The sequence below is a fragment of the Streptomyces longispororuber genome, assembly GCF_024448165.1.
Classification (GTDB): Bacteria; Actinomycetota; Actinomycetes; order Streptomycetales; family Streptomycetaceae; genus Streptomyces; species Streptomyces longispororuber_A.
The window spans coordinates 55,954-97,175 of the sequence record NZ_JAMOLN010000008.1 but is presented as its reverse complement, the minus strand read 5'-3'; the positions used below and the strand labels follow the sequence as shown (position 1 = coordinate 97,175).

Here is a 41,222-nt window from a genome sequence, read left to right as displayed (position 1 = left end):
GGACCGGGCCCCGCAGACGACTGAGGAGCGGGTCGGGGGCGCCGCCCCCGTCACCCGTCCCCCGGGTGGGGCCCGACGGTCGGCCGGGCCCCACGTGCGTGCGGACGTCAGACTCCGGCCGGACGGCCCGAGCCCCGCGTCAGGGCGTACCCCCCGATCCCGGCCAGCGCGGCGAGCACCGCACCGGCGCCCGTCCACAGCCACCGGCTCGTCCACCAGCCGGACGACCAGTCCTGGTCGTCGGACGCGGTGACGGTGCCCGGCACCAGCGGAGCGGACAGCGTGCCGTCGACCGCGGCCGCGCCGCCGATGTCCCGCGAGGTGGCCTCGGCCGACGCCGTCACCGGCAGACCCAGATCGGCGTCCGCGAGCCCGGTCACCGTCAGTCGCACGAAGTACGTGCCGGGCAGCGGGTCGTTCGCCCACGGCTCCGACCACGCGCGGACGGTCCGCAGCGTGCAGGCCAGGTCCACCCGGGCGGCGTCCGCGGCCACCGTGCGCGCCTGCGTCCCGTACCTGCACGACTGGCGGCGGCGCAGCCCGTCGTACACGTCGATCCGCCAGGTCTGCGCACCGTGCCGGGCCTGCGCGTCCGGCAGTTCGACCGATGCCTTCACCGTCGGGCGCTGCCCCGCGTCCGCCGGGAACGACCAGTACAGGTAGTCACCCGTGGACGCGCTCGCGGTCGCCTTCTGGCCCTGCTCGAACTGCGCGGCCGTACGGAACGACGTGCCCGCCTCGGCCGGCGCCTTCTTCGCGTCGTCGTCGGGGTCCGCCGCCGCGGCCGGACCCGCGAACGCCGCCAGGGCCGTCAGGGCCAGCAGCGCCCCCGCGACATACCGTCTGCTACGCATCAGTTGGTCCTCCAGACAGCGATACGCCAACGCGAGATCCAGCCCCACACGACACCCGCGACGAAGCCGACGACGACCAGCGCGGCCAGGAACCACCAGCCGCGGCCGAGCCCGAAGGCCGCCACGTCCGACGCCTCGTCGGGGCCGTCCACCACGTCGACCGTCAGCTCGACGGGCAGGCCCGGCGTGGTCTTCACCGACGCGGGCGCGGAGTAGGAGTGGGACACCTGGAGGCAGACCGTCTCGGCCTCGGCCTCGTCGCTGTCGTCCGCCTCCGCCTTCGGATAGCGCAGCCCGGTCGAGATGACGTCCGTGCGTCCGTCGCCCGCCTCCTGGCCGCGGACGATCTCCCGGCCGTGCGTGGTCACCGCGCGCAGCAGCACCCCGTAGTCCCGGTTCACGGCTCGGTCGGCCGCGACGCTCACCGACGCCCGCAGCTCCTTGCCGGGCTCGACGGCCACCCGGTAGAAGCGGTGCTCGCCGAACTTCTCCCGGTCGGTGTACAGACCGGGCTTCAGCTCCGGTGCGTCGGCGCACTGCGCCGTACCGTCGACGGCGACCGGAGTGACCACGGGATCAGCGGCGCGGTCCACCAACTGGCCGACACGGTCGGTCAGTTCGTCCTTGTGGCGGACCGAGGTGTAGGTGCCGCCGGTGGCGTCGGCGATGCAGGACAGCTGCTGCCGCGTCTTGGTGTCGGCCACCAGGCCGAGCGTGTCGATGGTGAGCCCGATGCCCTTCGCGGCGATCTCGCGGGCCACCTCGCACGGGTCGAGCGGCTGGCAGGTGTCCTCACCGTCGCTGATGAGGACGAGGCGCTTGGTCCCGTCACCGGAGCCGAGGTCGTCGGCCGCCTTCAGCAGCGCAGGGCCGATCGGTGTCCAGCCGGTGGGCTGCAGCGTCGCGACGGCGGTCTTCGCGTCGGTGCGGTCCAGCGGGCCGACGGGGTAGAGCTGCTCGGTGTCCTTGCAGCCCGTCTTGCGGTCGTCGCCGCGGTAGTTCGCGCCCAGCGTCCGTATCCCGAGCTCGACCTCCTCCGGCGTCGCGTCGAGCACCTCGTTGAACGCCTGCTTCGCCGCGGCCATCCGCGAGTCGCCGTCGATGTCGCGGGCCCGCATGGAACCGCTGACGTCCAGCACGAGTTCGACCTTGGGTGCGGGCCTGTCCGGCTCGTCCGCGTACGCCCCGGCGGGCGCGAGCCCGCCCAGGGCCAGGGCCGCGAACAGGGCGCACGCGCCCGCCGCCAGCCGTTGTCTAGTGATCATCGGCGGATCCTATGGATCATGCGGGGGCGATGCCAAAACGAGGCCGGGACCGGACCCGGTCTCAGCCCGTCGCCCGCGCGCCGCGCCCCAACTCCCGCCCGCCGAACGCCTTCGCCCCGTCCATCCCCTGCCACCACGCCGCCAGACCCGCGGCGTCCAGGGACCGCCAGTCCGGGGTGGACTCCACCATCGCGTGGCCGAGGCGGCGGCCCAGGTCGACCATGGTGCGGCCGGCGGGCGCGCGGTCCGCGTCGTAGGCGGCGAGGGCCGCGGGCAGGTCGGGGGCCGTGGTCAGGGCGGCCTCCAGGGCCGTCGCGTCCTGCAGCGCCTTCACCGAGCCCGCGCCGGTGTGCGGCCGCGCGACGGTCGCCGCGTCGCCGATCAGCAGCATCCCGGGGGCGGTGTACCGGTCGGCCGTGAAGTCGTACAGCGGCTGCAGGATCAGCTCGTCCGGCGTCGTGAGGCGGACCAGATCACCCCAGTACGGCGGCAGCAACTCCGCGGCCACGTACGCGAGATGGGCCCGCAGCGCGTCCGACGCCGTGCCGGGCGGCAGGCTCGTCGGCGAGGTGAGCGCCGCGTCGTGGCCCGGCGGCGGTGTCGTGTAGAGGACCCAGTTGGCGCGGTGGCCGCCGGTCCCGGGGTCCGGGATGCGGTACACGACCAGATGGCCGCCGGGGAAGACGACGTACGCGCACTCGTCCTCCGGCCACCGCCCCGGATCGCCGAGGCGCTCGACGGGGAACGCGCCGCGCCACGCCGCGTACCCGGCGTACACCGGACGCGTCGCCCCGCAGGCCGCGGCCCGCACCACGGACCGGTAGCCGTCCGCGCCGACCACCAGGTCGAACCGCTCGGGCGCCCGGTCACCGACCCGCACCAGCGCCCCGGCCCCGTCCGGCGCCGCCGTCACTTCCCGGACCGGCGCACCGGACCGGAAGTCCACGTCCGACGGCACCCGTCGCCTCAACTCCCGCCACAACGGGCCCCAGTTGTACGTCCGGAACGGGAACGGCGCGCTCCAGATCCGCCGGCCCAGCGGCCCGTCGCCGTGGTCGTCGCGCACGTACCAGCGGCGCGTCGCCATCTGCACCCAGGGCATCCCCGCGTCGACGTACCCGGAGGCCGCCAGCTCCGCGTACCGGTCGTTGTGCAGCGCCACTCCGACGCCGCGCTCGCCGAGCGCCCCCTCGGCGCGCTCGAAGAGCGTGACGGAGCCGATGCCGCCCCGCCGCACGGCGAGCGCCGCGGCGCACCCCGCGATGCTGCCGCCCACCACGGCGACCGACGCGCCCGTTTCCCTGCCCATGCCCGACTCCCCGCTCCGTCGCCCCTGACCCGCACCGCGCGCGATCCTCCCAGGCAGCGGCGGCGGACACGCCGGTGTCGAGCGGACACGGCCGATTAGAGTGGCAGGCGTGCTGCGCGAAGTGACTGCCGTCCGATACCTGAACCCGCTGCACACCGGAGGCTCGGTCCCCGGTGTGGTGGAGGCGGACGACCTCGGCACGTACGTCCTGAAGTTCACCGGCTCCGCGCAGGGCGTGAAGGCGCTCGTCGCCGAGATCGTCGTCGGGGAGCTGGCGCGCCGGCTCGGCCTGCGCTTCCCCGAGCTGGTGCTCGCCCACTTCGACCCCGCGGTCGCCACCGACGAACCGCACCAGGAGGTCCAGGACCTGCTGCGGGCCAGCGCCGGGCTCAACCTCGGCATGGACTTCCTGCCGGGCGCGGTCGACTTCACGCCCGAGATCGCCGAGACGTTCCCCGTCGACCCGCTCGAAGCGGGCCGGATCGTCTGGCTCGACGCGCTCACCGTCAACGTCGACCGCACGGTCCACAGTTCGAACCTCATGGTCTGGCCCACCTTCGGCACGGCCCCGCCCCGGCTCTGGCTCATCGACCACGGCGCGGCGCTCGTCTTCCACCACCGGTGGGAGGGGGCGGCGCCCGACAAGGCGTACGACTTCAAGCACCACGCGCTCGGCGGCTACGGCCCCGACACGCGCGCGGCCGACGCCGAGCTGGCGCCCCGGGTCACCGAGGAACTCCTGCGCGAGATCCTCGCCCTGGTGCCGGACACCTGGCTCGCGGACTTCGCCACGCCGGACGAGGCGCGGGACGCCTACGTGACGTACCTGCTGGCCCGCGCCCGCTCCTCCGCGGCCTGGCTGCCCACGGACTTCCCGTCCCGGGACGAGCTGGCCGCGGCGGATGCCCGCCGGGCGGCCGCGACGCAGAAGGGGCGGCCCGCCTGGTTGAAGCGGGTACCCGACCTCCACGGCAAGCCGGCAGCGGAGCAGGACTGGTCCGTACACCTGGGGTGACCGGGGGTTTTCGTTGCCGGGTGCGGGCCCGGCGGGGGAAGGCTGCGCGCAGCGCATGCCTTCCAGGGGCGCGGGGAACTGCGCGACCAGCCCCCACCGGAGCCGCAGCCGAACAAACGAAGGCCCCCGGCGCTGTGCGGTGCCGGGGGCCTGCGTACGGGTCGGTCAGCGGAGCTGCTCGTACGCCGGCAGCGTCAGGAAGTCCGCGTAGTCCGCGTCCAGGGAGACCTGGAGCAGCAGGTCGTGGGCCTGCTGCCACTTGCCCGCCGCGAAGGCGTCCTCGCCCAGCTCGGCCTTGATGCTCGCCAGCTCCTCGGCGGCGACCTTGCGGGCCAGGTCGGCCGTCGCGGTCTCACCGTTCTCGAAGACGACACCGGCGTTGATCCACTGCCAGATCTGCGAGCGCGAGATCTCCGCGGTGGCCGCGTCCTCCATCAGGTTGAAGATGGCGACGGCGCCGAGGCCGCGCAGCCACGCCTCGATGTAGCGGATGCCGACCTGGACGGCGTTGACCAGGCCGTCGTACGTGGGCTTCGCGTCGAGCGAGTCGATGGCGATCAGGTCACCGGCGGCGATGGAGACGTCCTCGCGCAGGCGGTCCTTCTGGTTCGGGTTGGTGCCCAGGACCTTGTCGAAGGACTCCATGGCGATCGGGACCAGGTCCGGGTGCGCGACCCAGGAGCCGTCGAAGCCGTCGCCGGCCTCGCGGTCCTTGTCGGCGCGGACCTTCTCGAACGCGACCTTGTTGACCTCGGCGTCGCGCCGGGACGGGATGAAGGCCGCCATGCCGCCGATGGCGTGCGCACCGCGCTTGTGGCAGGTGCGGACGAGGAGCTCGGTGTAGGCGCGCATGAAGGGGGCCGTCATCGTGACCAGGTTGCGGTCCGGCAGGACGAACTTCTGGCCGCCGTCACGGAAGTTCTTGACGATGGAGAAGAGGTAGTCCCAGCGGCCCGCGTTCAGGCCGGAGGCGTGGTCGCGCAGCTCGTAGAGGATCTCCTCCATCTCGTACGCGGCCGTGATCGTCTCGATGAGGACGGTGGCGCGGACGGTGCCCTGCGGGATGCCGACGTAGTCCTGCGCGAAGACGAAGACGTCGTTCCAGAGGCGGGCCTCCAGGTACGACTCCGTCTTCGGGAGGTAGAAGTACGGGCCCTTGCCGAGCTCGATGAGCCTCTTGGCGTTGTGGAAGAAGTAGAGGCCGAAGTCGACGAGGGCGCCGGGGACCGGCTTGCCGGCCTCGTCCACCAGGTGGCGCTCGTCGAGGTGCCAGCCGCGGGGCCGCATGACGACGGTCGCGAGGTCGGCCGCGTCCTTGAGCGCGTACGACTTGCCGGTGCGCTCGTCGGTGAAGTCGATGGAGCGGTCGTAGGCCGCGGTGAGATTGAGCTGGCCGCCGATGACGTTCTCCCACGTCGGCGCGGAGGCGTCCTCGAAGTCGGCGAGCCAGACCTTGGCGCCCGAGTTGAGCGCGTTGATCGTCATCTTGCGGTCGGTGGGGCCGGTGATCTCGACACGGCGGTCGTTCAGCGCGGCGGGAGCGGGCGCGACCTTCCACGTGTCGTCCGCGCGGACGGCGGCCGTCTCGGGGCGGAAGTCGAGCGTGGAGGTGCGGGCGATCTCGGCGCGGCGCTCGGCCCGGCGGGTGAGGAGCTCGTCACGCCGGGGCGTGAACAGCCGGTGCAGCTCGGCCACGAAGGCGAGGGCCGCATCGGTGAGCACCTCGTCCTGCCGGGGCAGGGGCGTGGCGTCGACGATGGCCAGCGGGGACGGCGCTGGTGCGGACATGAGCTGTCACTTCCTTCAGCGAGCGGACGCGGGCGGCACGCGGTGCCGGGCGCGTCTGGGTACGTCTGGATACGGCTGCTGGCCCCGCGATGGGGGACCGGCCCTTCTGATCAGTGGATACTAGTTTCCTTATCGTGGAAGTTCAATCGTTTGTTGATGTCGAGATTCTCTGAATCGACAGAACGTGGCGCTGAGTGCCACGCACCTCACTCAAGGTGCTGGAGATCGGCTGCCGTGTCGATGTCGTACGCATCGGCCACATCGCCGCACTCCACGAGCTCCACCTCCGCCGCGTGTTCCTTGAGATAGGCGCGCGCCCCGCGGTCCCCGCTCGCGCTCGCCGCGATCCCGGCCCAGTGGTCGCGGCCGAACAGCACGGGATGCCCGCGCTCCCCGTCGTACGCGGCCGCCGCCAGCGAGCCGGTCGACCGGTACGCCTCCCGTACGCGGCCGACCACCGCCGCGCCGATCCCCGGCTGGTCGACCAGCAGCACCAGCGCCGCACCGGCGCCGGAGTCCGCGAGCGAGCCGAGGCCCGCCCGCAGCGACGAGCCCATGCCGTCCGCCCACTCCGGGTTCTCCACGAGGACGCACCCGGCGAGCTCCGCCCGCGCCCGTACGTCGCCGGCCGCCGCACCGAGTACCACGTGCACCCGGTCGCATCCCCCCGCGCGCAGCATCCGTACCGCGTGTTCCACGAGCGGGCGCCCGCGGTGGGGCAGCAGGGCCTTGGGCCGCCCCCCGAGCCGCCGCCCGCCGCCCGCGGCCAGCAGCAGCCCCACGACCTCGTCCGTTTCCGTCGTCGTCATGCCCTCTGCATACCGCACGTCCGCGCCCGGCGCGCGCCCGGCCGCGCACGACTTCAGTTGCCCTGCGCAACGGACTGGCGCCGGACAGTCGGTGTGGCGTTAACTAGGCGCCCACAAACCCCGGTTGGACGCCTGACCACCGTCCGGGCGGGGACGTACGGCAGCGCACGACGATGTGCGAGGGGGAGAGCTGTGTTGCGGAGCGTGGAGCAGAGGCTTGTGACCGGCAGCGACGAGGACCCGCGGGTGGCCGAGCTGCGTACCGCCGTGTCCCGGCTGCGGCGGGAACTGGCGGCGCACCCGGCCGAGTTCCCCGACCGGGGCATCGCCGAGGACGAGCTGGCGGCACTCGACGCGATGGCGGGCGGCGGCGCGCCCGAGGTGCCGCGGCTGCGCCGCTCGCTGCTGCTGGTCGCGGGCGCCATCGGGTCGGTGAGCGCGCTGTCCGCGGCGCTCACCCAGGTGCGGGGCGCGGTCGAGCTGTTCGGCGGCCCGCCGGTCGAGCGCAACTGACGCGACGGGCGAGGCGGTTGACGGGTCAGGCGACCCAGTGCGGTCGTCCGGGCTCGTCGCCCGCCGCGCCGAGCCCGCCGTCCAGGGCGGCGGCGATCCGCCGCACCGCCTCGTCGGCGACCTCGACCGGCTGCGTGTAGGGGAACCGCAGCCGGTGCTCGAAGGTGCCCGGGTCCGCGCCGAACCGTGAACCGCCCTCGATCCGCACCCCGTGCCGCAGCGCCGCCCGGGCGAGCGCCGACGCGACCGGCCGCCCGAGATCGACCCAGAGCGACATGCCGCCGGGCGGCAACTGCCAGCGCCAGTCCGGGAATTCACGGCTCAGCGCGCCCGCCAGGTGGTCGCGTTGCGCGCGCAGCACCGGCAGCCGGCGGCGCAGGATCTCCGCCTCCCGGTCAAGGAGCCGGCCAGCCACCAGCTGGTCGAGGACGGACCCGGACATGTCCGCGGTGACCCGCAGCGTCGTCAGCTCGGTGATGAGCCGGGTGCCCGCCCGCACCCAGCCGACCCGCAGCCCGCTCCAGTGCCCCTTGCTCAACGAGCCGACGGTGACGATCTGTTCGCCGCCGCCCTGCGCCGCGAGCGAGGCGAACGGCGGCGGCGTCGGCGCGTCGAGCGCGATGTCCGCGATCGTCTCGTCGACGACCAGCCAGGTGCCGGTGGCCCGCGCCGCCGCGATCAGCCGCTGCCGCTGCTCGGTCGGCATCAGGCGGCCCGTCGGGTTCTGGAAGTCCGGGATGAGATAGGCCAGCCGGGGCGCCGCCTGCCGCAGCGTCGTCGCGAACAGCTCCGCGTCCCAGCCGTCCTCGGTGACCGGCACGGGCGCGGTGCGCAGCCCCAACTGCCGGATCACCGCGAGGGCGTTGGCGTACGACGGGTTCTCCACCACGATCCGGTCACCGGGCCGGCCGAGCAGCGTGAGGGTGAGCGACACGGCCTGCTGGGCGCCGGTCGTGACCAGGATCTGGTCCGGCAGCGTAGGCAGCCCCCGCCGCGTGTACCGCTCGGCGATCGCGGCCCGCAGCTCCGGCAGCCCGTACGGGTGGTAGCCGGGGGTCTCCGCGTGCCGCGCCACGTCCGCGGCGGCCGCCGCGTAGGCCGCCGTCAGCTCGTCCGCCACGGCACCCGGTGCCGCGATCGCCAGGTCGATCACGCCCTCCCCGGCCGCCGGGGTGGCCACGCTGGTCGGCCGCACCCCGTCCGGCAGCTCGGTCCACGTCCCGGCGCCCCGCCTGCTGCGCGCGTAGCCGCTCTCCCGCAGCAGGTCGTACGCGGCCGTGACCGTGGCCCGGCTGACCCCGAGCGCCGCGGCGAACTCGCGCTCCGCGGGCAGCCGGACGTGCAGCGCGATCCGGCCGTCGAGCAGCAGCGTCCGCACGCCCTGGGCGAGCGCCCGGTAGCCGGGCCGCTGCCCGGCCACCCCGGTCACCAGCTCGGCGAGCCGCCTGCTGCCCAGGCCCCGCGCCCTGCTGTCCATGCTGCGGACCACTCCGTCAACCGCCATGCCACATCTCCGCTATTGGCCCTGCTGCCCAGGCCAATCAGCGTACAGACTCGGGAGTGGCCGACGAGAAGTGGCCTGGGTGGGAACGAGGAGGCACGTCATGCACACCGACAGGAGTGGCTTCAGCGACCGGGTCGAGCGCGAGCTGCAGCGCCGGACCGAGGACACCGCCGCGCGGCCGTGGCGGCTGCGCCGCCGTCCGGGCCGCCCACCGGTGCCGGACCGGGGTGGCCGGGTCGTGGTCGGCGTCAGCGGCTCCCCGGCGAGCCGGGCCGCGCTGCGCTCCGCGGTGGACGAGGCATGCCGCTCCGGCCGGCCGCTCGTGGCGGTGGTGGCCTGGGAGCCGCCCGAGGGGGAGGGGCTGTACCGCCGCTGGCCCGACCGGGAGTGGGCCCGGCACTGGCACGACACGGGTCGCGCCGGGCTGACCGCGGCGTTCGACGAGGCGCTCGGCGGGATGCCGGCCGGGGTGGACGTGACGTTGCGCGTCGAGCGGTCGCGGGCGGGCGCCGCGCTGCTCGATCTGGCCGCGCACCCGGGTGACCTGCTGGTCATCGGTCTGCGTCCGGGGCGGCGGCGCGGCGCCGTGCACCGCTACGTCCGGCGGTACGCGGTGTGCCCGGTCCTCACGGTCCCGCTGCGTCCGGTGCCGCGCGCGGACCTTCGTGCCCTGAGGCACGTGAAGGCGGCGGACTTCGCCGCCTGAGGGGCGCGGGGCCGCCCTTCGGGCGACGACGCGAGTGTGACGACAGGCCCTAGCGGGACCGCAGCAGGCCCTGACCGACCGCGGCCGCGACCGCCGCCGTGCGCGAGTCGACGCCGAGCTTCGCGTAGATGTGGACCAGGTGGGACTTGACCGTGGCCTGGCTCAGGAAGAGCTCGCGGGCGACGTCCGCGTTGGACAGGCCGTCCCGGACGAGCTGAAGGACCTCCAGCTCACGACGGCTGAGCGCCTCGGACGGCGCCCGCATCCGGTCCATCAGCCGGTCCGCGACGGCGGGAGCGAGCGCCGACCGGCCGGAGGCAGCCGTGCGGACGGCCGCCGCGAGCTCCTCCGGCGGCGCGTCCTTCAGCAGATAGCCGGAGGCCCCCGCCTCCACCGCCGCGAGGATGTCCGCGTCGGTGTCGTACGTGGTCAGGACGAGCACCCGCGGGCCGTCCGGCAGCGCGGCGATCAGCGCCGTGGCCTGCGCCCCGTGCATCCCGGCGCCGAACTGCAGGTCCATCAGCACCACGTCGACCCGTTCCGACCCGGCGAGCGCCACCGCCCGCTCCGCCGTGGGCGCCTCCGCGGCGATCTCGAAGTCGGGCTCCGCGTCGAGGACGGCCCGCAGCCCGGCCCGTACGACGGGATGGTCGTCGGCGAGCAGCAGCCGGATCACACGGCACCCCCGGCGGGCAGCGGCAGGCTGACGGCGACGGCGGTGCCCCGGCCGGGCGCCGACTCGACGGTGAACGTGCCGCCCAGCGCCCGCACTCGCGCACGCATCGCGGGCAGCCCGAAACCGCCGTCGCCGTCGCCGCCGTCTCCGCCATCGCCGGAGGCCGCGCGGGCCGGGTCGAAGCCGATGCCGTCGTCCACGACGTCCAGGGTCACCGAGGTCTCCATGAAGCTGAGAGTGATCTCCGTGCGGCCCGCCCGCGCGTGCCGCACCGTGTTGCCGAGAGCGGACTGGGCGATCCGCAGCAGCGCCACCTCGTACGGGGTGGGCAGCGCGAGCGGGGTGCCGCTCGTCGTGAACCGCGCGGCCGGTCCCGGGGCCGTCGCGCAGAGCCGTTCCAGGGCGGCCGCGAGGGAGCCGTTCGCCAGGTCGGGCGGGGTGAGGGCGCGCACGAAGCGGCGGGCCTCGGCGAGGTTGTCCTGCGCCGTCGCACGGGCCCGTTCGATGTGGGCGGCGGCGGGGGAGTCCGACGGCAGGTCGCGGCCCGCGGCCCGCAGCAGGAGCTGGATCGAGGAGAGGCCCTGGGCGAGGGTGTCGTGGATCTCCCGGGCCAGCCGCTCGCGCTCCGCGAGGGTGCCCGCCGTGCGCTCCGCGTCGGCGAGTTCGGCCCGCGCGCCGATCAGCTCCTCGATCAGCCGCTGCCTGCGCTCGCTCTCCCGGTACAGCGCCTGATAGCCGAGCACGGTCGCCACGGCGACGGCCGCGCCCAGCAGCGGCCCTATGAACGCGCCCGGGTTCAGCCCGCCACCGTGCCCCACGTACGAGGCGATGGCCGCGCCCGCCGCGACCGCGACCGCGGGCAGCGCCCAGCGGGCGGGCAGCAGGTGCAGCAGCAGGAAGTAGAGCGGGAACGCCAGCCACAGGCCGTCGGGGGAGAGGGCGAGGAGCACCGCCCACACCGCGCCGAGCGCGCCGAGCCAGCAGGCGGCGCCCGTGCGCGTGGCCCGCACGGCGGGCAGCAGCGGACCCGCCGCGTACACGGCGCCCATCGCCACGGCCACGGCCACCACCGGGCCGCCCGTGGCCCGCAGGACGACGAGCGCCAGCAGCCCCGCCGTCAGCAGGTGCAGGCAGAGGCGCAGGGCGCGCAGGGCGGGGGTGAGTGAACGTGGATCCATACCGTCACCAGCGTACGAAGTCATCGCCCCGAACCGGTCAACCGAAAGTTCGATCCGGAGGTCCCTCCTTCGATTCGGGTGAAGCGTGCTGTGGCGCGATGCCCGGGAGGGCCACGGGGACGCAGGGTGGACGACATGTTCGTCGCATGGAGAGATCTGCGGTTCGCCAGGGGCCGCTTCGCCCTGATGGGATCCGTGATCGTACTGATCACGCTGCTGGTGGGGCTCCTTTCGGGGCTGACCGCCGGGCTGGCCCGGGACAACACGTCCGCGCTCACCGGGCTGCCCGCCGACCACCTCGCCTTCGGGCGGCCCGCCGCCGGCCAGTCGGTGTCCTTCACCGGCTCGACCGTCACCCCGGACCAGTGGCGGGGGCTCGCCGGGCGGCCGGGGGTGGCGAGCGCCGAACCGATCGGCATCAGGACGCTCAACGCGGACGCCGGCCGGCAGACCGCGGCCGTCTCGGTCTTCGGCGTGCGCCCGGACTCCGGGCTCGCGCCCGACGCGACGGCGCCCGGCACCGTCGTCCTCGCCACGAAGGCGGCCGACGAACTGGGGGCCGGGACCGGCGACGAGATCACGCTCGGCGGCACGACCCTCACGGTCGCGGCGGTCTCCGGCGACGCCTCGTACAGTCACACCCCCGTCGTCTGGACCGACCTCGGCGACTGGCAGTCCCTGGCCCGCTCCGCCGGGGCCACCGTGGTCGCGCTGCGCACCTCGGGCGCCGATCTGCCGGCCGCGGACCGGGCGGCCGGCACGGAGACGAAGGACATCGAGGGCGCCCTGTCCGCCATAGGGTCCTACCAGGCCGAGAACGGTTCCCTGCAGCTGATGCGCGGCTTCCTCTTCGTCATCTCGGCGCTCGTCGTGGGCGCGTTCTTCACGGTCTGGACGATCCAGCGCAGCGCGGACATCGCCGTCCTGAAGGCGCTGGGCTCCTCGACCGGCTACCTGCTGCGGGACGCGCTCGGCCAGGCCGTGCTCATGCTGGTCGGCGGTACGGCAGTGGGGACCGGCCTCGCCGCGCTCATCGGCGCGTTCGTGCCGGACGGCGTGCCGTTCGTCCTGGAGCCGCTGACCGCGATCGGACCCGCCGCCGTGATGACCGTCCTCGGGCTCGTCGGCGCCGCCCTGTCCATCCGTCGGATCACCGCCGTCGACCCCCTCACCGCGCTCGGGAGCGCCCGATGACCCTGCTGCTCGACGACATCACGCTCACCTACGCCGACGGGGACGGCCGCCTCACCGCCCTGGACCGGGTCGGTCTTGAGGTCCCCGCGGGCGGGCTCACCGCCGTCGTGGGGCCGTCAGGATCGGGGAAGTCCAGCCTGCTGGCCGTCGCCGCGACGCTCGTGTCGCCGGACAGCGGGCGGGTGCTCGTCGACGGGGTCGAGGCGACCGGGCTCGGCCGGGCCGAAGCGGCTCGGCTGCGGCGCCGCGCCATCGGCATCGTCTTCCAGCAGCCGAACCTGCTGCCGTCCCTGACCGCTCTTGAGCAGCTCCAGGTCATGGCGCATCTCGGCGGCCGTCGTCCGCGTGAAGTCCGGTCCCTGGCGCGGGAGTTGCTGGCTGCGGTGGGGCTCGCCGAGCAGGCGCACCGGCGGCCGCACCAGCTCTCCGGCGGGCAGCGGCAGCGGGTCAACATCGCGCGGGCCCTGATGAACGCTCCGCGGGTGCTGCTGGTGGACGAGCCGACCAGTGCGCTCGATCATGAGCGGGGGGTGGCCGTGCTGGAGTTGTTGGCGGGGCTCACGCGGGACCGTGGCACGGCCACGGTGCTGGTCACGCACGACCGGGCTTCTCTGGGCGTCGCGGACCAGGTGGTGGAACTGGTGGACGGCCGCCTGGCCGGCGTCCGGGCTGCCTCGTCCTGACCGCTGCCGTCCGCGGCCCCCAGGGGCGCGGGGAACTGTGCGAGAAGCCCCACCGGCCCGCGGACGGCAAGGAACGGTCGAAGTTACGACGCGGCACCCGAACTGGCCAGCGCAGCGGACAGCTCGCGGGCGACCTGCTGCAGCACCGGCACGATCTTGTCCGTCGCCGCCTCCGTGACCCGCCCCGCGGGCCCGGAGATGGAGATGGCCGCCGCCGTGGGCGAGTCCGGCACCGGCACGGCGAGGCAGCGCACCCCGATCTCCTGCTCGTTGTCGTCGACGGCGTACCCGAGGTCCCGTACCTCCTGCAGCGCGTCGAGGAAACCGTCGGGCGTGGTGATCGTCTTCTCGGTCGCCGCCGGCATCCCGGTCCGCCCGAGCAGTGCCCGCACCTCGTCGGCCGGCGTGTGGGCGAGCAGTGCCTTGCCCACACCGGTCGAGTGCGGCAGCACCCGCCGGCCGACCTCGGTGAACATGCGCATCGAGTGCTTGGACGGCACCTGGGCGACGTAGACGATCTCGTCCCCGTCGAGCAGCGCCATGTTGGCCGTCTCGCCGGTCTCCTCGACCAGGCGGGCCAGGTACGGCCGGGCCCAGGTGCCGAGCAGGCGCGACGCGGACTCGCCGAGGCGGATCAGGCGCGGGCCCAGCGCGTAGCGGCGGTTGGGCTGCTGGCGCACGTACCCGCAGGCGACCAGGGTGCGCATCAGGCGGTGGATCGTGGGGAGCGGCAGGCCGCTGCTCGCGGAGAGTTCGCTGAGGCCCACCTCGCCGCCGGCGTCGGCCATCCGCTCCAGCAGGTCGAAGGCGCGCTCGAGCGACTGGACACCGCCGCTTGGCGCGGACTTGGCGGTATCAGTGGTGCTGGCGTTGGACGTCGGCACGGCGCGTTCCTTTCGAGGCGGGCAGGCAGAGATGCAGCGTACCCGGCGGTTTCCGGGCCGGTGATCCCTTGACCTCTAAGTTCGTCGGTAGCTACGTTCTGCGTACCGGAATCATAATTTCACTTTGTGGAAACATCCAGAGCCTTGACGGCTCAGGAAGAAGGAGTGAAAACTCCTTCAACAGAACGTTGAAACTGAGGAGGTCCAGGGTGTCGGACGTCGAAGTCGAACTGGTGCTGCGCTCGACCCGCGTCATCACCCCCGAAGGTACGCGGCCCGCAGCGGTCGCCGTGGCCCAGGGGAAGATCGTCGCCGTGCGCGCGCACGACGCGGAGATACCGGCGGGGGCCCGGCTCGAGGACTTCGGCGACGACGTGCTGCTGCCCGGCATCGTCGACACCCACGTCCATGTCAACGACCCGGGGCGCACCGAGTGGGAGGGCTTCTGGACGGCCACCCGCGCCGCCGCGGCCGGCGGCATCACGACCCTGGTCGACATGCCGCTGAACTCCCTGCCGCCGACGACGACCGTCGACAACCTCCGTACGAAGCAGGAGGTCGCCGCCGCCAAGGCGCACATCGACGTCGGCTTCTGGGGCGGCGCCCTGCCCGACAACGTCAAGGACCTGCGCCCGCTGCACGACGCCGGTGTCTTCGGCTTCAAGTGCTTCCTGTCGCCGTCCGGCGTCGACGAGTTCCCGCATCTGAACGGGGACCAGCTCACCGCCTCGATGGCCGAGATCGCCGGCTTCGGCGGCCTCCTCATCGTGCACGCCGAGGACCCGCACGAGCTCGACGTCGCGCCCAGCAACAGCGGTCCGAAGTACGACGACTACCTGGCGACGCGGCCCCGGATCTCCGAGGACGTCGCGATCAAGGGCCTCATCGACACGGCCAGGCGGATCGGCGCCCGCGTGCACATCCTGCACCTGTCGTCCTCCGACGCGCTGCCGCTGATCGCCGCCGCCAAGGCCGAGGGCGTCAAGCTGACCGTCGAGACCTGTCCGCACTACCTCACCCTCACCGCCGAGGAAGTCCCGGACGGCGCCAGCGAGTTCAAGTGCTGCCCGCCCATCCGTGAGGCCGCCAACCAGGACCTGCTCTGGGCGGCGCTCGCCGACGGCACCATCGACTGCGTCGTCACCGACCACTCGCCGTCGACGGCCGACCTGAAGACGGACGACTTCGCGACGGCCTGGGGCGGCATCTCCGGCCTCCAGCTCAGCCTCTCGGCGATCTGGACCGAGGCCCGCAAGCGCGGCCACTCCCTGGAGGACGTGGTCCGCTGGATGTCCGAGCGGACCTCGAAGCTGGTCGGCCTCGACGACCGCAAGGGCGCCATCGCCGTCGGCCACGACGCCGACTTCGCCGTCCTCGCCGCCGAGGAGACCTTCACCGTCGACCCGGCCGCCCTCCAGCACCGCAACCGCGTCACCGCCTACGCGGGCAAGACGCTGCACGGCGTCGTGAAGTCGACCTGGCTGCGCGGCGAGCGCATCGTCGCCGACGGCGAGTTCACCGCCCCGCAGGGCACGCTGCTCGAAAGGAACAAGTGACCACCATGTCCGCGACCTCCGGGATACCCAGCTTCACCGGTGACGCCAGCCCGTACGGCGGTGGCGACCCGTACGCCGACTACCGCACCGCGGACTTCCCGTTCACGCAGTACGCCGACCTCGCCGCGCGGCAGCTCGGCGCCGGTGTGATCGCCGCGAACGACGAGTTCTTCGCGCAGCGCGAGAACCTTCTCGTGCCCGAGCGCGCCGAGTTCGACCCGGAGCACTTCGGCCACAAGGGCAAGATCATGGACGGCTGGGAGACCCGCCGGCGCCGCGGCGCCGGGGCGGACCACCCGTGGCCCACCGCCGATGACCACGACTGGGCCCTGGTCCGCCTCGGCGCCCCCGGCGTGATCCGCGGCATCGTCGTCGACACCGCCCACTTCCGCGGCAACTACCCGCAGGCGATCTCGGTGGAGGCGACCAGCTATGAAGGAGCCGAGGGCGCGCCCACCCCGGAGGAGCTGCTCGCCGACGACGTGAAGTGGACGACCCTGGTCCCGCGCACGGCGGTCGGCGGCCACGCGGCCAACGGGTTCGCGGTCGACGTCGAGCAGCGCTTCACGCACCTGCGCCTCAACCAGCACCCCGACGGCGGCGTCGCGCGCCTGCGCGTCCACGGCGAGGTCGTCCCCGACCCGAAGTGGCTCGCCACGCTCGGTACCTTCGACGTCGTCGCCCTGGAGAACGGCGGCCGCGCCGAGGACGCCTCGAACCTCTTCTACTCGCCCGCCTCGAACACCATCCAGCCGGGCCGCTCCCGCAAGATGGACGACGGCTGGGAGACCCGGCGCCGCCGCGACCACGGAAACGACTGGATCCGCTACCGGCTCGTCGCGCGCTCCGAGATCCGCGCCCTGGAGATCGACACCGCGTACCTCAAGGGGAACAGCGCGGGCTGGGCGTCGGTCTCCGTCAAGGACGGCGAGGACGGCGAGTGGGTCGAGGTGCTGCCCCGTACGCGGATGCAGCCCGACACGAACCACCGCTTCGTCCTCGACACGCCGGCCGTCGGCACGCACGCCCGCGTCGACATCTTCCCCGACGGCGGCATCTCGCGGCTGCGTCTGTTCGGCTCCCTGACGGACGAGGGTGTCGCCCAACTGGCCGCGCGTCACGCGGAGTCGGGCGCGTAGCGGCGCAGGAACCCGTGGGGCGCACCGGCCCGACAGCACCGGTGCGCCTCGCATCCTCACGCCGTCACGCGGCGAACCCGCCGTCCACGGCGAACTCGGCGCCCGTCACGTACGCCGCGTCCGCGCCCGCCAGGTGCGCCACGGTCCCGGCGACCTCGGCCGCTGTCCCGTACCGCCCGAGCGCGGTCATCGACGCCTGCCAGTCCGCGCTCGGCCCGTCCGCCGGGTTCATGTCGGTGTCGATCGGGCCCGGGTGCACGATGTTCGCCGTGATCCCGCGCTCGCCCAACTCCCGTGCCAGCGCCTTCGTCAGCCCGATCAGGGCCGCCTTGCTCATCGCGTACAGCGTGCCGCCGGGCCCCGGGACGCGCTGCGCCATGCAGCTGCCGACGGTGACGATCCGGCCGCCGTCGGGCAGCACGGCCGCCGCGGCCTGGGCGATCAGGTAGACGCCGCGCACGTTCGCCGCTAGCACCCGGTCGACGTCCGCGACCGCGTGGTCCGCCAGCGGGCCGAGCGCGCCCACCCCGGCGTTGTTGACCAGGACGTCGAGCCGGCCGAACCGCTCCACCGCGGCGCCCACCGCCCCGGCCGCCTCCGCGGCGTCACCGGCGTCCGCGCGCACCGCCAGGCCCCGGCGCCCCAGCGCCTCGATCCGCCGCACCACCTCCTCGGCGGCCTCCTTGCCCTGTACGTAGGTGACCGCGACGTCGAACCCGTCCTCGGCCAGCCGCACCGCCGTCGCCGCGCCGATCCCGCGCGAGCCGCCGGTCACCAGAGCCACCTTGCCGTTCATCTTCGCCTCCGTAGCGAGCTGTTGTTGTGGCTTCGAGTACAGCGGCGTACGCGGGCGGAAGCTGGCGGCAAACGGACATCTGGATCGCGCCGGCGGCGACCGCGGGTACGGTGTCCTCGCCCCGCGCGAGCCGCCGACGTCTCCGCCCGCACCCGCCCGCACCGGAGACCCCATGAGCACGCTCGCCCTGCCCGCGCCGCGCCCCCGTGCCTGGCTCACCGACCTGCCCGTCCTCGGCGTCGCCGCCGTCTGGGGCGCCAGCTATCTCGCCGCCAAGGGCGTCACCACGCAGAGCACCGTGCTCGCGGTGCTCGTGCTGCGCTTCGGGATCGTGCTGCCCGTGCTCGTCGGCGCCGGCCGGCGCGGACTGCGGGCGCTGACGGCGGCGCAGTGGCGCGGGGCGGGACTGCTCGGGCTGATCCTCAGCGGGATCTTCCTGCTGGAGACGTACGGCGTCGTGCACACCTCCGCGACCAACGCGGGCCTCATCATCAGCCTCACCATGATCTTCACGCCGCTCGCCGAGGCCGCCGTCACCCGCGTCCGGCCGCCCCGCGCGTTCCTCGCCGCGGCCGCCCTCTCCGTGCTCGGCGTCGTGCTGCTCACTCAGGGCGGCGGTTTCACGTCACCTTCGGGCGGTGACCTCCTGATGCTCCTCGCGGCCCTCGCCCGCACCGTGCACGTGCTGGTCATGGCCCGCGTCGAGGCGGTCCAGAGCGCCGCCGCGCTGCCGCTGACGACGGTTCAGCTCGGCACGGCCGTGACCGTGTTCGTGCTGCTGTGCGCCGCGCCCGGCACCGGCTCCACGCCCTGGGACGCGGCGGCTTCCTTCGAACCCGCCGACTGGGCGGGCCTGTTGTTCCTCTCCGTGCTGTGCACCCTGTTCGCGTTCTTCGTGCAGATGTGGGCCGTGCGCCGCACCTCGCCGTCCCGGGTCAGCCTGCTCCTGGGCACCGAACCGCTGTGGGCGGCGGCCGTCGGCATCGTCCTCGGCGGTGAACAGCTGGGTGCGGTGGGTCTGCTGGGCGCTGGTCTGGTCCTGGCCGGAACCATGTGGGGACGCCGGGCCACGAGTTAACTCCTGGAAAACAAGCGGCAGTTGTCGTTGACATGCACCCTTCTACGCGCGTCACACTGAGGGCATGAAGATTCCCCCACGCTTCATCAGCGTCGCAGCCCTGGCCGCCGCCCTGTTCGTCGGCGGCCCCGCCACCGTCGCCGCCCAGGCCGCCCCGGCCCCTGTCGCGGCCTCCTCCACGCTCTCCGCCGCCGCGGTCGGCGACATCTGCTACTCCGCCCTGCCCTCCCAGGCGCACGACACCCTGGACCTCATCGCGGCGGGCGGCCCGTTCCCGTACGAGCAGGACGGCACCGTCTTCCAGAACCGCGAGGGCGTCCTGCCGTCGCAGTCCACCGGCTACTACCACGAGTACACGGTCATCACCCCGGGCTCGTCGGACCGCGGTGCCCGCCGCATCGTGACCGGCAAGGCGACCCAGGAGGACTACTACACGTCGGACCACTACGCGTCGTTCGACCTGGTCGACCACTCCTGCTGAACCGTTCCCCCACCGGTCCTAGTTCTGCTTGGCGGTCTCGGCGGCCGCGATCACGGCGATCGCGAGCACGATCAGCGCGATGCTGCCGTACACCTCGCGGCCGTCGAGGAAACCGATCCGCTCGATCAGCCCCCAGCCGAGCCAGCCGGTGAACTCGTGCAGCAGGCCCACCGCCCCCTGGATCAGGGCGAAGCCGGCCACGATCTCGACGAACTCCCACAGCTGCTTCCTGTTCATGTACGGAACCCTCGCCCCGCGGACCCCCCACCCACATCGGCCGCGGGGCGAGTCCCGTCCGGCACAAGTCGCCCGCGGGCCCGGTCGGGCGCGACGAAAGTCGCCGGCGCCACGACTTTGGTCGCGGCTCGGCCGCGGGGGGCGGTGCGCGCCCCTCATCGTGCGTAGATTTGTCGACCATGGAGCCATCGCAGCAGACCGTGCCCCCGCAGCCGGCGGACGAGCCGCCGTTGCCGTGGCGCCGCTGGCTGCTGCCCTCGGCACTCGTCGACGACCTCGACCTGGACTCCGAGGGCCGCCCCGGCCGCGGCCGGCGCACGGCCCGGGACTGGGCCGTCGACTTCAGCTGCTTCCTCATCGCCGTCTTCCTCGGCCTGATCCTCGCCGAGCAGACCTGGGACAACCCGAACACGCCCCGGTTCCTGGCCGGCGTCGACCAGGTCATCGGCGCGCTGGCCTGCGCCGCCGTCTGGCTGCGCAGACGCTGGCCGCTCGGCTTCGCGGTGGCGATGATCCCCGCCGGGTTCCTCTCGAACACGGCGGCCGGCGCGGTCATGGTCTCCGTCTTCACGCTGGCCGTGCACCGGCCGTTCCGCTACGTCGCCTGGGTCGCGGGCGTGTCCGTCGCCCTGCTGCCGTTCTTCTACTGGTGGCGGCCCGAACCCGACTCGTCGTTCGCGCTGTCCCTGTCGTTCACCGTGGTCCTCATCGTCACGGTCGTCGGCTGGGGCATGTTCGTCCGCTCCCGGCGCCAGCTCCTGATGTCCCTGCGGGACCGGGCGCACCGTGCCGAGACCGAGGCCGCCCTGCGCGCCGAGCAGGCCCAGCGGCTGGCCCGGGAGGCCATCGCCCGCGAGATGCACGACGTCCTCGCCCACCGGCTGACCCTGCTCAGCGTGCACGCGGGCGCCCTGGAGTTCCGGCCCGACGCGCCCCGGGAGGAGATCGCCCGCGCCGCCGGCGTCATCCGGGAGAGCGCCCACGAGGCGCTGCAGGACCTGCGCGAGATCATCGGCGTGCTGCGCGCGAGCGACCACGGCGAGGAGTCGGGCCGGCCGCAGCCCACGCTCGCCGCCCTGGACGCCCTGGTCGCCGAGTCCCGCGAGGCGGGCATGAAGGTCGGCCTCGACAACCGGGTGCCCGATCCCGGGGCGGTCCCCGCCTCCGCGGGCCGCACCGCCTACCGCATCGCCCAGGAGGGCCTGACCAACGCCCGCAAGCACGCTCCCGGCGCGGAGGTCGCGGTCGTCGTCGAGGGCGGCGCGGGCGACGGCCTGACCATCACGGTCAGCAACCCGCCGCCCCCCGGCGAGGTCCCGCACGTCCCCGGCTCGGGCCAGGGCCTGATCGGCCTCACGGAACGGGCCACGCTGGCAGGCGGCCGCCTCAGCCACGGCCCCGACGGGGACGGCGGGTTCACGGTACGGGCCTGGCTGCCGTGGCCGGGCTGACCACCCGCACCCCACGCGACCGTCGACCGGCACCGACTGACTCCGACGATCTACCGATGGTTACGGTGGGGCCCATGAACGCGATCCGTTTGCTGCTCGTCGACGACGACCCGCTGGTCCGGTCGGGCCTCAGGTTCATGCTGGGCGGGGCGGACGACGTCGAGATCGTCGGGGAGGCGGCCGACGGCGAGGAGGCCCTCGTGGCCGCCGGGACGGTCCGGCCCGACGTCGTCCTCATGGACATCCGCATGCCGGTCATGGACGGGCTCACGGCGACCGAGCGGCTGCGCTCGGCGGCCGACGCGCCCGAGGTCGTCGTCCTCACCACGTTCCACGCCGACGAGCAGGTGCTGCGGGCGCTGCGCGCGGGCGCCGCCGGATTCGTACTCAAGGACGCGACCCCGGCCGAGATCCTCGGTGCCGTACGGAGCGTCGCGGCCGGCGACCCCGTCCTGTCGCCCGCCGTCACCCGCCAGTTGATGACGCACGCCGCCGCGTCCGAGCGCGAGGTGCGCGCCGCCGGGTCCCGTCGGCGCCTCCACGAACTGGCCGACCGCGAGCGGGACGTGGCTGTCGAAGTGGGCCGCGGCAAGTCCAACGCGGAGATCGCCGCGACCCTCTACATGAGCGTCGCGACCGTCAAGACGCACGTCTCCCGCATCATGACCAAGCTCGACCTCAACAACCGCGTGCAGATCGCGCTGCTGGTCCACGACGCGGGCCTGCTGGACGAAGCCTGACGGATGCGGGGCCGGGCCGGTCGGCCAGGGTAAATTCACACCGTGATCTAAGCGTTCGGCGAAGTCGGGTGAAGGGGCGGGAGCGAGGCATGGCAGGACCACGCCGGCGGACGGTGCGCGATCTGCGGCGCAACAACCGGGCCACCGTATTGAGCAAGCTCTACTTCGACGGGCCGCTCAGCAGGCAGGAACTGGGGCCGCTGACGGCGCTCAGCTCGGGCTCCATCAGCAACGTCGTCGCCGAACTCGTCGCCGACGGCCTCCTGGAGGAGGCCGGGTCCGTGGACTCCGACGGCGGCCGGCCGCGCACGCTGCTGCGGGTCGCGCCCGGCAGCGGGCACCTCGTGGGCGTCGACGTCGGCGAGACCCGGGTGCGCGTCGAGCTGTTCGACCTGGCGCTGAGCGAACTCGCCCGGGTGGACGCGCCGTTGCCCGACGGACGGCCCGGCGGGAAGTACGACGCCCAGGACGTCGTCCGCCTCATCGCCGCCGGCCTGACCCGGGTCCTCCGCGAGGCGGACGTCGAGCCCGGCTCGATCGTCGGCGTCGGCATCGGCGTGCCCGGCATCGTCGACGCCTCGGGGCCCAGCGGCGCCGTCGTGCACGGCCAGACCATCGGCTGGGACGCCGTACCCCTGGAGGCGATGCTCCGGGCCCCCGGTGAACTCCCGCCGGAACTGCCCCTGTTCATCGACAACGGCGCCAAGACCCTGGGCCGCGCCGAGATGTGGTTCGGCGCGGGCCGCGGCGCCCGGAACGCCGTGATCACCCTCATCGGCTCCGGCGTCGGCGCCTGCGTCATCGCCGACGGCGTGCCCTACCAGGGCTCGTCCAGCAGCGCGGGGGAGTGGGGCCACACCGTCCTGCGGGTCGGCGGCCGGGAGTGCCGGTGCGGCGCCCGCGGCTGCCTGGAGGCGTACGTCGGCGCGGAGGCGCTCCTGGAGCGCTGGCGGGAGGCCGGCGGCAGCTGGACGTCACCCGACGAGGAGGGCGCGCTCGCCGAACTCCTCGACGACCCGTCGACCGGCCAACTCCTCGACGAGACGGCCGAGTTCCTCGGTGCGGGCATCGCCGACCTGGTCAACCTGTTCAACCCCGAGCGGATCGTCGTCGGCGGCTGGGCGGGCCTGCTGCTCGGCCCGCGGCTCATCGACCCGGTGCGCCGGGCCGCCGCCGCGTACGCGCTGCGCCACCCGTTCGCCCAGACCACCGTCGAACTCGGCCGGCTCGGCACCGACGCCGTCACCGTCGGCGCGGCGACCCTGCCGCTGGCCCGGTTCCTGGAGACCGGCGGCGCGCGCCGGGAACGGATCGTCAGCGGGGCGAGTTAGACACCGTGGGGACGGGGTCGCCGCAGCGAGAGGGAGAGCGCACATGGTGGACGGGGCCGGAGCCGGGATCGTCGACCTGGGGGAGTACGCGGAGGGCGGCAGGGACGGGTACTACGCCGACCCGTACGCGGTGTACGAGAAGCTGCGCGCCCTCGGCCAGGTCCACCAGGTGCGCACCCCGGGCCCCGGCCCGGCCGAGGAGCTCTGGCTGATCGTGGGGCACGAGGCGGCGCGCGCCGCGTTCACCGACCCGCGCCTGGTCAAGAGCCCGCCGTGGGGCATGGACGGCGACCTCATCGGACCGCACCTGCTCTTCGCCGACCCGCCCGAGCACGGCAGGCTGCGCTCGCTCGTCACCCGCGAGTTCACCCCGCGCCGGGTCGCGGCCCTCGCCCCGCGCGTCCAGAAGATCACCGACGAGCTGCTCGACGAGATGGTCCCGCGCGGCAGCGCCGACCTGATCGCCTCCCTCGCCTTCCCGCTGCCCTTCGTCGTCATCTGTGAACTGCTCGGCGTGCCCGACATCGACCGCGACCGGTTCCGCCGGATGTCGACGCAGATGGTGGCGCCGACGTCCGACGAGGAGGCGTACGAGGCCCATGTCGAACTCGCCGGATTCCTGGACGAGTTGATCGAGGACAAGCGCTGCTCGGCGCCCGCCGACGATCTCCTGAGCGCGCTGATCAGGACCACGGCGGAGGACGGCGACCGGCTGTCCGGCGACGAACTGCGGGGCATGGCCTTCCTGCTGCTCATCGCCGGCCACGAGACCACGGTGAACCTGATCGGGAACGGCGTGCGGGCGCTGCTCGACCACCCCGGCCAACTCGCCGCGCTGCGCGCCGACATGAGCCTCCTGGACGGCGCCGTGGAGGAGATGCTCCGCTACGACGGCCCGGTCGAGACGGCCACGCACCGCTTCGCCGCCGAGCCGGTCGACATCGGCGGCACGGTGATCCCGGCGGGCGCGCCGGTCGTCATCTGCATCGCGAACGCCGACCGCGACCCGGAGCGCTTCCCCGCGCCCGACCGCTTCGACATCCGCCGCGACCCGCGCGGCCATCTGGCGTTCGGCCACGGCATCCACTACTGCCTGGGCGCGCCGCTGGCCCGCCTGGAGGGCCGCATCGCGCTGCGCTCCCTGCTGGAGCGCTGCCCGGACCTGGCGCTCGACGGGACGTCGGACGCCTGGCTGCCCGGGGTGCTGATCCGCGGGGTTCGTAGACTGCGGGTCCGCTGGTAGCCACGCCCTGGAGGACCTCCGTATGTCCGCGCCCGTCTTCGACCTGGAACTCGCCCGGAAGACCCTGGACGCCCAGCCGTTCAGCCGCCTCGTCCAGGCCCGCATCACCGCTTTCGGCGACGACGCGGCCACCCTCGAACTGGACATCAGGCCCGAACTCCAGCAGCAGAACGGTTTCCTGCACGGCGGAGTCCTGTCCTACGCCGCGGACAACGCCCTGACGTTCGCGGCGGGCGCCGCCCTCGGCCCGTCCGTCCTCACCTCCGGCTTCTCGATCCAGTACGTCCGCCCGGCCCGGGGCGTGACCCTCTCCGCCCGCGCCGAGGTGGTCAGCGCGGGGCGCAGGCAGGCGGTGGTCCGGGCGGATCTCGTGACGGTGGACGAGGACGGCACGGAGAAGCTGTGCGCGGTGGCGCAGGGCACGGTGCTCACGGTCTGAGCGGGGCCTTCCGCACCCGCCCCACCAGTCACCCCCGGCCGCACCGGTCGACTACGCCACCTCGTCGACCCGTACGACCCTCCGCTCGCGCCGTGAGACCTCGCACGCCTCCGCGACCCGCAGCGCCCGCAGCGCCTCCCAGCCGTCGCAGGGATTGGCGCGCTCGCCCCTGACCACGTCCACGAACGCCTTCAGTTCGGCCTCGTACGCCGGGGCGAAGCGCTCCAGGAAGCCCGGCCACGGCTTGTCCGCGGCCGGCGGCCCCTCGGGTTCGGTCGAGGCGATCGGCGTCCGGTCGTCGAGGCCGACGACCACGGTGTCCCGCTCGCCCGAGAGCTCCATCCGCACGTCGTACCCGGCCCCGTTGCACCGCGTCGCCGTCGCCGTGGCCAGCGTCCCGTCGTCCAGGGTCAGTACGACGGCGGCCGTGTCCACGTCCCCCGCCTCCCGGAACATGGCGGGCCCGGCGTCGGACCCGGCCGCGTACACCTCGACGACCTCCCGCCCCGTCACCCACCGCAGCGCGTCGAAGTCGTGCACCAGGCAGTCCCGGTAGAGCCCGCCGGACAGCGGCAGGTACGCGGCGGGCGGCGGCGCCGGGTCGGAGGTGAGGGCCCGCACCGTGTGCAGCCGGCCCAGGCGTCCCGAGCGCACGGCCTCCCGCGCGGCCGTGTACCCGGCGTCGAAGCGCCGCTGGAAGCCGAGCTGGAGCACCGTGCCCGCCGCCTCCACCTCGTGCAGCGCGGCCAGCGTCCCGGGCAGGTCGAGCGCGATCGGCTTCTCGCAGAACACCGGGAGTCCGGCCCGCGCCGCCCGGCCGATCAGCTCGGCGTGCGCGGCGGTCGCGGCGGTGATGACGAGGGCGTCGACGCCCCAGACGAAGAGGTCGTCGACGCTCGGCGCCGCCGTCGCCCCGATCCGGTCGGCCAGGGCGACGGCCCGTGCGGGCTCCGCGTCGGTGACGACGAGCGATCCCACCTCCCGGTACCGCTCCAGAACGCCAGCGTGAAATGTGCCGATACGGCCCGTTCCGATGAGTCCGATGCGCATGGCACCCAACGTGCCGTCCCGCCCAGGTGCTGTCAATCCTTTGTCCTGACAAACACCTGCCCGAGCGGGGCGGGGCCCGGCCTCAGACCGCGTCGAGGCGCAGCACGAGCACCCCGTACGGCGGCAGCGTCACCGCCTCCGCGGACTCGCCCGTGCGGGTCGTCAGCCGCCACCCCCGCGCGACCACCGGCTTCACCGGGAGCTCGGTGGCGCACTGGCTGACCAGCCACACCCACCGGTGCCCGGCCGCGTGCTCGACGAGGTCCACCGCCACCCGCTGGTCGGCCACGGTCACCGGCCTGCGCACCCCGGCCCGCACGGCGAGCGCGTCGTAGAGCACGCCGGTCGCCTCCGGGTTCACCCGCGGCGTCACGGCGGCCATGTGCTCCACGGGGTAGGTGCACAGGACGAGCCGCCCCGCCCCGACCGCCCGCTCCACCAGCGCGGGCCGCCCGCGCCCGTCGACGGCCACCACCTCGGCGCCCTCCCCGGCCGCCACCGGCAGGAAGCACCGGCTGTGCTCCGTCCCGGCCGCCCGCAGCGTGAGCCGCGTCCCCGCCCCCAGGCTCCCGAAGTCCCGCTCGAAGGCGAACGTGACCTCGTCGTCCTCGATGGGGTTCACCAGCCCGTACGTCAACTGGTGCCGCACGCCGAAGAGTTCGTCGAGGCGCGCGTACCACGGGCCGCGCTGCTCCTCGTGTGCGCCCGGCGAGTACGACACGTACACGGTCGCCCCGCCGCGCGCCAGCTCCTCCAGGCGGTACCAGGTCGGCGCGAGCAACTGCTTGACGGACGGCGCCAGATAGAGCCGGTACCCGTCCGGCAGCTCCCCGTCGCTCTCCCGCACCACCGTGGCCGGCGCGTCGGCGAGCCGCGCCGCGATCCACGCCTGCCGCCCGGTCTCCTGCACGTACGACCGGTCCTCGGCCCGGGTGAACGGGTACGGCGTGTCGAGGTACGAGGACACGACGAGCGCCGTGTCCGTGTCCGCCCGCGCGCACCGCTCCCACTCCACGTCGGCCAGGACCTCGGAGAAGGCGCGCAGTTCGGACAGCTGCGGCTTGGGGCGGCCCGCGCTGTCCGTCAGGCCGAAGTACAGCTCGAAGGCGTGGTGGCGGTAGGGCGGCTGCGCGCGCAGGGCGGGGGTGTCGTAGTCCGTGTTGTTCCAGGCGATCCAGCCGGTGGCGCCGGACAGCAGGCTGTTGTGGAGCGCCTGGCGGTAGTACGTGGCCGCGTTCTCGTCCGAGGCGAACGCCGACGTGATCCCGAACTCCTCCAGGATCACCGGCCGGTCGAACGTCGACGTCAGCTCGCAGACCCAGGCCGCCGCGTAGTGCTGGCGCACCGGGTCGTTCTCCATCCGGTACACGTGCGGCCCCAGCCAGTCGCACAGGCGGGCCGCGTCCCGTACCGAGAAGCCGTTGTCGTGCCCGGAGTTCTCGATGCCCCAGGCCCCGTCGCCGAGCGACACGGGCTGCGTGCCGCCGCCCGCCCGGACGGCGTCGACGACCAACTGGGCCCAGGACTCCACCACGTCACGGGCCGTGTCGCGCGCCCCGTAGATCGGCATCTCGTTCGAGATCAGCCAGCCCGCCACCGCCGGATGGTCCTTGAAGCGGCGGGTGATCTCGCGCACGAACCACGCCTGCCGCGCCACCAGCCACACGTCGCCGTACAGATCGCGCCCGCCGCGCCAGGCCGGGTCCCAGTTCTCCCCGGACATGTGGCCCACCAGGAACGTCGGGACGGTCGTCAGGCCGAGCGCGTGGTGCCGGTCGAGGAAGTCGGCGTAGTGCCCGCACAGCTCCTCGTCGATCCGGTCGGGCTCCGGCATGAAGTCCGGCCAGTAGAAGAACGAGCGCGTCATGTTCAGGCCGTGGTCGCGCAGGACGCGCAGCTCCTCGGCGACGAGCCCGGGATCGTACGAGCGCCACATCAGCGGACCGCCCGAACGGGACCAGAAGTTGGCCCCGATCCAGGTCACCGGGCGGCCGTCGGGGGAAATCCGGGCAGCGGAACGCGGCATCGGCGAACTCTCCCTGAAAATGGGTGACATGAGCGATGACGAGAAGCGCGGCCCGTGCGGACGGGCGTGCCGCGTACTGGATGACGAGTGAACCGCTGTACCGGTTTAGCGTCAATACCGCACGCAGCCCCGAGAATGATCGATTAACCGGTTTACGGGAGCGGTGCCGGGCCCACGCTGCCGCGCACCGTCAGCCGCGGCGGCGAATCCTCCAGGTCACCCACCTCGCGCCCGCCCGCCGCCTCCCGCAGCCGGCGCGCCGCGTGCGCGCCGTAGGCCGCGATGTCCCGGCTGAGCGCGGTCAGCGGCGGATGCACCAGCTCGCACAGCGCCGAGTCGTCCCACGCCACCACGGACAGGTCGTCCGGCACCCGCACCCCGGCGGCCTGCGCGGCGGTCAGTCCGGCCACCGCCATCACGTCGTTGTCGTACAGGATCGCCGTCGGCCGGTCCGGACCCGCGGCGAGCAGCTCACGCGTCGCCGCCGCGCCCCGCTCGCCGCTGTAGTCGGCCTCGACGATCCGGCCCGCGATCCCCAACTCCCGTACGGACGTGGCGAACGCGTCCGTCCTGATGATGGTGTGGCGCAGTACCGACGGGCCGCTGACCCGGGCGATCCGGCGGTGCCCGAGCTCCGCGAGCCGGCCGACGACCGTGCGCACCGCGACCCCGTCGTCGCTCCACACCGCGGGCAGCCGGCCCGTCCCGACCGGCGCCCCGATCACCACCCCCGGCATGCCGAGCTCCTCCAGGACCTCGACGCGCGCGTCGTCCGCCTTGAGGTCCACCAGGAACACCCCGTCCACCCGGCGCTGCGCCCACCAGGCCCGGTACAGGGCGATCTCCGCCGCCTGGTCCTCGGCCATCGTGAAGACCAACGGAGTGGCGTCCGTGATGAGTTCGGCCTGGATGCCGGAGACCAGCTGCATGAAGAACGGTTCGAGGCCGAGGGTGCGCGCCGGCCGGTCGATGACCAGACCGAACGCCCCCGCCCTGCCGTCGGACAGCGCCCGCGCCGCACTGTTGGGCTGCCAGCCCAGCTCCTCGGCTATCGCGAGGATGCGCCGCCGGGTGGGTGCGGAGACCCCCGGCCGGTCGTTGAGCGCGAAGGACACGGCGGCCTTCGTGACGCCGGCGCGGCGCGCGATGTCCGCCATGGTGGGTCGCTTCACTGACGATTCCCTTCCCCGGGGAGTGGCCTGCTCGTTCGACGGTATTCGATGAACTGCCCCGCTAATCCGGTTCAGTTGAATTCTCACGAGTTTGCCGCGAGCGCATTGACAGCCACTTTCGCACGCGTCTACTTTCACGGCGCCGACGGTGCGCGGACCACCGAATGCGGCAGCGCTCCACGAGCACCCCCACAGCACCCCCTTAGCACCCTGTGCCACAGCGAGAGCAAGGGAATCCGTCATGACTGCCGCCCCACCCTCCCCGCCGAGCCGCCGTCGCATCGTCGCCGCGGGAACGGCCCTCCTCCTCTCCGCCTCACTGGCCGCCTGCGGCGGCGGGGGCGACGACGGCGGCGCAGGCCGCGGCGGTGTGCTCACCGTGTCGACCGGCTCCACCGGCAACTTCGTCCGCAACTTCAACCCGTTCGCGCCCCAGCCCCTCCAGGCGACCCACGGGATGATCTACGAGCCGCTGTTCCACTTCAACGCCGCCAAGGCGGGCGAGGTCGACGACTGGCTCGGCACCGCCTACAAGTGGGGCGACTCCGGCAAGTCCCTGACCATCACCCTGCGTTCGGGCGTCACCTGGAACGACGGCAAGCCGTTCACCGCCGACGACGTGGCGTACACCTTCCGGATCGCCAAGGACAACGAGGAGCTCAACCAGTTCGCCCTCCCGCTCGACACGATCACCACGAGCGGCAAGAACTCCGTACGCCTCACCTTCTCCCAACCGGCGTACACCAAGGAGTACTTCATCCTCGGCAAGCTGAAGATGCTGCCGAAGCACATCTGGTCGAAGATCCCGGACAGCAAGAAGAAGACCGACCTCAACACCGACCCCGTCGGCACCGGCCCCTGGAAGGTGAAGTCCGTCAAGGGCACCACCCTCGACCTCACCGCGCGCGACGACTACTACATCAAGGGCCTGCCCGGCTTCAAGACGATGCGCTACCTCTCCTTCAGCGGCAACAACGCCGCGACGGCGGCGATCAGTTCGGGCCGCACCGACTGGGCGGGCGGCTTCATCCCCGACATCAAGAAGAACTACCTCGACAAGAACCCCAAGTTCGCTCTCGTCAACATCCCCCTCGCGGTCACCTACTTCGTGCCGAACGCCGCCCAGGGCCCCACCGCCGACCCCGACGTCCGCAAGGCGATCAGCGCCGCCCTCGACCGCGACTTCATGAGCAAGAGCGTCTACGACGGCCAGGCCCCCGCCATCAGCCCGACGGCCCTGCTCCGCCCCAACTTCGAATCGGTCCTCGACCCGTCCCTCAAGGACGCGACGTTCGAGACCGGCCAGGACAAGGTCGACGCGCACATGAAGGCCGCCGGGTACGAGAAGAGCGGCGGCAACTGGACCAAGGACGGCAAGAAGCTCAGCCTCGACCTCACGCTCGTCTCCGGCTGGACCGACTACATCAGCGTCGCCCAGATGGCCAAGCAGCAGCTCAAGAAGGCGGGCATCGAGCTCAACATCAAGGCGGTCGCCTACGCGCAGTTCGCCAACGCCCAGTCCACCGGCCGCTTCCAGCTCCTGCTCTCCAACTACGGATACACGCCCGACCCGCGCGCCTACTACGACCAGCTCCTCGACAGCGCGATCGCCCCCGCCATCGGCAAGACCACCAACGTCGGCAACTACGGCCGCTACCGGAACCCGACCGTCGACAAGGCCCTCGCCGCGATCGCCGACACCACCGACCTGGCGAAGCAGAAGCCGCACTACTACACGATCCAGCGGGAGTTCATCGACGGCATGCCGCTGATCCCGCTGTTCGCCGCGCAGAACGAGGCCGAGTTCAACGGCAACAACGTCACCGGCTACCCCACCGAGGACAAGCTCTACGCCGCCCCCTCCGTCTGGCTCGACCCGGACGGCGGCTGGGTCGCCGCCCGCCTCAAGCCGGCCACGTCGTCGAAGTAGGGCCGCGGCCATGCGTCACATCCTGCGCAAGCTCGGCTTCTACGCGATCGCCGCCTGGCTCGCGGTCACCCTCAACTTCCTGCTGCCGCGGCTGATCCCGGGCGATCCCGTCCAGCTGATGCTCGCCCGCATGCAGGGCGTCGGCGGATCCGTCACCAGCGGACAGGAGGAGTCGCTGCGGGCCATGCTCGGCCTCGGCGACGGCAACCTCGCCCAGCAGTACGGCGAGTACCTCGGCTCCCTCCTGCACCTCGACTTCGGCCTGTCCATCACCTACTTCCCGACCCCGGTCGGCGACGTCGTCCGGCAGGCCGTGCCCTGGACCCTCGTCCTCGTCGGCATGGCGACCCTGCTCAGCGTCGTCCTCGGCATCACCCTCGGCACGCTCGCCGGCTGGCGCCGCGGCGGCCGGCTCGACGCGCTGATCCCGTCGGCGACGTTCCTGGCGGCCGTCCCCTACTTCTGGGTGGCCCTGCTCCTGCTCTATCTGACCAGCCAGGTCTGGCCGTTGCTGCCGCAGGGCGGCGGCTACGACGAGACGTACGACATCGGATTCAGCGGCGCCTTCCTCGGCTCCGCCGTCGAGCACGGCATCCTGCCCGCCGTCACCATCGTGCTCAGCTCGGTCGGCGGCTGGATGCTCGGCATGCGCAACATGATGGTGTCGACCCTGGCCGAGGACTACGTGATCGCCGCCGAGGCGAAGGGCCTGCGCCCCCGTACGGTGATGATCGGCTACGCCGCCCGCAACGCGGTCCTGCCCTCGGTCGCCGGATTCGCGATCACCCTCGGCTTCATCGTCAGCGGCTCGCTCGTGATGGAGATCGTCTTCTCCTATCCCGGCATGGGCTACACGATGCTCCAGGCCGTCACCAACAACGACTACCCCCTCATGCAGGCGGTCTTCCTGATGATCACCTTCGCGGTACTCGCCGCGAACTTCCTCGTCGACCTCGTGTACGCCGTCATCGACCCGCGCACCCGGCAGGCCGCCTCATGACCGCGCCCGTCACCGCGCTCGCCGCGCCCGCACCCCGGGCCGGCCGGCTCCGCGCGGCCCTGCGCTCGCGCCGGCTGCGGATCGGCCTCGGCGTCCTGGCGGTACTCGTCCTGACGGCCCTGCTCGGCCCGCTGTTCCTAGGCGACCCGAACGAGATCGGCCCCGACCTGACCCGGTCGCCGTCCGCCACCCACTGGCTGGGCACCACCCAGACCGGCCAGGACGTCTTCGCCCAGTTCGTCGTCGCCACCCGCGGCACCCTGCTCATCGGCGGCGCGGCGGCCCTGGTCGCCACGGCCGTCTCGGTCGTCGTCGGCATCGGCGGCGGCTTCGCGGGCGGCCTCACCGACGAGGCCCTGTCGCTCCTCAGCAACGTCTTCCTCGTCGTCCCCGGTCTGCCGCTCGTCATCGTCGTCGCCGCGTACGTCGGCGCGGGCACCGCGTCCACGATCCTCGTCATCGCCCTGACGACGTGGGCGGCGTCGGCGCGGGTGCTGCGCGCCCAGACGCTGTCGCTGCGGACCCGGGACTACGTCCTGGCGGCGCGGCTCTACGGCGAGAGCCGGCGCCGGATCGTCCTCGTCGAGATCCTCCCCAACGAACTCGCCATCATCGTCTCGCAGTTCATCTTCGCCGTGATCTTCGCGGTGCTCACCCAGGCCTCGCTCGCCTTCCTCGGCCTGGACGACCCGGCCAACCTCACCTGGGGCACGATGCTCTACTTCGCGCAGAACGCGGAGGCGCTCGCGGGCGGCTCCTGGTGGTGGTTCGTCCCGCCGGGCCTCGCCATCGCCGTGCTCGGCGCGGCCCTCTCCCTGATCAGCTTCGGGCTCGACGAGATCCTCGACCCCCGACTGCGCGCGCGGAGGCCCCGATGACGCCGCCGTCCGATGTGATCCTCGCCGCCGAGCACGTGGACGTCGTCTACGACTCCGGCGACGGCCGCCCCACCCGCGCCGTGCGCGACGTCTCCCTGGAGCTGCGCCGCGGCGAACTCCTCGGCATCGCGGGGGAGTCGGGCTGCGGCAAGTCCACCCTCGCGTACGCACTCGCCCGGCTGCTGCAACCGCCGGGCCGGCTGGCCGGCGGCACGGTGACGCTGGACGGCGACGACCTGTACGCCCTCGACCGGGACGCGCTGCGGGCCGTGCGCTGGACGCGCCTCGCCATGGTCTTCCAGAGCGCCATGAACGCGCTCAATCCGGTGACCACGGTGGGCCGCCAGTTCGACGACGTTTTCCGGGCGCACCGGCCCGGGCTGTCCGCGACGCAACGGCGGGCCCGGGGCGGGGAGTTGCTGGAGCTGGTCGGCATCGACGCGGGGCGGCTGCGGTCGCATCCGCACGAGCTGTCCGGCGGGATGCGCCAGCGCGTCGCCATCGCGATGGCGCTCGCCCTCGAACCCGACGTCGTCATCATGGACGAGCCGACGACGGCGCTCGACGTGGTCGTGCAGCGCGAGATCCTCGACGAGATCGAGCAGCTGCGGGAGCGGCTCGGCTTCGCCGTCGTCTTCATCACGCACGACCTGAACCTGCTCCTGGAGATCAGTGACCGGCTGGCCGTGATGTACGCGGGGCGGGTGGTGGAGTACGCCGACACGGCGACCGTCGCCGCGGGCGGCGCCGCCCATCCCTATACGCGGGGCTTGTTGCGGTCGTTTCCCGCGCTCACCGGGGAGCGGCGGGACCTGCGCGGGATTCCGGGGCAGCCGCCGGACCTGCGGGTGGCGGAGGCGGGGTGTGCGTTCGCCCCGCGGTGCGAGTCCGTGATGGAGCGGTGCCGGGTGGAGCGGCCGGAGCCGGCGGGTGCCGGGTCGTCGGCGGTGGCCTGTCACCTGCCGGGCGGGGGAGACGCCGCCGCGCCGCCGTCCGACGTGGCTGCCCGCGCCCACGCGGCGGAGCCGCACACCGACACCGTCCGCGCCCCTGAAGGCGCGCCCCCCTCGTCCTCGTCCTCGTCCGAAGGGAGATACCGGTGAACGCCTCACCCGCCCTGGAGGTCGACCGGCTCACCGTCGACTTCAAACGGCGCGGCACCACGCCGCTGCGCGCCGTCGACGAGGTCACCTTCGCCCTGCACCCCGGCCACACCCTCGCCCTGGTCGGCGAGAGCGGCAGCGGGAAGTCGACCGTGGTGCGCGCCCTGTCGCGCCTCGTCGCGCCCAGCGGGGGACGGGTGCGGCTCGGCGGCGCGGAGCGCACCCGCGACGCCGCGTACCGCCGCACCGTACAGATGGTGTTCCAGGACCCCTTCGCCTCCCTCAACCCCGCACACACCGTCGGCCACCACCTGCGCAGGCCGCTCCTGGTCAGCGGCCGGGCGACCCGCGCCGACGTCGACGCGCGCACCGAGGCCCTGCTCGACTCGGTCAACCTCGCCCCGGCCGCCGACATCGCCCGCCGAAGGCCCCACGAACTCTCCGGCGGCCAGCGCCAGCGCGTCGCCATCGCCCGGGCGCTGGCACCCGGGCCCGCCGTCCTCCTGGCCGACGAGCCCGTCTCCATGCTCGACGTCTCCATCCGCCTGGAGATCCTCGGTCTGCTCGACCGGCTGAAGGAGGAGCGCCGGCTCGCTCTCCTCTACGTCACCCACGACCTGGCCACCGCCCGGCACTTCGCGGCCGACGTGATGGTCATGTACCGCGGCCAGATCGTCGAGCGGGGCCCCAGCGACGAGGTCATCCTGCGCCCCCGGCACCCCTACACCCGGCTCCTCGCGTCCGCCGCACCGGGCGCCGCCGGGTCACGGGAGCGGGCCCGCGAGGCCAGGGCCGCCCGGCTCGCGGCGCGCGGCACCCGCACGGCCGAGCTGCGGGAGGCGGCGAGGGACGGCGGCGGCTGCCGGTTCCGCGCCCGCTGCCCCTTCGCCACCGACCGCTGCGGGCAGGCGCCGCCCGTGGTGGCCGTCGGCGGCGCGGGACACGAGGCCCGCTGCTGGCTGCACACGGACGACGTCGCCCCCGCCGGGCTCTGATTTGTCCGGACAATCGAACTTCCGGACTTCCCGTCAACTTCTCCCGCCGCTAATCTCGCCCCGTGGCCAAACCCGTAGCCGACCCGACCTCCCACCTCGAACTCAGCGTCGACCGCAGCAGCCCGGTCCCGCTGTACTTCCAGCTCTCCCAGCAGCTGGAGGCGGCGATCGAGCGCGGCGCGCTGACCCCGGGCAGCCTGCTCGGCAACGAGATCGAGCTGGCGGGCCGCCTCGGCCTGTCCCGGCCCACCGTCCGCCAGGCCATCCAGTCCCTCGTCGACAAGGGGCTGCTCGTGCGGCGCCGCGGCGTCGGCACCCAGGTCGTGCACAGCCAGGTCAAGCGCCCACTGGAGCTGAGCAGCCTCTACGACGACCTGGAGGCGGCCGGGCAGCGGCCCGAGACCCGGGTCCTCGGCAACACGCTGGTGCCCGCCTCCGCGGAGGTCGCCGCCGCCCTGGCGATCGGCGAGGGCGAGGACGTGCACCGCATCGAGCGGCTCCGGCTCGCCCACGGCGAACCCGTCGCGTACCTCTGCAACCACCTGCCGACCGGACTGCTCGCCCTGGAGGACGCCCGGCTGGAGGCCACCGGCCTGTACCGGCTGATGCGGGCCGCGGGCATCACGCTGCACAGCGCCCGCCAGTCGGTCGGGGCCCGTGCCGCCACGGCCGAGGAGGGCGAGCGGCTCGGCGAGCCGACCGGGGCGCCGCTGCTGACCATGCAGCGGACCACGTTCGACGACAAGGGGCGCGCGGTCGAGTTCGGCTCCCACACGTACCGGGCGTCCCGCTACTCCTTCGAGTTCCAGCTCCTCGTCCGGTCCTGAGTGCGCCGGGACACGGAACGGGCACGACGTCCGAATGTTCTGACAAATTCATTGACGCTGCCGTGGGACCCCGCTACAAACACCTCCAGCCGCACCGGGCGGCCGGAGGAGAGGTGGCTCCACCATGCGCACGACGCGTACAGCCCGCACGGCCGCGGCCCTCGTCGCGGTGATCGCCCTCGCCGTCGGATGCAGTGGCTCGGGCGGCAAGGACTCCGAGGACAAACCGGACGCCTCCGGCGGTGGCGGCGGCCAGGGCGTGAACACACCGCGCCTCAAGATCGCGATGGTGACGCACTCCGGCGAGGGCGACACCTTCTGGGACATCGTGCAGAGCGGCGCCAAGCAGGCGGCGGCCAAGGACAACGTCCAGTTCCTGTACTCCAACGACAAGGAGGCCAAGGGACAGGCGGAGCTGGTCCAGGCGGCGATCGACAAGAAGGTCGACGGGATCGTCGTCACCCTCGCCAAGCCGCAGGCCATGCAGGCGGTCCTCGGCAAGGCGAAGGAGGCCGGCATCCCGGTCGTCTCCATCAACTCCGGCTCCGAGTTCTCGGCGAAGTTCGGCGCGCTCAGTCACATCGGCCAGGAGGAGTCGGTGGCCGGCGAGGCCGTCGGCACCGAGCTGGCGGACCAGGGCAAGAAGAAGGTCCTCTGCGTCATCCACGAGCAGGGCAACGTCTCGCTGGAGCAGCGCTGCGACGGCGTGCGCAAGACGTTCAAGGGCACCGTCGAGAACCTGAACGTGGACGGCACCAACGCCCCCGGCTCCCAGTCCTCCATCGAGGCCAAGCTCCAGGCCGACAAGTCCATCGACGGGATCGTCGCGCTCGGCGCGCCCATCGCGGCGCTCGCCGTGAAGGCGAAGGACGACGCCGGCAGCAAGGCGGAGATCGCCACGTTCGACCTGAACGCCGAGGTCGTACGGCGGCTGAAGGCCAAGGAGGTGGCCTTCGCCGTGGACCAGCAGCCGTATCTGCAGGGCTATCTGGCCGTCGACGAACTGTGGCTGTACAAGACGAACGCGAACGTCCTCGGCGGCGGAAAGCCCGTCTTCACCGGCCCCGCCCTCGTCACCGAGAAGGACGTGCCGCAGCTGGAGAAGTACACCGCGCGCGGTACCCGGTGAATGGATGCATGATCCCCGTGACCCATACTTGTGCGTTTGGGACCGCAAAGTGGTCCCCAAGGACCGGCAAACGGTCCGCCGTGACCGGCTCGCCGCCGATCCCGGTGAACGACGCAGCAGACCAAGAAGGGCACGGCCTCGTGGCACGGTTTCGGACCTGGGTGAGCATCGCCGTAGCGGGGGCCCTCGGCCTCACGCTGGCCGGGTGCAGCAGCACCGGCGGCAAGCGGGCGGAGGACGCCAGGAAAGCGCAGCAGGCCCAGGGCAAGGCCGCGGTCGACACGCCCCGCTGGACGGTCTCCATGATCACCCACTCGGGCGACGGCGACACCTTCTGGGACATCGTCCAGAGCGGCGCCAAGCAGGCGGCGGTCAAGGACAACATCAACTTCCTCTACTCGCACAGCGACGAGGCCCAGCAGCAGGCGCAGCTCGTGGACGCCGCCATCGACAAGAAGGTCGACGGCATCATCGTCACGCTCGCCAAGCCGGACGCCATGAAGGCGGCCGTGGCCCGCGCCGAGAAGGCCGGGATCCCGGTCATCACGGTGAACTCGGGCTCCGAGGAGTCCAAGAAGTTCGGCGCGCTCGCGCACATCGGCCAGGACGAGACGATCGCCGGTGAGGCCGTCGGCGACGAGCTCAACAAGCGCGGCAAGAAGAAGGCCCTCTGCGTCCTGCACGAGCAGGGCAACGTCGGGCACGAGCAGCGCTGCGCCGGTGCGAAGTCGACGTTCGACGGCACGATGACGAACCTCTACGTCGAGGGCACCAACATGCCCGACGTGCAGTCCTCCATCGAGGCCAAGCTGCAGTCCGACAAGTCCATCGACGCCGTCGTCACGCTGGGCGCGCCGTTCGCCGCCACCGCCGTGAAGGCGAAGCAGGACGCGGGCAGCAAGGCCGAGATCGAGACGTTCGACCTGAACGAGAAGGTCGCCCAGGGCCTCCAGGACGACAGCCTCGGCTTCGCCGTCGACCAGCAGCCCTACCTCCAGGGCTACGAGGCCGTGGACCTGCTCTGGCTCTACAAGTACAACGCCAACGTGCTCGGCGGCGGCAAGCCGGTCCTCACCGGACCGCAGATCGTCACCAAGGAACAGGCCGCCGAGCTGGAGGAATACGCGAAGCGGGGGACACGATGACCACGACGGTGCCCGAGAAGCACCCGGGAAGCGGGCCGCCCGGGCCGCAGCCCGACGAACGGCTCGTGCGGAGCTCGCCCTGGAAGAAGCTGCTCGGCCGCCCCGAGCTCGGTTCGGTGGTCGGCGCGATCGCCGTCTTCCTCTTCTTCTCGATCATCGCGGACAGCTTCCTCCAGGCGTCCAGCCTGGCGACCGTGCTGTACGCGTCGTCGACCCTCGGCATCATGGCCGTCCCGGTCGCGCTGCTGATGATCGGCGGCGAGTTCGACCTGTCGGCGGGCGTCCTGGTGACGTCGTCGGCGCTGGTCTCCTCGATGTTCAGCTACCAGATGACGGCGAACACCTGGGTGGGCGTCGGCGTCTCGCTCCTGGTCACCCTCGCCATCGGCGTCTTCAACGGCGTCATGCTGACCCGCACCAAGCTCCCCAGCTTCATCATCACGCTGGGCACGTTCCTGATGCTCACCGGCATGAACCTGGGCTTCACCAAGCTGATCAGCGGCACGGTGTCGACCAAGTCGATCGCCGACATGGAGGGCTTCTCCTCGGCCAAGGACGTCTTCGCCTCGACGTTCACCATCGGCGGCGTCGACTTCAAGATCACGATCATCTGGTGGCTCGCCCTGGTCCTGGTCGCGACCTGGATCCTGCTGCGCACCCGCGTCGGCAACTGGATCTTCGCGGTCGGCGGCGACGTGGACGCGGCCCGCGCCGTGGGCGTCCCGGTCAACAAGACGAAGATCGGCCTCTACATGGGCGTCGCCTTCGGCGCCTGGATCTCCGGCCAGCACCTGCTCTTCTCGTACGACGTCGTGCAGTCCGGCGAGGGCGTCGGCAATGAGCTGATCTACATCGTCGCGGCCGTCATCGGCGGCTGTCTGATCACCGGCGGCTACGGCTCCGCGGTCGGCGCCGCCATCGGCGCCCTGATCTTCGGCATGACCAGCAAGGGCATCGTGTTCGCCGAGTGGAACTCCGACTGGTTCAAGTTCTTCCTCGGAGCGATGCTGCTCCTCGCGACCCTGCTCAACGCGTGGGTCCGCAAGCGCGCGGAGGCGAGCAAATGACGGAAGACCGCGCTCCCCTCGTGGAGCTCGACGGCGTCAGCAAGTACTACGGGAACATCCGCGCCCTGGAGGACGTGTCGCTCGTCGTGAACGCGGGCGAGATCTCCTGCGTGCTCGGCGACAACGGTGCCGGCAAGTCGACCCTGATCAAGATCATCGCGGGTCTGCACCAGCACGACGCGGGCTCCTTCCGGATCGAGGGCGAGGAGACGAAGCTCTCCAACCCCCGGCAGGCCCTGGACCTCGGCATCGCCACGGTCTACCAGGACCTCGCCGTCGTCCCGCTCATGCCGGTGTGGCGCAACTTCTTCCTCGGCTCCGAGCCGACGAAGGGCAAGGGCCCCTTCCGGCGCATGGACGTCGACCTGATGCGCCGCACGACCCGCACGGAGCTGCTCCGCATGGGCATCGACCTGCGCGACGTCGACCAGCCCATCGGCACGCTGTCCGGTGGTGAGCGCCAGTGCGTGGCGATCGCCCGGGCCGTCTACTTCGGCGCGAAGGTCCTCGTCCTGGACGAGCCGACCGCGGCGCTCGGCGTCAAGCAGTCGGGCGTCGTCCTCAAGTACGTGGCGGCCGCGCGTGACGCGGGTCTCGGCGTGGTCCTCATCACGCACAACCCGCACCACGCGTACCTCGTCGGCGACCGGTTCGTGCTGCTCAAGCGCGGCGCGATGTTCGGCAGCCACGCGCGCGAGGAGATCACCCTCGACGAGCTCACCCGGCAGATGGCGGGCGGCTCCGAACTGGACGACCTCCGGCACGAGCTGGAACGGGCACCGGTGCCCACGCATCTGGGCGGCCACACGCCCGACGGCACCGAGAAGTAGCGCCCCGCCCGACGCGCCGGCCCGTCCGCCGGGTCCTGCGCGTGGGCGGGTGCGGGCCGTCCGCGGTTGCTCGCGCAGTTCCCCGCGCACCCGCACCCGCCCACGAAACACCCGCCGCCCCGCCCCTGGGGCGCGAAACCCGGCATGCGGCGGAGCCGTTGCGTGAGGCAGAATCGCCGCAATGAGCACCTACCGCGACCTCGCACACCGTGGCAGCGCACGGGCCACCGTCCTGCGGACGGTCGGCACCAGGGAACGCCGCTCGCACCTGACCGCCCCCCGCGTCCCGACGGTCGGCATCGACATCGGCGGCACGAAGGTGATGGCGGGCGTCGTCGACGCGGACGGCACCATCCTGGAGACGCTCCGCACGGAGACCCCGGACAAGTCGAAGAGCCCGAAGGTCGTCGAGGACACGATCTGCGAGCTGGTCCTCGACCTGTCCGACCGGCACGACGTGCACGCGGTCGGCATCGGCGCGGCGGGCTGGGTCGACGCGGACCGCAACCGCGTCCTGTTCGCCCCCCACCTGTCCTGGCGCAACGAACCGCTCCGCGACCGCCTCGCGGGCCGCCTCGCGGTTCCGGTGCTCGTCGACAACGACGCGAACACGGCCGCCTGGGCGGAGTGGCGGTTCGGCGCGGGCCGTGGCGAGGACCACCTGGTCATGATCACGCTGGGCACCGGCATCGGCGGCGCGATCCTGGAGGACGGCCAGGTCAAGCGAGGGAAGTACGGCGTCGCCGGCGAGTTCGGCCATATGCAGGTCGTCCCCGGCGGACACCGCTGCCCGTGCGGCAACCGCGGCTGCTGGGAGCAGTACAGCTCGGGCAACGCGCTGGTCCGCGAGGCCCGTGAGCTGGCCGCGGCCGACTCCCCGGTCGCGTACAACATCATCGACCGGGTCAAGGGCAACATCCCCGACATCACCGGCCCCCTCATCACGGAGCTGGCCCGCGAGGGCGACGCCATGTGCGTCGAGCTGCTCCAGGACATCGGCCAGTGGCTCGGCGTCGGCATCGCCAACCTCGCCGCCGCCCTCGACCCGTCCTGCTTCGTCATCGGCGGCGGTGTGAGCGCCGCCGACGACCTGCTCATCGCCCCCGCCAGGGACGCCTTCAAGCGCCAGCTGACCGGCCGCGGCTACCGCCCCGAGGCCCGGATCGCCCGCGCCCAGCTCGGCCCGGAGGCCGGCATGGTC

General features: G+C 72.8%; 39 protein-coding genes (1 of these 39 running past the window's edge). 25 read left to right on the top strand and 14 right to left on the bottom strand.

Features of this window, described 5'->3' with window-relative positions:
* Positions 1–107 precede the first annotated feature (107 nt).
* The 3 genes from M4J07_RS04245 to M4J07_RS04235 all read right to left on the bottom strand — a co-directional run bounded on the left by M4J07_RS04245 (position 108) and on the right by M4J07_RS04235 (position 3,428).
* Positions 108–854 (bottom strand): hypothetical protein, encoded by a 747-nt coding sequence (locus tag M4J07_RS04245; protein ID WP_255967307.1) that lies wholly within the window; start codon positions 852–854, stop codon positions 108–110.
* On the bottom strand, positions 854–2,119 hold the full coding sequence (locus M4J07_RS04240; RefSeq protein ID WP_255967305.1) for a VWA domain-containing protein: 1,266 nt from the start codon (positions 2,117–2,119) through the stop codon (positions 854–856). Before M4J07_RS04240 ends, M4J07_RS04245 begins: the two co-directional genes overlap by 1 nt.
* A gap of 61 nt (positions 2,120–2,180) precedes the next feature.
* Complete coding sequence (locus M4J07_RS04235; protein ID WP_255967303.1) at positions 2,181–3,428, bottom strand: FAD-dependent monooxygenase; 1,248 nt, start codon at positions 3,426–3,428, stop codon at positions 2,181–2,183.
* Positions 3,429–3,537: 109 nt separating this feature from the next.
* Between M4J07_RS04235 and M4J07_RS04230 the strand changes: the two genes are divergently transcribed.
* Positions 3,538–4,443 (top strand): HipA family kinase, encoded by a 906-nt coding sequence (locus M4J07_RS04230; RefSeq protein WP_255967301.1) that lies wholly within the window; start codon positions 3,538–3,540, stop codon positions 4,441–4,443.
* A 165-nt stretch (positions 4,444–4,608) separates the two neighbouring features.
* Here the strand turns inward: M4J07_RS04230 and aceB are convergent, their stop codons facing one another.
* Positions 4,609–6,231, bottom strand: coding sequence for a malate synthase A (aceB, locus tag M4J07_RS04225; RefSeq protein ID WP_255967299.1), 1,623 nt, complete (start codon positions 6,229–6,231; stop codon positions 4,609–4,611).
* Positions 6,232–6,437: 206 nt separating this feature from the next.
* Entirely contained in the window at positions 6,438–7,040 is a 603-nt protein-coding gene (locus M4J07_RS04220; RefSeq protein WP_255967296.1) for a nucleotidyltransferase family protein, read from the bottom strand.
* 192 nt (positions 7,041–7,232) lie between these two features.
* Here M4J07_RS04220 and M4J07_RS04215 point away from each other — a divergent pair, with 192 nt between their 5' ends.
* Positions 7,233–7,553 (top strand): DUF5955 family protein, encoded by a 321-nt coding sequence (locus M4J07_RS04215; protein ID WP_255967294.1) that lies wholly within the window; start codon positions 7,233–7,235, stop codon positions 7,551–7,553.
* A 25-nt stretch (positions 7,554–7,578) separates the two neighbouring features.
* Here M4J07_RS04215 and yczR read toward each other — a convergent pair whose 3' ends face one another.
* Entirely contained in the window at positions 7,579–9,057 is a 1,479-nt protein-coding gene (gene yczR / locus M4J07_RS04210; RefSeq protein WP_255967292.1) for a MocR-like transcription factor YczR, read from the bottom strand.
* 100 nt (positions 9,058–9,157) lie between these two features.
* Between yczR and M4J07_RS04205 the strand changes: the two genes are divergently transcribed.
* Entirely contained in the window at positions 9,158–9,763 is a 606-nt protein-coding gene (locus tag M4J07_RS04205) for a universal stress protein (RefSeq protein WP_255967290.1), read from the top strand.
* 49 nt (positions 9,764–9,812) lie between these two features.
* Here M4J07_RS04205 and M4J07_RS04200 read toward each other — a convergent pair whose 3' ends face one another.
* Together M4J07_RS04200 and M4J07_RS04195 are read right to left on the bottom strand one after the other, a co-directional pair.
* A complete protein-coding gene (locus tag M4J07_RS04200; protein WP_255967288.1) occupies positions 9,813–10,439 on the bottom strand; it encodes a response regulator in 627 nt (208 codons plus the stop codon).
* Positions 10,436–11,617, bottom strand: a complete 1,182-nt coding sequence (locus M4J07_RS04195) for a sensor histidine kinase (protein ID WP_255967286.1) — start codon at positions 11,615–11,617, stop codon at positions 10,436–10,438. The genes M4J07_RS04200 and M4J07_RS04195 overlap by 4 nt, the downstream gene beginning before the upstream one ends.
* A 135-nt stretch (positions 11,618–11,752) precedes the next feature.
* Here M4J07_RS04195 and M4J07_RS04190 point away from each other — a divergent pair, with 135 nt between their 5' ends.
* The gene (locus M4J07_RS04190; protein ID WP_255967284.1) at positions 11,753–12,811 is read left to right on the top strand and encodes an ABC transporter permease; all 1,059 of its coding nucleotides are present in this window, start codon (positions 11,753–11,755) and stop codon (positions 12,809–12,811) included.
* On the top strand, positions 12,808–13,494 hold the full coding sequence (locus M4J07_RS04185) for an ABC transporter ATP-binding protein (RefSeq protein WP_255967282.1): 687 nt from the start codon (positions 12,808–12,810) through the stop codon (positions 13,492–13,494). Before M4J07_RS04190 ends, M4J07_RS04185 begins: the two co-directional genes overlap by 4 nt.
* An 83-nt stretch (positions 13,495–13,577) precedes the next feature.
* Here the strand turns inward: M4J07_RS04185 and M4J07_RS04180 are convergent, their stop codons facing one another.
* Positions 13,578–14,378 carry an IclR family transcriptional regulator gene (locus M4J07_RS04180; protein WP_255967280.1) on the bottom strand — a complete coding sequence of 267 codons (801 nt, stop codon included), beginning with the start codon at positions 14,376–14,378 and terminating at the stop codon, positions 13,578–13,580.
* A 209-nt stretch (positions 14,379–14,587) separates the two neighbouring features.
* Between M4J07_RS04180 and allB the strand changes: the two genes are divergently transcribed.
* Positions 14,588–15,934, top strand: a complete 1,347-nt coding sequence (gene allB, locus M4J07_RS04175) for an allantoinase AllB (RefSeq protein WP_255967278.1) — start codon at positions 14,588–14,590, stop codon at positions 15,932–15,934.
* A 5-nt stretch (positions 15,935–15,939) separates the two neighbouring features.
* A complete protein-coding gene (alc, locus tag M4J07_RS04170; protein ID WP_255967276.1) occupies positions 15,940–17,073 on the top strand; it encodes an allantoicase in 1,134 nt (377 codons plus the stop codon).
* A 64-nt stretch (positions 17,074–17,137) separates the two neighbouring features.
* Here the strand turns inward: alc and M4J07_RS04165 are convergent, their stop codons facing one another.
* Positions 17,138–17,869: an SDR family oxidoreductase gene (locus tag M4J07_RS04165; RefSeq protein WP_255967274.1), complete on the bottom strand. Its 732-nt coding sequence runs from the start codon at positions 17,867–17,869 to the stop codon at positions 17,138–17,140.
* A gap of 172 nt (positions 17,870–18,041) precedes the next feature.
* Between M4J07_RS04165 and M4J07_RS04160 the strand changes: the two genes are divergently transcribed.
* On the top strand, positions 18,042–18,947 hold the full coding sequence (locus M4J07_RS04160; protein ID WP_255967272.1) for a DMT family transporter: 906 nt from the start codon (positions 18,042–18,044) through the stop codon (positions 18,945–18,947).
* Positions 18,948–19,011: 64 nt separating this feature from the next.
* Positions 19,012–19,428 (top strand): ribonuclease, encoded by a 417-nt coding sequence (locus tag M4J07_RS04155; protein ID WP_255967270.1) that lies wholly within the window; start codon positions 19,012–19,014, stop codon positions 19,426–19,428.
* Positions 19,429–19,446: 18 nt separating this feature from the next.
* Here M4J07_RS04155 and M4J07_RS04150 read toward each other — a convergent pair whose 3' ends face one another.
* Positions 19,447–19,665 (bottom strand): hypothetical protein, encoded by a 219-nt coding sequence (locus M4J07_RS04150; RefSeq protein WP_255967268.1) that lies wholly within the window; start codon positions 19,663–19,665, stop codon positions 19,447–19,449.
* Between the two features lie 179 nt (positions 19,666–19,844).
* Between M4J07_RS04150 and M4J07_RS04145 the strand changes: the two genes are divergently transcribed.
* From M4J07_RS04145 to M4J07_RS04125, 5 genes are all read left to right on the top strand, one after another.
* Positions 19,845–21,116 carry a sensor histidine kinase gene (locus M4J07_RS04145; protein WP_255967266.1) on the top strand — a complete coding sequence of 424 codons (1,272 nt, stop codon included), beginning with the start codon at positions 19,845–19,847 and terminating at the stop codon, positions 21,114–21,116.
* 74 nt (positions 21,117–21,190) lie between these two features.
* Complete coding sequence (locus tag M4J07_RS04140) at positions 21,191–21,856, top strand: response regulator (protein WP_255967264.1); 666 nt, start codon at positions 21,191–21,193, stop codon at positions 21,854–21,856.
* An 89-nt stretch (positions 21,857–21,945) separates the two neighbouring features.
* Complete coding sequence (locus M4J07_RS04135; protein ID WP_255967262.1) at positions 21,946–23,187, top strand: ROK family transcriptional regulator; 1,242 nt, start codon at positions 21,946–21,948, stop codon at positions 23,185–23,187.
* Between the two features lie 43 nt (positions 23,188–23,230).
* Positions 23,231–24,430, top strand: coding sequence for a cytochrome P450 family protein (locus M4J07_RS04130; protein ID WP_255967260.1), 1,200 nt, complete (start codon positions 23,231–23,233; stop codon positions 24,428–24,430).
* A gap of 22 nt (positions 24,431–24,452) precedes the next feature.
* Complete coding sequence (locus M4J07_RS04125; RefSeq protein WP_255967258.1) at positions 24,453–24,869, top strand: PaaI family thioesterase; 417 nt, start codon at positions 24,453–24,455, stop codon at positions 24,867–24,869.
* Between the two features lie 51 nt (positions 24,870–24,920).
* On the opposite strand, the gene M4J07_RS04120 is transcribed toward M4J07_RS04125, so the two are convergent.
* The 3 genes from M4J07_RS04120 to M4J07_RS04110 all read right to left on the bottom strand — a co-directional run bounded on the left by M4J07_RS04120 (position 24,921) and on the right by M4J07_RS04110 (position 29,117).
* Positions 24,921–25,919, bottom strand: coding sequence for a Gfo/Idh/MocA family protein (locus M4J07_RS04120; RefSeq protein WP_255967256.1), 999 nt, complete (start codon positions 25,917–25,919; stop codon positions 24,921–24,923).
* 82 nt (positions 25,920–26,001) lie between these two features.
* Positions 26,002–27,945 (bottom strand): cellulase family glycosylhydrolase, encoded by a 1,944-nt coding sequence (locus M4J07_RS04115; protein WP_255967255.1) that lies wholly within the window; start codon positions 27,943–27,945, stop codon positions 26,002–26,004.
* Positions 27,946–28,097: 152 nt separating this feature from the next.
* Positions 28,098–29,117, bottom strand: coding sequence for a LacI family DNA-binding transcriptional regulator (locus M4J07_RS04110; RefSeq protein WP_255967254.1), 1,020 nt, complete (start codon positions 29,115–29,117; stop codon positions 28,098–28,100).
* Between the two features lie 241 nt (positions 29,118–29,358).
* On the opposite strand from M4J07_RS04110, the gene M4J07_RS04105 reads away from it, so the two are divergent.
* The 11 genes from M4J07_RS04105 to M4J07_RS04055 all read left to right on the top strand — a co-directional run.
* Positions 29,359–31,047, top strand: a complete 1,689-nt coding sequence (locus M4J07_RS04105; protein ID WP_255967253.1) for an ABC transporter substrate-binding protein — start codon at positions 29,359–29,361, stop codon at positions 31,045–31,047.
* Between the two features lie 10 nt (positions 31,048–31,057).
* On the top strand, positions 31,058–32,047 hold the full coding sequence (locus tag M4J07_RS04100; protein ID WP_255967252.1) for an ABC transporter permease: 990 nt from the start codon (positions 31,058–31,060) through the stop codon (positions 32,045–32,047).
* Positions 32,044–32,925 (top strand): ABC transporter permease, encoded by an 882-nt coding sequence (locus M4J07_RS04095; protein WP_255967250.1) that lies wholly within the window; start codon positions 32,044–32,046, stop codon positions 32,923–32,925. Before M4J07_RS04100 ends, M4J07_RS04095 begins: the two co-directional genes overlap by 4 nt.
* Entirely contained in the window at positions 32,922–34,028 is a 1,107-nt protein-coding gene (locus M4J07_RS04090; protein WP_255967248.1) for an ABC transporter ATP-binding protein, read from the top strand. Before M4J07_RS04095 ends, M4J07_RS04090 begins: the two co-directional genes overlap by 4 nt.
* Positions 34,025–35,023, top strand: coding sequence for an ABC transporter ATP-binding protein (locus tag M4J07_RS04085; RefSeq protein WP_255967246.1), 999 nt, complete (start codon positions 34,025–34,027; stop codon positions 35,021–35,023). The genes M4J07_RS04090 and M4J07_RS04085 overlap by 4 nt, the downstream gene beginning before the upstream one ends.
* A gap of 62 nt (positions 35,024–35,085) precedes the next feature.
* Positions 35,086–35,850, top strand: a complete 765-nt coding sequence (locus tag M4J07_RS04080; RefSeq protein ID WP_255967245.1) for a GntR family transcriptional regulator — start codon at positions 35,086–35,088, stop codon at positions 35,848–35,850.
* Positions 35,851–35,974: 124 nt separating this feature from the next.
* Complete coding sequence (locus M4J07_RS04075; protein ID WP_255967242.1) at positions 35,975–36,979, top strand: sugar ABC transporter substrate-binding protein; 1,005 nt, start codon at positions 35,975–35,977, stop codon at positions 36,977–36,979.
* 140 nt (positions 36,980–37,119) lie between these two features.
* Entirely contained in the window at positions 37,120–38,124 is a 1,005-nt protein-coding gene (locus M4J07_RS04070; RefSeq protein WP_255967240.1) for a sugar ABC transporter substrate-binding protein, read from the top strand.
* Positions 38,121–39,191 carry an ABC transporter permease gene (locus M4J07_RS04065; RefSeq protein WP_255967238.1) on the top strand — a complete coding sequence of 357 codons (1,071 nt, stop codon included), beginning with the start codon at positions 38,121–38,123 and terminating at the stop codon, positions 39,189–39,191. Before M4J07_RS04070 ends, M4J07_RS04065 begins: the two co-directional genes overlap by 4 nt.
* On the top strand, positions 39,188–40,021 hold the full coding sequence (locus M4J07_RS04060; RefSeq protein WP_255967236.1) for an ATP-binding cassette domain-containing protein: 834 nt from the start codon (positions 39,188–39,190) through the stop codon (positions 40,019–40,021). The genes M4J07_RS04065 and M4J07_RS04060 overlap by 4 nt, the downstream gene beginning before the upstream one ends.
* Before the next feature lie 181 nt (positions 40,022–40,202).
* A protein-coding gene (locus M4J07_RS04055) for an ROK family glucokinase (RefSeq protein ID WP_255967234.1) crosses the window boundary here: on the top strand, positions 40,203–41,222 show its 5' portion. It continues 120 nt past the right edge of the window; the window shows 1,020 of its 1,140 coding nt (coding positions 1–1,020); its start codon is at positions 40,203–40,205; its stop codon lies beyond the right edge, outside the window.

Coding starts and splice junctions, on each gene's coding strand:
- M4J07_RS04060 (WP_255967236.1), top strand. CDS start 39,188: ATGACGGAAGACCGCGCTCCCCTCGTGGAGCTCGACGGCGTCAGCAAG.
- M4J07_RS04195 (WP_255967286.1), bottom strand. CDS start 11,617: ATGGATCCACGTTCACTCACCCCCGCCCTGCGCGCCCTGCGCCTCTGC.
- M4J07_RS04185 (WP_255967282.1), top strand. CDS start 12,808: ATGACCCTGCTGCTCGACGACATCACGCTCACCTACGCCGACGGGGAC.
- M4J07_RS04145 (WP_255967266.1), top strand. CDS start 19,845: ATGGAGCCATCGCAGCAGACCGTGCCCCCGCAGCCGGCGGACGAGCCG.
- aceB (WP_255967299.1), bottom strand. CDS start 6,231: ATGTCCGCACCAGCGCCGTCCCCGCTGGCCATCGTCGACGCCACGCCC.
- M4J07_RS04220 (WP_255967296.1), bottom strand. CDS start 7,040: ATGACGACGACGGAAACGGACGAGGTCGTGGGGCTGCTGCTGGCCGCG.
- alc (WP_255967276.1), top strand. CDS start 15,940: ATGTCCGCGACCTCCGGGATACCCAGCTTCACCGGTGACGCCAGCCCG.
- M4J07_RS04075 (WP_255967242.1), top strand. CDS start 35,975: ATGCGCACGACGCGTACAGCCCGCACGGCCGCGGCCCTCGTCGCGGTG.
- M4J07_RS04205 (WP_255967290.1), top strand. CDS start 9,158: ATGCACACCGACAGGAGTGGCTTCAGCGACCGGGTCGAGCGCGAGCTG.
- M4J07_RS04140 (WP_255967264.1), top strand. CDS start 21,191: ATGAACGCGATCCGTTTGCTGCTCGTCGACGACGACCCGCTGGTCCGG.
- M4J07_RS04095 (WP_255967250.1), top strand. CDS start 32,044: ATGACCGCGCCCGTCACCGCGCTCGCCGCGCCCGCACCCCGGGCCGGC.
- yczR (WP_255967292.1), bottom strand. CDS start 9,057: ATGGCGGTTGACGGAGTGGTCCGCAGCATGGACAGCAGGGCGCGGGGC.
- M4J07_RS04125 (WP_255967258.1), top strand. CDS start 24,453: ATGTCCGCGCCCGTCTTCGACCTGGAACTCGCCCGGAAGACCCTGGAC.
- M4J07_RS04115 (WP_255967255.1), bottom strand. CDS start 27,945: ATGCCGCGTTCCGCTGCCCGGATTTCCCCCGACGGCCGCCCGGTGACC.
- M4J07_RS04130 (WP_255967260.1), top strand. CDS start 23,231: ATGGTGGACGGGGCCGGAGCCGGGATCGTCGACCTGGGGGAGTACGCG.
- M4J07_RS04065 (WP_255967238.1), top strand. CDS start 38,121: ATGACCACGACGGTGCCCGAGAAGCACCCGGGAAGCGGGCCGCCCGGG.
- M4J07_RS04190 (WP_255967284.1), top strand. CDS start 11,753: ATGTTCGTCGCATGGAGAGATCTGCGGTTCGCCAGGGGCCGCTTCGCC.
- M4J07_RS04135 (WP_255967262.1), top strand. CDS start 21,946: ATGGCAGGACCACGCCGGCGGACGGTGCGCGATCTGCGGCGCAACAAC.
- M4J07_RS04160 (WP_255967272.1), top strand. CDS start 18,042: ATGAGCACGCTCGCCCTGCCCGCGCCGCGCCCCCGTGCCTGGCTCACC.
- M4J07_RS04100 (WP_255967252.1), top strand. CDS start 31,058: ATGCGTCACATCCTGCGCAAGCTCGGCTTCTACGCGATCGCCGCCTGG.
- M4J07_RS04090 (WP_255967248.1), top strand. CDS start 32,922: ATGACGCCGCCGTCCGATGTGATCCTCGCCGCCGAGCACGTGGACGTC.
- M4J07_RS04155 (WP_255967270.1), top strand. CDS start 19,012: ATGAAGATTCCCCCACGCTTCATCAGCGTCGCAGCCCTGGCCGCCGCC.
- M4J07_RS04120 (WP_255967256.1), bottom strand. CDS start 25,919: ATGCGCATCGGACTCATCGGAACGGGCCGTATCGGCACATTTCACGCT.
- M4J07_RS04150 (WP_255967268.1), bottom strand. CDS start 19,665: ATGAACAGGAAGCAGCTGTGGGAGTTCGTCGAGATCGTGGCCGGCTTC.
- M4J07_RS04235 (WP_255967303.1), bottom strand. CDS start 3,428: ATGGGCAGGGAAACGGGCGCGTCGGTCGCCGTGGTGGGCGGCAGCATC.
- M4J07_RS04165 (WP_255967274.1), bottom strand. CDS start 17,869: ATGAACGGCAAGGTGGCTCTGGTGACCGGCGGCTCGCGCGGGATCGGC.
- M4J07_RS04245 (WP_255967307.1), bottom strand. CDS start 854: ATGCGTAGCAGACGGTATGTCGCGGGGGCGCTGCTGGCCCTGACGGCC.
- M4J07_RS04240 (WP_255967305.1), bottom strand. CDS start 2,119: ATGATCACTAGACAACGGCTGGCGGCGGGCGCGTGCGCCCTGTTCGCG.
- M4J07_RS04105 (WP_255967253.1), top strand. CDS start 29,359: ATGACTGCCGCCCCACCCTCCCCGCCGAGCCGCCGTCGCATCGTCGCC.